Annotated in this window: 52 protein-coding genes and 2 pseudogenes (1 of these 54 only partly in view); 33 read left to right on the top strand and 21 right to left on the bottom strand. The window is 71.4% G+C overall.

What is annotated here, in order from left to right:
- The 3 genes in view from ACFHWU_RS21550 to ACFHWU_RS21540 are tightly spaced (at most 38 nt apart) and all read left to right on the top strand, a layout consistent with a single transcriptional unit that may run on beyond the window.
- Positions 1-23 carry the 3' end of a cytochrome P450 gene (locus ACFHWU_RS21550; RefSeq protein ID WP_416591416.1) on the top strand. Its footprint begins 1,114 nt before the window's first position, so 23 of the gene's 1,137 nt are visible here — the last part of the coding sequence; the start codon falls outside the window, past its left edge; it ends in the stop codon at positions 21-23.
- Positions 20-988, top strand: coding sequence for an NAD-dependent epimerase/dehydratase family protein (locus ACFHWU_RS21545; protein ID WP_416556700.1), 969 nt, complete (start codon positions 20-22; stop codon positions 986-988). Before ACFHWU_RS21550 ends, ACFHWU_RS21545 begins: the two co-directional genes overlap by 4 nt.
- A gap of 38 nt (positions 989-1,026) precedes the next feature.
- Entirely contained in the window at positions 1,027-1,884 is an 858-nt protein-coding gene (locus ACFHWU_RS21540) for a GDSL-type esterase/lipase family protein (RefSeq protein ID WP_416556701.1), read from the top strand.
- Positions 1,885-1,972: 88 nt separating this feature from the next.
- Here ACFHWU_RS21540 and ACFHWU_RS21535 read toward each other — a convergent pair whose 3' ends face one another.
- A complete protein-coding gene (locus ACFHWU_RS21535) occupies positions 1,973-2,935 on the bottom strand; it encodes a hypothetical protein (RefSeq protein WP_416568901.1) in 963 nt (320 codons plus the stop codon).
- A gap of 385 nt (positions 2,936-3,320) precedes the next feature.
- Between ACFHWU_RS21535 and ACFHWU_RS21530 the strand changes: the two genes are divergently transcribed.
- Positions 3,321-4,238: a proteasome assembly chaperone family protein gene (locus tag ACFHWU_RS21530; protein ID WP_416556703.1), complete on the top strand. Its 918-nt coding sequence runs from the start codon at positions 3,321-3,323 to the stop codon at positions 4,236-4,238.
- A gap of 77 nt (positions 4,239-4,315) precedes the next feature.
- Positions 4,316-5,083 carry an exodeoxyribonuclease III gene (locus ACFHWU_RS21525; RefSeq protein ID WP_416556704.1) on the top strand — a complete coding sequence of 256 codons (768 nt, stop codon included), beginning with the start codon at positions 4,316-4,318 and terminating at the stop codon, positions 5,081-5,083.
- Positions 5,084-5,168: 85 nt separating this feature from the next.
- On the opposite strand, the gene gndA is transcribed toward ACFHWU_RS21525, so the two are convergent.
- The 3 genes from gndA to ACFHWU_RS21510 form a co-directional block, all read right to left on the bottom strand.
- The gene (gene gndA / locus ACFHWU_RS21520) at positions 5,169-6,602 is read right to left on the bottom strand and encodes an NADP-dependent phosphogluconate dehydrogenase (RefSeq protein ID WP_416556705.1); all 1,434 of its coding nucleotides are present in this window, start codon (positions 6,600-6,602) and stop codon (positions 5,169-5,171) included.
- Between the two features lie 207 nt (positions 6,603-6,809).
- Complete coding sequence (locus tag ACFHWU_RS21515) at positions 6,810-7,427, bottom strand: class F sortase (protein ID WP_416591415.1); 618 nt, start codon at positions 7,425-7,427, stop codon at positions 6,810-6,812.
- Between the two features lie 30 nt (positions 7,428-7,457).
- A complete protein-coding gene (locus ACFHWU_RS21510; protein ID WP_416556707.1) occupies positions 7,458-7,955 on the bottom strand; it encodes a hypothetical protein in 498 nt (165 codons plus the stop codon).
- Positions 7,956-8,054: 99 nt separating this feature from the next.
- On the opposite strand from ACFHWU_RS21510, the gene trmB reads away from it, so the two are divergent.
- Both trmB and ACFHWU_RS21500 read left to right on the top strand, forming a co-directional pair.
- On the top strand, positions 8,055-8,738 hold the full coding sequence (trmB, locus tag ACFHWU_RS21505) for a tRNA (guanosine(46)-N7)-methyltransferase TrmB (protein ID WP_416556708.1): 684 nt from the start codon (positions 8,055-8,057) through the stop codon (positions 8,736-8,738).
- 402 nt (positions 8,739-9,140) lie between these two features.
- Positions 9,141-11,660, top strand: a complete 2,520-nt coding sequence (locus ACFHWU_RS21500; RefSeq protein WP_416556709.1) for a DEAD/DEAH box helicase — start codon at positions 9,141-9,143, stop codon at positions 11,658-11,660.
- A 113-nt stretch (positions 11,661-11,773) separates the two neighbouring features.
- On the opposite strand, the gene ACFHWU_RS21495 is transcribed toward ACFHWU_RS21500, so the two are convergent.
- Positions 11,774-12,292: a hypothetical protein gene (locus ACFHWU_RS21495; protein ID WP_416591414.1), complete on the bottom strand. Its 519-nt coding sequence runs from the start codon at positions 12,290-12,292 to the stop codon at positions 11,774-11,776.
- A gap of 40 nt (positions 12,293-12,332) precedes the next feature.
- Complete coding sequence (locus ACFHWU_RS21490; RefSeq protein ID WP_416591413.1) at positions 12,333-12,818, bottom strand: alpha/beta fold hydrolase; 486 nt, start codon at positions 12,816-12,818, stop codon at positions 12,333-12,335.
- A gap of 56 nt (positions 12,819-12,874) precedes the next feature.
- Between ACFHWU_RS21490 and ACFHWU_RS21485 the strand changes: the two genes are divergently transcribed.
- Both ACFHWU_RS21485 and ACFHWU_RS21480 read left to right on the top strand, forming a co-directional pair.
- A complete protein-coding gene (locus ACFHWU_RS21485; protein WP_416591422.1) occupies positions 12,875-13,555 on the top strand; it encodes a hypothetical protein in 681 nt (226 codons plus the stop codon).
- Positions 13,556-13,637: 82 nt separating this feature from the next.
- Positions 13,638-14,483, top strand: coding sequence for an RluA family pseudouridine synthase (locus ACFHWU_RS21480; protein WP_416556712.1), 846 nt, complete (start codon positions 13,638-13,640; stop codon positions 14,481-14,483).
- 91 nt (positions 14,484-14,574) lie between these two features.
- On the opposite strand, the gene ACFHWU_RS21475 is transcribed toward ACFHWU_RS21480, so the two are convergent.
- The 4 genes from ACFHWU_RS21475 to ACFHWU_RS21460 form a co-directional block, all read right to left on the bottom strand.
- On the bottom strand, positions 14,575-14,898 hold the full coding sequence (locus ACFHWU_RS21475; protein ID WP_416568909.1) for an SDR family oxidoreductase: 324 nt from the start codon (positions 14,896-14,898) through the stop codon (positions 14,575-14,577).
- A complete protein-coding gene (locus ACFHWU_RS21470; protein WP_416556713.1) occupies positions 14,895-15,173 on the bottom strand; it encodes an SDR family NAD(P)-dependent oxidoreductase in 279 nt (92 codons plus the stop codon). Before ACFHWU_RS21470 ends, ACFHWU_RS21475 begins: the two co-directional genes overlap by 4 nt.
- Before the next feature lie 265 nt (positions 15,174-15,438).
- On the bottom strand, positions 15,439-15,630 hold the full coding sequence (locus ACFHWU_RS21465) for a DUF397 domain-containing protein (protein WP_416568898.1): 192 nt from the start codon (positions 15,628-15,630) through the stop codon (positions 15,439-15,441).
- Positions 15,590-16,408, bottom strand: coding sequence for a helix-turn-helix domain-containing protein (locus ACFHWU_RS21460; protein WP_416591412.1), 819 nt, complete (start codon positions 16,406-16,408; stop codon positions 15,590-15,592). Before ACFHWU_RS21460 ends, ACFHWU_RS21465 begins: the two co-directional genes overlap by 41 nt.
- A 157-nt stretch (positions 16,409-16,565) precedes the next feature.
- Here ACFHWU_RS21460 and ACFHWU_RS21455 point away from each other — a divergent pair, with 157 nt between their 5' ends.
- The 3 genes from ACFHWU_RS21455 to hrpA all read left to right on the top strand — a co-directional run bounded on the left by ACFHWU_RS21455 (position 16,566) and on the right by hrpA (position 22,754).
- Complete coding sequence (locus ACFHWU_RS21455; protein ID WP_416591411.1) at positions 16,566-17,006, top strand: hypothetical protein; 441 nt, start codon at positions 16,566-16,568, stop codon at positions 17,004-17,006.
- Between the two features lie 540 nt (positions 17,007-17,546).
- Positions 17,547-18,713, top strand: a complete 1,167-nt coding sequence (locus tag ACFHWU_RS21450) for a phosphotransferase (protein WP_416591410.1) — start codon at positions 17,547-17,549, stop codon at positions 18,711-18,713.
- Positions 18,714-18,779: 66 nt separating this feature from the next.
- Positions 18,780-22,754 (top strand): ATP-dependent RNA helicase HrpA, encoded by a 3,975-nt coding sequence (gene hrpA / locus ACFHWU_RS21445; RefSeq protein ID WP_416591409.1) that lies wholly within the window; start codon positions 18,780-18,782, stop codon positions 22,752-22,754.
- 5 nt (positions 22,755-22,759) lie between these two features.
- On the opposite strand, the gene ACFHWU_RS21440 is transcribed toward hrpA, so the two are convergent.
- Positions 22,760-23,926, bottom strand: coding sequence for a hypothetical protein (locus tag ACFHWU_RS21440; RefSeq protein WP_416591408.1), 1,167 nt, complete (start codon positions 23,924-23,926; stop codon positions 22,760-22,762).
- A gap of 203 nt (positions 23,927-24,129) precedes the next feature.
- On the opposite strand from ACFHWU_RS21440, the gene ACFHWU_RS21435 reads away from it, so the two are divergent.
- Positions 24,130-24,681, top strand: a complete 552-nt coding sequence (locus tag ACFHWU_RS21435; protein WP_416568893.1) for a hypothetical protein — start codon at positions 24,130-24,132, stop codon at positions 24,679-24,681.
- On the opposite strand, the gene ACFHWU_RS21430 is transcribed toward ACFHWU_RS21435, so the two are convergent.
- Positions 24,657-27,014: a putative bifunctional diguanylate cyclase/phosphodiesterase gene (locus ACFHWU_RS21430; RefSeq protein WP_416591407.1), complete on the bottom strand. Its 2,358-nt coding sequence runs from the start codon at positions 27,012-27,014 to the stop codon at positions 24,657-24,659. The genes ACFHWU_RS21435 and ACFHWU_RS21430 overlap by 25 nt on opposite strands.
- Before the next feature lie 222 nt (positions 27,015-27,236).
- Between ACFHWU_RS21430 and ACFHWU_RS21425 the strand changes: the two genes are divergently transcribed.
- From ACFHWU_RS21425 to ACFHWU_RS21415, 3 genes are all read left to right on the top strand, one after another.
- Positions 27,237-28,409 carry an acyltransferase family protein gene (locus tag ACFHWU_RS21425; RefSeq protein ID WP_416556722.1) on the top strand — a complete coding sequence of 391 codons (1,173 nt, stop codon included), beginning with the start codon at positions 27,237-27,239 and terminating at the stop codon, positions 28,407-28,409.
- 45 nt (positions 28,410-28,454) lie between these two features.
- The gene (locus ACFHWU_RS21420; RefSeq protein ID WP_416556723.1) at positions 28,455-28,853 is read left to right on the top strand and encodes a PaaI family thioesterase; all 399 of its coding nucleotides are present in this window, start codon (positions 28,455-28,457) and stop codon (positions 28,851-28,853) included.
- A 105-nt stretch (positions 28,854-28,958) separates the two neighbouring features.
- Positions 28,959-29,291, top strand: a complete 333-nt coding sequence (locus ACFHWU_RS21415; RefSeq protein ID WP_416556724.1) for a zinc ribbon domain-containing protein — start codon at positions 28,959-28,961, stop codon at positions 29,289-29,291.
- Between the two features lie 39 nt (positions 29,292-29,330).
- Here ACFHWU_RS21415 and ACFHWU_RS21410 read toward each other — a convergent pair whose 3' ends face one another.
- On the bottom strand, positions 29,331-30,950 hold the full coding sequence (locus tag ACFHWU_RS21410; RefSeq protein ID WP_416556725.1) for a deoxyguanosinetriphosphate triphosphohydrolase family protein: 1,620 nt from the start codon (positions 30,948-30,950) through the stop codon (positions 29,331-29,333).
- Between the two features lie 216 nt (positions 30,951-31,166).
- Between ACFHWU_RS21410 and ACFHWU_RS21405 the strand changes: the two genes are divergently transcribed.
- Together ACFHWU_RS21405 and ACFHWU_RS21400 are read left to right on the top strand one after the other, a co-directional pair.
- Entirely contained in the window at positions 31,167-31,853 is a 687-nt protein-coding gene (locus ACFHWU_RS21405) for a GOLPH3/VPS74 family protein (RefSeq protein WP_416556726.1), read from the top strand.
- A 181-nt stretch (positions 31,854-32,034) separates the two neighbouring features.
- Positions 32,035-34,416 (top strand): Tex family protein, encoded by a 2,382-nt coding sequence (locus tag ACFHWU_RS21400; RefSeq protein WP_416591406.1) that lies wholly within the window; start codon positions 32,035-32,037, stop codon positions 34,414-34,416.
- 146 nt (positions 34,417-34,562) lie between these two features.
- On the opposite strand, the gene ACFHWU_RS21395 is transcribed toward ACFHWU_RS21400, so the two are convergent.
- Positions 34,563-35,258 (bottom strand): hypothetical protein, encoded by a 696-nt coding sequence (locus ACFHWU_RS21395; protein ID WP_416591405.1) that lies wholly within the window; start codon positions 35,256-35,258, stop codon positions 34,563-34,565.
- On the opposite strand from ACFHWU_RS21395, the pseudogene ACFHWU_RS21390 reads away from it, so the two are divergent.
- A pseudogene (locus tag ACFHWU_RS21390) lies at positions 35,245-35,592 on the top strand (winged helix-turn-helix domain-containing protein); the annotation flags it as partial. The gene ACFHWU_RS21395 and the pseudogene ACFHWU_RS21390 sit on opposite strands and share 14 nt — an antisense overlap.
- Before the next feature lie 194 nt (positions 35,593-35,786).
- Positions 35,787-35,990 carry a hypothetical protein gene (locus ACFHWU_RS21385; RefSeq protein WP_416591404.1) on the top strand — a complete coding sequence of 68 codons (204 nt, stop codon included), beginning with the start codon at positions 35,787-35,789 and terminating at the stop codon, positions 35,988-35,990.
- Between the two features lie 127 nt (positions 35,991-36,117).
- Here ACFHWU_RS21385 and ACFHWU_RS21380 read toward each other — a convergent pair whose 3' ends face one another.
- Entirely contained in the window at positions 36,118-36,633 is a 516-nt protein-coding gene (locus ACFHWU_RS21380) for a hypothetical protein (protein ID WP_416591403.1), read from the bottom strand.
- 301 nt (positions 36,634-36,934) lie between these two features.
- Between ACFHWU_RS21380 and ACFHWU_RS21375 the strand changes: the two genes are divergently transcribed.
- Both ACFHWU_RS21375 and ACFHWU_RS21370 read left to right on the top strand, forming a co-directional pair.
- The gene (locus ACFHWU_RS21375; protein ID WP_416556730.1) at positions 36,935-39,892 is read left to right on the top strand and encodes an AAA family ATPase; all 2,958 of its coding nucleotides are present in this window, start codon (positions 36,935-36,937) and stop codon (positions 39,890-39,892) included.
- A gap of 367 nt (positions 39,893-40,259) precedes the next feature.
- Positions 40,260-44,867 (top strand): S8 family serine peptidase, encoded by a 4,608-nt coding sequence (locus tag ACFHWU_RS21370; RefSeq protein ID WP_416591402.1) that lies wholly within the window; start codon positions 40,260-40,262, stop codon positions 44,865-44,867.
- A 406-nt stretch (positions 44,868-45,273) separates the two neighbouring features.
- Here the strand turns inward: ACFHWU_RS21370 and ACFHWU_RS21365 are convergent, their stop codons facing one another.
- Positions 45,274-46,332, bottom strand: a complete 1,059-nt coding sequence (locus ACFHWU_RS21365; protein ID WP_416591401.1) for a cellulose binding domain-containing protein — start codon at positions 46,330-46,332, stop codon at positions 45,274-45,276.
- A 146-nt stretch (positions 46,333-46,478) separates the two neighbouring features.
- Here ACFHWU_RS21365 and ACFHWU_RS21360 point away from each other — a divergent pair, with 146 nt between their 5' ends.
- The 3 genes from ACFHWU_RS21360 (at position 46,479) to ACFHWU_RS21350 (ending at position 48,070) form a co-directional block, all read left to right on the top strand.
- The gene (locus ACFHWU_RS21360; protein ID WP_416556733.1) at positions 46,479-46,628 is read left to right on the top strand and encodes a hypothetical protein; all 150 of its coding nucleotides are present in this window, start codon (positions 46,479-46,481) and stop codon (positions 46,626-46,628) included.
- A gap of 156 nt (positions 46,629-46,784) precedes the next feature.
- Positions 46,785-46,964 carry a hypothetical protein gene (locus tag ACFHWU_RS21355; protein ID WP_416556734.1) on the top strand — a complete coding sequence of 60 codons (180 nt, stop codon included), beginning with the start codon at positions 46,785-46,787 and terminating at the stop codon, positions 46,962-46,964.
- A gap of 137 nt (positions 46,965-47,101) precedes the next feature.
- Positions 47,102-48,070, top strand: coding sequence for an aldo/keto reductase (locus tag ACFHWU_RS21350; RefSeq protein WP_416556735.1), 969 nt, complete (start codon positions 47,102-47,104; stop codon positions 48,068-48,070).
- On the opposite strand, the gene ACFHWU_RS21345 is transcribed toward ACFHWU_RS21350, so the two are convergent.
- Entirely contained in the window at positions 48,055-48,540 is a 486-nt protein-coding gene (locus ACFHWU_RS21345) for an RNA 2'-phosphotransferase (RefSeq protein WP_416556736.1), read from the bottom strand. The genes ACFHWU_RS21350 and ACFHWU_RS21345 overlap by 16 nt on opposite strands.
- 321 nt (positions 48,541-48,861) lie before the next feature.
- Between ACFHWU_RS21345 and ACFHWU_RS21340 the strand changes: the two genes are divergently transcribed.
- From ACFHWU_RS21340 to ACFHWU_RS21325, 4 genes are all read left to right on the top strand, one after another.
- Positions 48,862-49,629, top strand: coding sequence for a MerR family transcriptional regulator (locus ACFHWU_RS21340; RefSeq protein ID WP_416556737.1), 768 nt, complete (start codon positions 48,862-48,864; stop codon positions 49,627-49,629).
- Between the two features lie 40 nt (positions 49,630-49,669).
- Positions 49,670-50,062 (top strand): MmcQ/YjbR family DNA-binding protein, encoded by a 393-nt coding sequence (locus ACFHWU_RS21335; protein ID WP_416591400.1) that lies wholly within the window; start codon positions 49,670-49,672, stop codon positions 50,060-50,062.
- A 180-nt stretch (positions 50,063-50,242) separates the two neighbouring features.
- Positions 50,243-51,007 carry a helix-turn-helix domain-containing protein gene (locus tag ACFHWU_RS21330; protein WP_416591399.1) on the top strand — a complete coding sequence of 255 codons (765 nt, stop codon included), beginning with the start codon at positions 50,243-50,245 and terminating at the stop codon, positions 51,005-51,007.
- On the top strand, positions 50,998-51,198 hold the full coding sequence (locus ACFHWU_RS21325) for a DUF397 domain-containing protein (RefSeq protein ID WP_289206738.1): 201 nt from the start codon (positions 50,998-51,000) through the stop codon (positions 51,196-51,198). The genes ACFHWU_RS21330 and ACFHWU_RS21325 overlap by 10 nt, the downstream gene beginning before the upstream one ends.
- Positions 51,199-51,270: 72 nt before the next feature.
- Here ACFHWU_RS21325 and ACFHWU_RS21320 read toward each other — a convergent pair whose 3' ends face one another.
- On the bottom strand, positions 51,271-52,530 hold the full coding sequence (locus ACFHWU_RS21320; protein WP_416591398.1) for a hypothetical protein: 1,260 nt from the start codon (positions 52,528-52,530) through the stop codon (positions 51,271-51,273).
- 97 nt (positions 52,531-52,627) lie between these two features.
- On the opposite strand from ACFHWU_RS21320, the gene ACFHWU_RS21315 reads away from it, so the two are divergent.
- From ACFHWU_RS21315 to ACFHWU_RS21300, 4 genes are all read left to right on the top strand, one after another.
- A complete protein-coding gene (locus ACFHWU_RS21315) occupies positions 52,628-53,062 on the top strand; it encodes a MarR family winged helix-turn-helix transcriptional regulator (protein ID WP_416556740.1) in 435 nt (144 codons plus the stop codon).
- A 69-nt stretch (positions 53,063-53,131) separates the two neighbouring features.
- Positions 53,132-53,869, top strand: a complete 738-nt coding sequence (locus tag ACFHWU_RS21310) for an ATP-binding cassette domain-containing protein (protein WP_416556741.1) — start codon at positions 53,132-53,134, stop codon at positions 53,867-53,869.
- A complete protein-coding gene (locus ACFHWU_RS21305; protein WP_416556742.1) occupies positions 53,866-55,200 on the top strand; it encodes a hypothetical protein in 1,335 nt (444 codons plus the stop codon). The genes ACFHWU_RS21310 and ACFHWU_RS21305 overlap by 4 nt, the downstream gene beginning before the upstream one ends.
- Positions 55,201-55,286: 86 nt before the next feature.
- The gene (locus tag ACFHWU_RS21300) at positions 55,287-55,874 is read left to right on the top strand and encodes a hypothetical protein (RefSeq protein WP_416591397.1); all 588 of its coding nucleotides are present in this window, start codon (positions 55,287-55,289) and stop codon (positions 55,872-55,874) included.
- On the opposite strand, the gene ACFHWU_RS21295 is transcribed toward ACFHWU_RS21300, so the two are convergent.
- From ACFHWU_RS21295 to ACFHWU_RS21285, 3 genes and pseudogenes are all read right to left on the bottom strand, one after another.
- Positions 55,804-56,859, bottom strand: a complete 1,056-nt coding sequence (locus tag ACFHWU_RS21295; RefSeq protein ID WP_416591396.1) for an amidohydrolase family protein — start codon at positions 56,857-56,859, stop codon at positions 55,804-55,806. The genes ACFHWU_RS21300 and ACFHWU_RS21295 overlap by 71 nt on opposite strands.
- Entirely contained in the window at positions 56,829-57,353 is a 525-nt protein-coding gene (locus ACFHWU_RS21290) for a 3-hydroxyanthranilate 3,4-dioxygenase (protein WP_123601006.1), read from the bottom strand. The genes ACFHWU_RS21295 and ACFHWU_RS21290 overlap by 31 nt, the downstream gene beginning before the upstream one ends.
- Before the next feature lie 5 nt (positions 57,354-57,358).
- Positions 57,359-57,453: pseudogene (locus ACFHWU_RS21285) on the bottom strand (RidA family protein); the annotation flags it as partial.

Below are 57,453 nucleotides of genomic sequence, written 5' to 3'. Positions count from 1 at the left end.
TGACGATCCGGGCGACCCGGTGAACACCCGGTTGACCGGGCTGCGGGTCGCGGTGACCGGGGCCAGCGGCTTCTGCGGGTCGGCGGTGGCGCGGGCCGCCGCCACGGCCGGCGCGGCGGTGGTGGCGGTGGGCCGCCGACCCGGCCCGGTGGGCCGGCACGTGCCGTGGGACGCCGCCCGGGAGGTGCCGGAACTGCGGGGCATCGACGCCGTCGTACATCTGGCGGCGGCGGTCGGGGATCCACCGGCCGACGCGGCGGCGCAGGCCGCGTACCACGCGGTGAACGTGGCGGGCACGGCCCGCCTGCTGCGGGCGGCGGCCGACCGGCCGGTGGTCTGGGTGAGCAGCGCCAGCGTCTACCGGCCGGGTCGGCACGGCGTCGCGATCCGGGAGGATCACCCGACCGACGGCCAACGCACCGGGTACGGGCGGACCAAGGCCGCCGGTGAGCGGCTGGCGCTGGCGGCCGGCGCGGTGGTGTTACGGCCCCGGGCGGTCTACGGGGCCGGCGACCCGCACCTGCTGCCCCGGCTGCTGGCCGCGGTCCGGCGGGGTCGGGTGCCGCTGCCCGGTCCGGACGTGGCGATGAGCCTGACGGCGGTGGAGAACCTGGCCGACGCCTGCCTGGCGGCGCTGTGCTGGCCACCTGGACCGTACAACGTGGCGGATGCGACGCCGTACTCACGCGACGCCGTGGTCACCGGGGTGCTGGCGGCGGCCGGGCGGCCGGCGCGGCCGCTGCGGGTGCCGGTACCAGTGGCGCTGGGCGCGGCGGCGCTGGCCGGCGGCGCGGCCCGGCTGGGGGTGCCGGGTACCGGCCGGCTGACGAGGTACGCGGTGGAGCAGTTGGCGTACGGCACGGTGCTGGAGCTGGGTCGGGCGTACGGCCAGGGGTGGGTGCCCCGGCGGTCCCTGCCCGATTTTCTGGCGGAGCTGTCAACCGACCGGGGCCGGTGGGTGTCGCCAGATCCACGCCGACGCATATAGTTACCCTTCCGTCGCTTTGCGTCTCGCTGGAGGTCCGGATGCACCGACGTTGGGTGGCCGGCGCCGCCGCTGTCTGCGCCCTCGTGGCGCTGGCCTGCGAAGCCGGCGAGGACGGCGACGGGCCGGGCACGCCGGCACCGCCGCCACCTGGCACCGACCTGCCGTCGTCGATGGCGGCGCTCGGCGACTCGATCACCGCCGGGTACGGCTCCTGCATCGTACTGACCAGTTGCCGGCGCAACTCGTGGTCCACCGGCGACGGTTTCCGGGTGGAGAGCCTGTACCAGCGGATCGCCGAGATCAATCCCGCTATGGAGGGGCAGGAGCACGACTTCTCGGTGCCGGGGGCCCGGGCGGCGGCGCTGGCCGACCAGGCCGCGTCGGCGGTGGACGTCTCGGCCCAGTACGTGACGGTGCTGATCGGCGCGAACGACGCGTGCCGGGCGACGCCGCAGGACATGACCTCGGCGGCGGCGTTCCGTGACGACGTCGACCGAGCCCTACGGGTGCTGGGCGACGGGCTGCCGCGGGCAAAGGTCCTGGTGTTGAGCATCCCCGACCTGTACCGGCTGTGGGAGATCGGGCACGGCGAGGAGCGGGTGGTGCGGGCCTGGGACCGTGGCGTGTGTCCGTCGCTGCTGGCCGACGCCACAGCGACCGACGAGGCCGCGACACAGCGCCGGGCGGCGGTACGCGACCGGGTCGCGGCGTACAACCGCGAGCTGGCCGGGGCCTGCCGGGCGTACGGCGACCGGTGCCGGTTCGACGACGGAGCGGTACACGACACCCAGTTCACCGTGGACCAACTGAACCGGCTGGACTACTTCCACCCGGACACCGACGGACAGAACCTGCTGGCCGAGGTGGCGTACGCCGCCAGCGGCCTGGCCGGGTGACCAAGGGCCGCTGGCGGCGTACGCGGTCGAAGGGCTTGACCGGTGTTCCGGTCGGTCCGTGGGACGGGCGGAACGGGACAGGCGGTGCTCAGCGGGCCGCGAGCACCGCGGTGACCACGGCGTCGGCAGCGGCCTCGTGCTGGGCGTAGTGCCCCGGGTACGCCGAGACCTGCACCGCCTGGGCGGCGACGGTCAACGGCAGCTGTTCCCAGCCGGCCACCCGTTGCAGGGCGAGATAGAACTGGGTCGCCGAATAGGTCGGGTTCATCAGGTCGGCCACCGCACCCCAGCCGGTGCTGGTGCGCTGCTGGAACAGCCCGACCGAGTCATGGTCCCAGCCGGTGCCCTGGTGCGGGTAGTTCTTGGACTCCGGCAGCACCTCGCTGGCCCGGTTGAGCAGGGTCGACTCCTGCATCGCGGTGGCCACCGCGATCACCATGGCCCGGCGCGGCAACTGCAACGCCAGGCCGGCGTCGACGATGGCCGTGGCGTTGTCCATCTGCACCTGGGACAGCCCGGCGACCGGGGCGACGGTGGTCGAGGTCGGCTCCGGGGCGGGCTCGGCGGTCTCGGTGGGCTCCACCGCGGCGACGTCCGGGTCGGCCGGTGGTTCGGTGGTCTCAGCGGCCTGGACTGCCGCGGCAGCCGCCGGTTCCCCGTCGCCGGGCTCGGGTCGCTGGGCCCGGGAGGCACCGTCGGCCGCGGCGGCCCGGCGCTGCAGGTCGGCCTCGGCGGCGGCCGGAGCCGGCCCGGTCGCCTCCGGCGCCGCAGCGGTCGATTCGACCGCCGCGACCACGCCGAGGGCGCAGACGACGGCGGCGGCCAGCGCCGTCCGGGCACCGGGACGGTTACGCAGGGTGGCTCCGAACGATTGGGAGGTTGGCCGGACGGAGTGTGGATACGACAGGGCGGGCAGCCGGTTGCGAAGGCGCTCCCACCGGGCGATGGCCCGGGTCGCACCGGTCGGCATGGTGTCCGAGGGGACATCAGCCGAACGGTCATCGCGACTCAGGGTGGCGTCCTCGCTCCTTGTGGTGTCGTCATCAGGCATTCGACGAGGCTAGGCAGGCCGAAACCCGATCACCTAGGGTGATTTTGTGATGGGCGCCACAATCTCTCGTCGGGTAATCGGACGACCCCTCAGCAGCATCGGCACGACTGAACACACAGGGCAAACCACCGGTAAACGAAATTTCGCTCTTCACTGTTTACTACAGCATTTATCGCCTGTTAACCGACTACCTCCCGCCACCACCCCACCACTCCCCCGTCCGGCCGGCGGGCATCACCCGTCCCGCCGGATGCGGCATCCCCCGGACAGGCAGGAGCCGATCAGTAATTGTTGACCCGGAAAGCGGAATGCGCCGGCATGGGACTAGCGTTGCCGCAATTGGAGATGCCGTACCCGCCGTACCGTTCTGAGGAGGTTGCGCCCGGTGCTCGACCCACACGAGCTCTACGACGTCGTCGACGAGGTGCCCGAGCTCGGTCAGCCGGTGCTGATCCAGGCGATGACGGGTTTCGTCGACGCCGGCAACGCGACCCGACTCGCCCGTGAGCACCTGCTCGCCTCCCTCGAGCACGAGGTCGTGGCCACCTTCGACATCGACCAGCTGCTCGACTACCGGTCCCGCCGGCCGGTGATGCTCTTCGTCGAGGACCACTGGGAGAACTACGAGGAGCCCCGGCTCGAAGTCCACCTGATGCGTGACGACGCCGGCACGCCGTTCCTGCTGCTCGGTGGCCCCGAGCCTGACCTGCAGTGGGAACGGTTCACCGCTGCGGCGATCGCGGTGAACCGCCAGTTCAACGTCGGCACCACGATCGGGCTGAACGCCATCCCGATGGCGGTGCCGCACACCCGGCCGACCGGGGTCACCGCGCACGCCAGCCGCCGCGAGCTGATCAGCGGCTACGAACCCTGGCTGCAGCGGGTCCAGGTGCCGGGCAGCGCCGGGCACCTGCTGGAGTACCGCCTCGGTCAGCAGGGCCACGACGCGGTGGGCTTCGCCGTGCACGTCCCGCACTACGTGGCCCAGGCCGAGTACCCGGCCGCCGCCGAGCTACTGCTCAACTCCGTCTCGCGGACCACTGGTCTGCTGCTGCCCACCGAGCAGCTGCACAGCGCCGCCGAGGCGGTCCGGGAGGACATCGACCGGCAGGTCGCCCAGACCGAAGAGGCCGGCTCCCTGGTCAGTGCGCTGGAGGAGCAGTACGACAGCTTTACCCGGGGTCGGTCCGGCACCAACCTGCTCGCCGAGTCCAGCGGGCCGCTGCCGACCGCCGACGAGCTGGGCGCGGAGCTGGAGCGCTTCCTCGCCGAGCAGACCCGGCCCGGTGACCTGCCCGGCTGACCGGCTCAGAGGCGGCCCTCCCCCGGGTGACCTGCCCGGTCCGGCGAAACCGGCCGGTGTTGTGGCACGCTGGCCGGGTGCGGATCGCCACCTGGAACGTCAACTCGGTCAAGGCCCGGCTTAACCGGCTACTCGGCTGGCTGGCCGACACCGCCCCGGACGTCGTGTGTCTTCAGGAGACCAAGTGCTCGGCGGCCGCGTTTCCGGCCGCCGAGGTCGGTGACCTCGACTACGAGGTCGCGGCGCACGGTGACGGTCGCTGGAACGGCGTCGCGGTGCTGTCCCGGGTCGGGCTCGACGACGTACGGACCGGGTTCGACGCCGAGCCCGGCTTTCCGCTGCCGGAGGCCAGATCCGTCGCGGCGACCTGCGCCGGGGTCCGGGTCTGGTCGGTGTACGTGCCGAACGGGCGCAGCCCCGACTCGGCGCACTACACGTACAAGCTGGACTGGCTGGCCGGGCTGCGCCGCGCGCTCGCTGCGGAGGCCGCCACCGATCTGCTGGTCTGCGGCGACTTCAACGTCGCGCCCACCGACGTGGACGTGTGGGACCCGACGGTGTTCGCCGGATCCACCCACGTCACCCCGGCCGAACGGGCCGCGCTGGCCGACCTGCTCGCCCTCGGCCTGGTCGACGTGGTGCCACAACCGATGAAGGGCCCGCACCCGTACACCTACTGGGACTACCGGGCCGGGATGTTTCCGAAGAACATGGGCATGCGGATCGACCTTGTCTACGCCAGCGGCACCGTCAACCGGCGGGTCCGGGCGGCCTACGTGGACCGCGACGCCCGCAAGGGCCCGACCCCGTCCGACCACGCCCCGGTCGTCGTCGACCTGGCCTGAGCCACCGCTGCCGATCGCCGTGGCTGACGGGGTACGCCAGCCACGGCGACCGTACGGCCGGACCGGGTCAGTCGGCCGGGTCGGGTCAGCGAGACTCGACCTGGCTGCGGTCGTCGGCCCACAGCACGTGGAAGCTGCCCTCGGCGTCGACCCGGCGGTAGGTGTGCGCGCCGAAGAAGTCCCGCTGCCCCTGGATCAGGGCGGCCGGCAGCCGGGGCGCGCGCAGCCCGTCGTAGTAGGCCAGCGCGGAGGCGAACCCGGGAGCCGGCACCCCGATCTGCGCGGCGGTCGCCACCACCCGGCGCCAGCCCTGCTGGGCACCGGCCAGCGCCTCGGCGAAGTACCCGTCGGTCAGCAGCGTCGGTAGCTGCGGCGCTGTGGCGTAGGCCGCCCGGATCTTGTCCAGGAACGCGGCCCGGATGATGCAGCCGCCGCGCCAGATCCGGGCCACCGCGCCGAGGTCGATGTCCCAGTCGTACTCGGCGCTGCCCGCCTGGATCTGGTGGAAGCCCTGCGCGTACGCGACAATCTTCGACGCGTACAGCGCCTGCTCGACGTCGGCGATCAGCTCGTCGGCCGAACCGGCCCAGCTCTCCACCGGGCCCGGCAGGTCGGCGGCGGCGGCCCGGATGTCGGCGTGGCCGGACAGCGACCGGGCGAAGACCGCCTCGGAGATGCCGCTCACCGGCACCCCGAGGTCGAGGGCACCCTGCACGGTCCACCGGCCGGTGCCCTTCTGGCCGGCCTGGTCCAGCACGACGTCGACGAACGGCTTGCCGGTGACGGCATCGTTGTGGCCGAGCACCTCGGCGGTGATCTCGATCAGGTACGAGGAGAGCCGACCGGAGTTCCAGCTGCGGAACACGTCGGCGATCTGCACCGGGGTGAGCCCACCGGCGCGGCGCAGCAGGTCGTACGCCTCACCGATGAGCTGCATGTCGGCGTACTCGATGCCGTTGTGGACCATCTTGACGAAGTGGCCGGCGCCGTCCGGGCCGATCCGCACGCAGCACGGCGTGCCGTCGACCTTGGCCGAGATGTCCTCCAGCAGCGGACCGAGCGCGGCGTACGACTCGACCGAACCGCCGGGCATGATGCTCGGCCCGTGCAGGGCGCCCTCCTCGCCACCGGAGACGCCGGTGCCGACGAAGTGCAGGCCGCGTTCGCGCAGCTCCGCCTCCCGCCGGCGGGTGTCCAGGAAGTGGGCGTTGCCGCCATCGATGATCATGTCGTCCGGCTCCAGCAGGGGCGCGAACTCGTTGATCACCGCGTCGGTGGCGGCCCCCGCGTTGACCATGATCACCACACGGCGGGGCCGTTCCAACGAGGCCACGAAATCGGCGGGGCTCTCCGCCGGCAGGAAGGTGCCCTCGTGGCCGAACTCGGCCATCATCTCCTTGGTCCGGCCGACCGACCGGTTGTGGACCGCCACCACATGGCCGTGCCGCGCGAGGTTACGGGCCAGGTTACGGCCCATCACCCCCAGACCGGTGACCCCGATCTGCGCCGTCTGGCTCATGAATCCTCCTCGGTGCTGCTGGATGTGCTGGCTATCTTTCCGCCTTCCGGATGGCGGGACACTCCGGGGCGGCCGGCGGTGGTGGAGGCCCGTCCGCACGCCCGCCCCGGAGTGGGACCGCAGCGGGCGCGACCAGAGGTACGGCGTCCGTCCGGCAACGGTTCACCGGCCGACCCGCAGGCAGCTGTCACAGGCCCGGCTGACGCCTCAACTGTCCCTGGTCTGCACCAGGGAGGCGAACACCACGATGTTGTCCGCGTACCCGATGCCGTCACCCAGCCACTCGCCACCGCAGGTGATCAGCCGCAGGCCGGGCCGAGCGTAGTCGCCGTACACCTGCTCGATCGGCAACTCGTCCTTGCCGAAGTAATCGACCGAGTTGACCTCGAAGACGGCCACCACCCGGTCCCGCCGGGTCACCTCGACGGTCGCCCCCGGCTCGATGTCGGCCAGATCATGGAAGACCGACGGCCCGTCCCGGGTGTCGGCATGCCCGACGATGATCGCCGGCCCGAACTGACCGGGCGTCGGCCCCCCGTCGTACCAGCCGGCCTGGTTGTGCCGGTGCAGCGCCGGTACGGCGATCGACCCGTCGTCGGCGAGCCCGACCGAGTGCACCGGGGCGCGGATGTCGAGCGACGGGACGGCGATGCGGATCGGCCGGCTCGGCTCCAGCACCGGGAACTCCCGGGGCGGCGGATTGTTGCCGCCGGCCAGGATGTCCCGCCAGTTGCCGTCGCCGCCGGAACCGATCGCGAAGAGCCCGACCAGCACCAGCACGATCGCGGCCGGCCCGGTCCAGCCCCGGCCACCGCCCTTCGCCACGGCCCGTCCCCTCCCCTGCCGCGCGCCCGGTCAGGCCGACCGGCGCCGACGCAGGGTCAGTACGCCGAGCACCGCACCGGCGGCCAGCGCGACCACACCTACCCCGGTCAGCAGGCCGCCGGCACCGTCGTCACCGGCGGTGCCACCGAAGCCGGTGGCCGGGCCACGACTGGGCCGGGTCGGATCCAGCACGTACAGCGTGGTGGCCGCCGACCGGTCGTCCGGGCAGGTCAACCGCACCCGGTAGCTGCCCGCCTCGGTCTCGGCCGGCACGGTCACCGCCGCGGTGAGCTCCTCGAACTGCGGACGCACCTCGACGCTGCCGAACGCGTCGGACTCGACGGTGGCCGGCGCGGTGTTGTCGGTACAGCTGGCCCGGATGCCCACCAGGTAACCGGACTCCACCGTGCTCGGATTGAGATCGACGAACACGTCGGCGGCCCGGGCCGGGGCCGCGCCGAGCAGCCCGCCGATGACCGCGAGAGTCACGCCCAGCCCCACGGTGGCCAGTGAACGGCGTACGGACATCGGTCACCATCCTCTCCGCGACGCTGCCGGGATCCTCTCACCACGCAGCCCTGGATGACACCCCGGACACGCTCGGTGTCGGAGATAGGCTGTCGCCACGTGAGCATCCGCACCTACCACCCGCGCCGGGGACGGCTCAGCAGCCGACACCACGACGCGCTCGACCGGCTGTCCGACGCGTACCGGACCGTGGTCGCCGAGCTGCCGGCGCCGCTGGACCCGGCGGCGTTGTTCGGCCGGACGGCACCGGTGGTGCTCGACATCGGTTTCGGCATGGGCGACGCCACCGCGACGATGGCGGCGGCCGACCGCGACCGCGACTACCTGGCCGTCGAGGTGCACACCCCGGGCATCGCGAACCTGCTGGCGCTGATCGAACAGCACGCGCTGACCAACGTCCGGGTTGCCACCGGCGACGCCCTCGACCTGGCCCGCCGCTGCCTGCCCGAACGCAGCCTGGACGCGGTGCACGCGTTCTTCCCCGACCCGTGGCCGAAGGCCCGCCACCACAAGCGGCGACTGGTCCGACCCGAGCATGTGGCGCTGCTGCGCTCCCGGCTGCGGCCCGGTGGGCGGCTGCACTGCGCCACCGACTGGGCGCCGTACGCCGAGGCGATGCTGGCCACCCTGACCGCCGACCCGCAGCTGCGCAACCTGCACGACGGGTACGCGCCCCGGCCGGCGTACCGGCCGGAGACGAAGTTCGAACGGCGCGGGGTCCGCGCCGGCCGACCTGCGCTGGACCTGGTCTTCGAACGCGTCATGGGTACGCCCGACGGCTGACGGGCGTACCCATGTTGGCGGCCGACGGCGGCGGCAGGCAGGATGGACAGACTTGACATCTCCCCCTGCTGAGGCAGGGAGATTCAACCCTCACGGATCGAGTTTTCTGCTTCGCCGACCACAGCCGACCCGAATCAACGGCGAGGGACGGGGTACCGCCCATCGGTCTTACACAGTCTCCACAGACGTTACTTCCCACCAGCCCGGCGGTAGGCCCGACCGGCTTGGTTGTCACCGGAAAGGCAACACCACGTTAGCACACTTGTTCGCATGCCGGATGTCCCGGTGTGCGGGTAGTGGACGTCGATCCGCCCCGGCGGCGAATCGACTTTCCCTGCCATGCTCCACAGGAGTCCGTTTCCTCCCCGGCCGCAACGCCGGAGTATCCACGGAAGGCATCTGATGACGCAGACCGCCCCGACCCTGACCGACCTGCTGCCGCGCGGCGCGGACCCGGACGCCGTCTACGAGGCGTTCGCCGGCTGGGCGGCCGGCCGTGGCCTGGAGCTGTACCCGCACCAGGACGAGGCGCTGATCGAGATCGTCTCCGGGGCGAACGTCATCCTGAACACCCCGACCGGCTCGGGCAAGAGCCTGGTCGCCACCGGCGCGCACTTCGCGGCCCTGGCCGACGACCGGGTCACCTTCTACACCGCGCCGATCAAGGCGCTGGTGTCGGAGAAGTTCTTCGCGCTCTGCGAGATCTTCGGCGCGTCCGAGGTGGGGATGCTCACCGGTGACGCCAGCGTCAACGCCGACGCGCCGATCATCTGCTGCACCGCCGAGATCCTGGCCAACCTGGCGTTGCGCGACGGTTCCGCCGCCGACGTCGGCCAGGTGGTGATGGACGAGTTTCACTTCTACGCCGAGCCGGACCGGGGCTGGGCGTGGCAGGTGCCGCTGATCGAGCTGCCGCAGGCCCAGTTCGTGCTGATGTCGGCGACGCTCGGTGACGTGACCCGGTTCGTCGACGACCTGACCCGGCGGACCGGGCGGGCCACCGCCGTGGTCTCCTCGGCGCAGCGGCCGGTGCCGCTGATGTTCACCTACGCGACGACACCGCTGCACGAGACCCTGGAAGAGCTGCTCAGTACCCACCAGGCCCCGGTGTACGTGGTCCACTTCACCCAGGCGGCGGCGCTGGAGCGGGCCCAGGCGCTGATGAGCATCAACGTGTGCACCCGGGCGGAGAAGGACGCGATCGCCGCGGCGATCGGCAACTTCCGGTTCTCCTCCGGCTTCGGACGCACCCTGTCCCGGCTGGTCCGCCACGGCATCGGGGTGCACCACGCCGGCATGCTGCCCAAGTACCGCCGACTGGTGGAGACCCTCGCCCAGGCCGGGCTACTCAAGGTCATCTGCGGCACCGACACCCTCGGCGTCGGGATCAACGTGCCGATCCGCACGGTGCTGTTCACCGGCCTGTCCAAGTACGACGGGGTACGCACCCGACTGCTCAAGGCCCGCGAATTCCACCAGATCGCCGGGCGGGCCGGGCGGGCCGGGTTTGACACCCTCGGCACCGTGGTGGTGCAGGCCCCGGAGCACGTCATCGAGAACGAAAAGGCGCTCGCCAAGGCCGGTGACGACCCGAAGAAGCGGCGCAAGGTGGTCCGTAAGAAGCCGCCGGAGGGGTCGATCGGCTGGGGGAAACCGACCTTCGAGCGGCTGGTCGAGGCCGAGCCGGAGCCGTTGACCTCCAGCTTCCGGGTCAGCCACGCGATGCTGCTCAACGTGATCAGCCGGCCCGGCGACGCGTTCACCGCGATGCGGCATCTGCTCACCGACAACCACGAGGACCGGGCGGCGCAGCGCCGGCACATCCGCCGGGCGATCGCCATCTACCGGGCGCTGCGCGCCGGCGGGGTGGTCGAGCAGCTACCCGAGCCGGACGCCGAGGGCCGGCGGGTCCGACTCACCGTGGACCTGCAACTCGACTTCGCGCTCAACCAGCCGCTGTCGCCGTTCGCGCTGGCCGCGATCGAACTGCTCGACGTGGAGTCGCCGACGTACCCGCTCGACGTGCTGTCGATCATCGAGGCGACGTTGGACGACCCCCGGCAGATCCTCTCCGCGCAGCAGCACAAGGCCCGCGGCGAGGCGGTCGCGCAGATGAAGGCCGACGGCATCGAGTACGAGGCCCGCCTGGAACTGCTCGACGAGGTCACCCACCCGAAGCCGCTGGCCGAGCTGCTGGAGATGGCGTACGAGACGTACCGGCAGGGGCATCCGTGGGTGGCCGACTACGAGCTGGCGCCCAAGTCGGTGGTCCGCGACCTGTACGAGCGGGCGATGACCTTCGTCGAGTACGTCAACTTCTACGGGCTGTCCCGGTCGGAAGGTCTGGTGCTGCGGTACCTGGCCGACGCGTACCGGGCCCTGCGCCAGACGGTGCCCGACGACGCCAAGACCGAGGAGCTGGTCGACCTCATCGAGTGGCTGGGTGAGCTGGTCCGCCAGGTCGACTCCAGTCTGATCGACGAGTGGGAGCGGCTGCGCAACCCGACCGACGACCCCGAGGCCGCAGTGGTTGCCGACGACCGGCCGCCGGCGGTCACCGGCAACCCCCGGGCCTTCCGGGTGCTGGTCCGCAACGCGCTGTTCCGCCGGGTGGAGCTGGCCGCGTTGCGCCGCTACGACGAGCTCGGCGAGCTGGACGCCGACTCCGGCTGGGACGCCGACGCCTGGGCCGACGCGCTGGAGCCCTACTTCGACGAGTACGACGAGATCGGCACCGGACCGGACGCCCGTGGACCGGCGCTGCTGCTGATCACGCAGGAGCGGGAGCGTTGGCTGGTCCGGCAGATCTTCGCCGACCCGGCCGAGGACCACGACTGGGGAATCAGCGCGGAGGTCGACCTCGCCGCCTCGGACGAGGCGGGCAGCGCGGTGCTGCACGTCACCGCCGTCGGTCAGCTCTGACGGTCAGCGTCGCTATCCCGCGCCGCGACCAGAGCTGAGTGATCACTTGCGCGAAATTCGGCCGACACGCCGGTAGCTGCCCTGCAGGACGTCAAGTGATCATGGCGGTGACCTCACCGGGCACGCCCGGCGATCGGGACGGACGCCTCGACGGCAAGAACGGCGTCGGCCGGGCCCAGTGAGGTCACCAGCAACCCCCTATCGTCCGGCGTTGCCACTGAATCCGCGACGATGAACACCCCGTTGTGGACCCCGACGCGGACGGCCGCACCTCCCGACGACCGCACCAGGACCGCACGCGCGTCCGGCAGGGGAACCGTCCCCACGTACGCCTCGAACACCTCGGCGACGGTGAACTGATCACCCCCGCTCCCGGCGCCGATGAATGCCTCGTGCTCGCCGTCGACCAGGCGCTGCACGTACCAGCTGCCCGGTTGCACCCAGAGCCGCATCGTGCGGTCGTCACCGAGGTCGACGGTGTCGACGACGACGTGACCGGCGGGTGGCCGCCACGACTCAGCCGGCCCCGGCTCGTCGCGCGGGACCAGGCTGACGACCACAGCCAACGCCGGTGCGACACCGACCAGGCCGGCGACGCTACGGATGTTGCCCCGGGTCGCCGAGTTGTCCATTTGTCGATACTGCCATCCGGCACTGTCTGGTGAAGACCCGTCAGGACCGGCCCTCGGCACCAGCCGTCTCGGCCAGGAACGGGAGCATGAGCGCGACCACCTGGTCGGGAAACTGGGTGTGCGGGTAGTGCCCGGCTCCGTCGATCATCGCCACCGTACCCAGACCGGCGGGCAGCGCCGCGACGATCGCCTCACCTTCGGCACGCGGGTCGGCCCAGTCCGGGTCAAGCGTCCCTTCGACGATCAGTACCCGGCAGCGGACGTTGCCGAGCTGCGCACCGGCGTCGGCCGGGCTGGACTGGCCCATCTTCTGCAGCACCTTCATCCGGCCGAACTCACGCAGGCGGGCCTCGGTCCGGGCCAGCTGCTCGGACCAGTCGGCCGGCCGGTGCCCGGGGAAGGCGACGTCGAGGTAGCGCAGCCACTGTCTGACGCTGCCGAACACGCCGGCGCCCAGCAGCCGGCCGAGGCCACCGGGCGGCCACAGACGCGGCGCAGCGTGATCAAAGACTGGGCGCAGCGTCACCTCTCGATTAGAATGGGTGTACTAATCCGGCTCCTGACCTGGGAAGGAACGCCGTGATCGCACCCCCTCCTGCCACCGCTTCGACCCCCACCGCAGCACCGACCAACCCCGCCCCGGTCCCGTACGCGACTCTGCTCGGTTTCACCCGCTATGTCGGGCAGTCCGGGCCGGCGAAGGCAACCTTCGTCGGCGGGCTGCGCCGGCAGCGGGTCAGCCGCTCCGGGTTCAACCCACACGGGCAGCTGGTCAAGGCGCTCAAGGCCGACATTCGGTTCCGCACCGGCGGCAGCCACCTGGCCGCCGTGGTCGGTCAGGTCGCCCAGCGCTGGCAGCCGCTGTACGCCACCCTCGTCCCGGGTGCCCAGCGCTACCTGGAGTCGCTGGGAGACCTGAGCCAGGTGGAGCTGGCGCAGACCCACGACGCACTCGGCATGGTCGGCAACCTTCCCGTCAAGGTCAACCCCCACTTCGGCCTGCGGTACGCCGACGGGCACGCCGAGGCGGTCCGGATCCACTTCGACGACCAGCCACCCAGCCCCGACGCGTACACCGCGGCCCTGCACCTGATGGCCCGGCACATGGACCAGGTGCTGCCGCACGCCGAGCCGGTCCTGGTCGACCTACGGCGCGGCACCACCTTCCGGCGTCCGGACGTCACCTCCCGCCCCGACCAGGTGGAGCGCTGGCTGGCCGGTGAGGCCGCCGCCTTCACCGCCATCTGGTCCACCGCCGGCTGAGCCGTCCGGCGCATCGCCTCTCGATGCGAGCGCAGGGTGCGCCGGGGGTACGCCGCCACGTGCGGCGTATCCTCGGCCACCGGTGAACCTGTGGACCGAACTTCGCGCCGGTGCCGTCCTGTTCGAGGACGACACCGCCCTGGTGTTGAACAAGCCTTCCGGTGTGTCGGTGATGGGCGAACGGCACGGCACCGACCTGGCCCGCCTCGCCGAGGAGGCCGGTGAGCCGGTCTTCCCGGTGCACCGCATCGACAAGAACACCTCCGGGGCGATCCTGTTCGCCAAACAGCTGCGCCACCACGGCGACCTGACCCGGCAGTTCAACCGCCGTACCGTGGAGAAGGTCTATCTGGCCGTGGTGTCGGCCGCCGCCACCGATGCCGATGCCGCTCGCGCGCCGCTGCCCGACGTCGGCGTCGTCGACCTGCCGCTGAGCGTGGGCCGCAAGAACCGGGTCCGGGTCGCCGGTAACCGCGCCGACATCGGCTTCGACGCCGCCGCCGCGCGCTGGTCGCTCGCCGCCGGGGCCGAGTTCGACCACGTCAAGACCTATCCGTCGCAGAGCCGGATCACCGCCGTCACCGCCGGGTCCGACGGGGGCACCACCGGATCCGGTACGGCGGCAGCCGACGCCACGCACCGGCTGCTCGCCGTCGCGCCGCTGACCGGCCGCCGGCATCAGATCCGGGTGCACCTGGCCTGGATCGGCCACCCGATCGTCGGTGACCCGCTGTTCGACCGGGCCGCCGCTGCCAACGGCATGCGGACCCATCTGCACGCCTGGCGACTCGGCTTCGACACCACAGCCGGCAAGCGGGTCGACGTGACAGCGCCGCCGGACCCCGACTTCTGGCAGCCGGTGTCCGGCGGCGCACCCGCCCGGACCGAGCTGGACCGGGCGTACCAGCGGTTGCGCGGGTCCGGCTGACCTGGCGGACATCCGCGCCCCACTGGCCCGGCAGCGCGTCCGGCGGCTGCGGCGAAACCGTCCGGTGGGGCGCTGCCTCTCCGGTGGCGGGTCAGCTGGTCCAGCCGCCGTCCGAGGTGATGACGGCGCCGTTGACGTTGACCGCCTCGTCGCTGCCGAGCCAGGCGACCAGGGTCGCGACCTCGTCCGGTGCGGCGGTCCGGGTCACGTGACCGGCGAAGGACTTCGACAGTCGCTCGTACGCCCATTCGACCTTCGGTTGGGCGCTGCGGCCGATGTTCGTCTCCACCCCGCCGGGGCAGACAGCGTTGGTCCGGATGCCGTCCGCGCCGTACAGGAACGCCGTCGAACGGGTCAGTCCGATCAGGCCGTGCTTCGACGCCACGTACGCGGACCCGGCGACCGAACCGGTCAGCCCACCGATCGAGGCGATGTTGACGATCGCCCGCCGGGCAGCCGGGTGACCAGTTCGTCGATGTCGGCCTGCACGGTCACATCGGCGGTGACCAGGTCGGCGGCGTGTCCGGCGGCGGCAAGCAGCTTGCCGGTGCCGTCCAGCCCATCGGTGTCGACGTCGCAGCCGACCACCGTCGCTCCCTCTGCGGCCAGCCGCAGCGCCACCGCCCGACCGATGCCGGAGCCGGCGCCGGTGACCAGCGCGACCTTACCCGCGTACCGCTGCTCGGACATGGGTTCCGCCTCCTGTGGCGGCGCGGTCCGGACCGGTCGCCCGGACCCGCCCACGTCCACCCTTTCCCGGTGGGATCCCGGCCAGCCAGGCCCAAGGTCACGACCTTTCGGGCCGACCGGATCAGCCCCGGCCTTCGGAACGTTGATCCGCGCAGTCGAGGGAACCGTCATTGTCGTCAAACCGGCCCGGAGACAACCATGTGGGTGCCCTCGACCGTGGCCACTCGACGCAGGCTCGCGCTGCCACGACCACCGCCAAGATCAGTTAAATGGCATGCTTGGTCGAGGCGACAAAGCGGGACCAGGCCGACGGGGCGAAGGTCAACGTCCCGCCGGCACGGTCCTTGCTGTCCCGGACCAGCACCCGGCCGGGCAGGTTGTCGGCGACCTCGACACAGGCACCGCCGTTGCTGCCGCTACGGGTGGACGTGCGCCACACCGGCTCGCTCATGCTCATCGATCACTCTCAGGATCAGGTCACGGGACTGGTTACAGGGCAGTGCCCGCGCGCAGATCATCTCCCAGGCGAGCACCAGGTGGCGGAGCTTGTCGGCGGTCTCGCAGACCCGCCCCGCGACTTGGTCTTCAATGTACGCCGCCGTTCCGCCGTCCGGCAGGGTCGCCAACACGAACGCCCCGGTCAGGCCCGGATGCAGCCCGGCGGAGAACGGCAGGACGCGCACGTGCACGGTCTGCCGGTGGCCGATGTCGACCAGATGCTCCAGCTGGTCCTTCATCAGCGCCGACGGACCGACCCGCAGCGCCGCCTCGCCGATGATCGCGGTCAGCGGCACCGGGTGCGGGTGTGCCCGCTCCAGCGCCGCCGTCTGCCGCTCCAGCCGCTCCCGGGTCATCTCCTCGATCTGCACCTCGGTGTGCGTGCCAGCGGAGATGACCTCCCGGGCGTACGCCTCGGTCTGCAGCAGCCCCGGGATGAGCGAGTGCTCGAACCAACGCAGCTGCACCGCCCGGGACTCGTTCAGCTTCCACGGACGCATCCACGGAGCGACCGCCTCGCCGCGCGCCTGCTCGGCCAGCCGGCGCAGCTCGTCGCCGGTGCCGAGCACCCGGTCCAGGTTGACCGCCAGGTCGTCGGGCGGCAGTGAGCGCCCCGTCTCGTAGTGGCCGATCTGCGAACCGGTCACGTGCACCTGTGAGCCGAGCGCGTCCTGCGACAACCCTTTCTCGGTCCGCCGCAACCGCAGGATATGCCGAAACTCATTCACATTCGCCATCTGTTCCCCCACGACGATGAAGTAGTGACCCTATTACCGCCACACATCTTCCTGGCCGGGACACGGATAGTCCAGGGTGGAAGTCAGACCCGGAGGGAATGACCGGCAAGCGTTCCCTCCGGGGCACCCGAATCGCACTCTCCACGTAGGGGGAACAGTGCCCAGGAACGATGGAATCGGCGGGACGCCCCGGCTCGCCCGGTACACCTCGATCGGTACGCCACGCAATGTCGACTTGACACCGAACCGGCCTCCGCTGCCGAAGCGAACCCCTGGGCAGATCGACCCGGACCGCGACTGGCCGTTCCAGCTCAACGGCGCTCAGCCACGCTCCGCCGCGCTGGAAGCGGCGATCCGGCAGGCGAACGAGACGGCTCGTACGCATATCCCGAACCGGACCACCGGCGAGTGCCACCGGTGCGGCGGGGTGGTCGCGCCGTGCCGGCCGTCGCTGCGCGCCCTCGCCATCCTGGACCGGTGGGACCTGAGCTCGGCGCGACGGGTCCGGGCGGTGCTGCACCTCTCCGGCCTGATGCCGGCCGGCTATCCGCACGACAACGCAGGCAACGACCAGGGTGACGACGTCAACGACGAGTGACCAGCCCCCGTAGACACCCGGGGTGCTCCGCTCCCCCGCTCGCCGCGACCGGTCCCATGACGGTCCTCTCCCCAGCCCCCGGCCGGGAGGGTCCGCCACGACGGCCGGTCCAGCGCGGCCGACCGGCCGCGTTCCCTGCCCGGGAGGCACCACCGAATGGGCGGGCGACGGAGCACCCCGGGCCATTCCCGACGTCCGCACGGGATCCTGGCGCATCGATCCGCACGGGATCCTGGCGCATCGATGTGAGGCTGAGATACCTATTCCGCGCCAGATAACGTATCTCAGCCTCACATCGCGGAGCGGCCGGGCGGGGAAGCGGCGGGGGCGGGAAGCGGGGAGCGGCGGGCAGAAAGCGACGGACAGCGCGCGGGGCAGTCGACGGCAGCGCCGTGGCCGGTTAAGCTCACCGGCAGCGCGTCGGGGATCGCGCCGAGACTCGCCGGAAGGCTCGAAGCCACCCCAGGTCCGAGGTTCGGGCGACGGACGCCGGAGCTCTGAATCCGCCCGTGCGAGTCCGGGCGCAGAGCGAGGTTTCCCGTGAAGACGCTCCCCGACAATCCGCACCTGGATCACCTGCGGCAACAGGCCAAGGAACTGCTGGCCGGGCTGCGTGACGTCGATCCGACCGCGACCCTGGCCGACGCGCAGGCGGCGCTGGCCGGTCAGTACGGCTTCCATACCTGGCCGGAGCTCAAGGCCGAGGTCGACCGGATGCACGGGCAGGCCGACACCGCCGACCCGTCGCTTGCCCGGGCGGTCGCGGACCGCTTCGACCTGGGCAGCGTCGCCGGCCCGATGCGCTCGCTGGCCCGCCCGGACGACATCGGTCGCCGCTGGTCGATCACCACCGACCGGGGCCGCTTCACCATCCGTACGATGGACACCTGGCTGCCGATCGTCGACGCCGACACCGACGTCGCCCTGCAGCTGGCCGCCGCAGCGGCCGGTGTGCTGCTGCCGACCCCGGTACGCAGCCGCGACGGCGAGGTCGTCGAGTCCGTAGGTGGTCACCGGTGGCGGGCGTACCACCAGCTGCCGGCCGGGCCGCCGCTCGCGGCCCCGGTGAGTGCGGCGGTCGCCGGTGCGGTCGGCGACGTACTCGCCACGCTGCACGGCCTGGCGTTGCCGGTCGACCGGGTCAGCCCGTGGCACGCCAGACGGCTCGGTCCGGCCAGTTGGGCCGGGCTGGCGGCCACCGCGACCGCCCGGCAGGCACCCTGGGCCGGGCAGCTGGCGGCGGCGGTGCCGGCCCTGGAGGACCTGGCGGCGGTCGGCCGCGACGTGCCGGTGCCGGATCCGGTGCTGACCCACAACACGCTCGGGCCGGCGCAGACCCGGCTCGCCCCCGACGGTCGCCTCGTCGTCGTCGGCTGGGAGCACGCCGGTGGCCAGCCGCCGGCATGGGAGGTGGCGAACGCACTGCTGGACTGGGCGGTCGCCCCGCACGGTCGGGTCGACGCCGTCGGTGCGCGGGCGCTGGTCGACGGCTACCGTCGGCGGGCCGGTGGCGTGCCGACACGGTGCCTGGCCGATTTCCGGGGCGCGGCGACCGGTCTGGTCAACTACGTGTACGAGCAGGTCGAGGCGGCGTTGGCGGCGGAGACGACCGAGGATCGGCGGTACGCCGACCGCGGCGTCCGCCACCTGCTGACGCACCTGCCGACCCGTACCACCTTGGAGCGCCTGCTCGACGCGGTGGCCTGAGCCAGGGACGGGTGGCCGGAAACCCAGGCGACCGGGCGAGGGGCGGCGGGTATCGTGGGCAACGCCATGAACCCGCCCTCCGCCGCGCGCTCCGCCCCTGAACTGCTGAAACTCCTCCCCGAGCTGACGCTTCGTGACGAGCGGCGGCTGCGGCGACGCCTCGACGGAGTGCGCAAGGTCCGGGATCCGCAGGCCCGGCAGTCGGCAATCGACGAGATCGCCAGCGCGGTAGCGTCGGCCCGGCAGGCGGTGCAGCGGCGGCGGGACGCGGTGCCGCAGGTCAGCTACCCCGCCGGGCTGCCGGTCAGCGAACGCGCCAGGGACATCGCAGCGGCGATCCGCGACCACCAGGTGGTGATCGTGGCCGGCGAGACCGGCTCGGGCAAGACCACCCAGATCCCGAAGATCTGCCTGGAGCTGGGTCGTGGGGTGCGCGGGCTGATCGGGCACACCCAGCCGCGTCGGCTGGCCGCCCGTACCGTCGCCGACCGGATCGCCGACGAGCTCGGCACCACGCTGGGCGACGTGGTCGGCTACAAGGTCCGGTTCAACGATCAGGTCGGCGGCCAGACCCTGGTGAAGTTGATGACCGACGGGATCCTGCTGGCCGAGCTGCAGCACGACAAGATGCTGCGCCAGTACGACACGTTGATCATCGACGAGGCCCACGAGCGCAGCCTGAACATCGACTTCATCCTCGGCTACCTCAAGCAACTGCTGCCCCGCCGCCCCGACCTGAAAGTGGTCATCACCTCGGCGACGATCGACCCGCAGCGCTTCGCCGACCATTTCAGCGAGCCGGGCCGGCCACCGGTGCCGGTGGTCGAGGTGTCCGGGCGTACCTATCCGGTGGAGGTCCGCTACCGGCCGCTGCTGCGCGAGACCGTCGACCCGGACGACCCCGACGCCACCCCGGGCACCGTGACGCTCGACCAGGTCGACGGGATCGGCGCGGCGGTCGAGGAGCTGGCCGGCGAAGGCCCCGGTGACATCCTGGTCTTCCTCAGCGGCGAGCGGGAGATCCGCGACGCCGCCGACGCGCTGGGCAAGCTGGTCGCCAACCGGCCCCGGCTGCGCGATACGGAGATCCTGCCGCTGTACGCCCGGTTGTCCGCCGCCGAACAACACCGGATCTTCCAGCCGCATCCGGGCCGGCGGGTGGTGCTGGCGACGAATGTCGCCGAGACGTCGCTGACCGTGCCGGGCATCAAATACGTGATCGACCCGGGTACGGCGCGGATCTCCCGCTACAGCAACCGGCTCAAGGTGCAGCGGCTGCCGATCGAACCGGTGTCGCAGGCGTCGGCCAACCAGCGAAAGGGCCGCTGCGGGCGCACCTCCGACGGCATCTGCATCCGGCTGTACGACGAGGCCGACTTCGAGTCGAGACCGGAGTTCACCGATCCGGAAATCCTGCGGACCAACCTGGCCTCGGTGATCCTGCAGATGACGTCGATCGGGCTGGGCGACATCGCCGCGTTCCCGTTCGTCGAGCCGCCGGATCGTCGACAGATCACCGATGGCGTCGCGCTGCTGCACGAGCTGGGCGCGATCGAGCCACCGTCGCCGGGCCTGCCGCCCCGGTTGACCCAGGTGGGCCGACGGCTGGCGCAGCTGCCGGTGGATCCCCGGCTGGGCCGGATGGTACTCGCGGCCGAGGGCAACGGCTGCGTCGACGAGGTCGCGGTGATCGCCGCCGCGCTGTCCATCCAGGACCCCCGGGAGCGGCCGGCGGAGCAGAAACCCCAGGCCGACCAGGCACACGCCCGGTTCGCCGATCCCGAGTCCGACTTCGTCGCGCTGCTCAACCTGTGGCGCTACCTGCGGGAGCAGCAGCGGGAGCGGTCCGGCAGCGCGTTCCGGCGGATGTGCCGCGCCGAGTTCCTCAACTACCTGCGGGTCCGCGAGTGGCAGGACATCCACAGCCAGATCCGGCAGGTGCTGCGCGGGATGAACGTACCGGTCGACCGGGGCGGTGAGCCGGCCGCGCCGACCGCCGTACACCAGTCGCTGCTGGCCGGCCTGCTGTCGCACGTCGGGGTGAAGGATCCGGCCAAGCCGGAGTACCTGGGTGCCCGGGGAGCCAAGTTCGCGGTCTTCCCCGGCTCGGCGCTGGCCCGCCGACCGCCCCGTTGGGTGATGGCCGCCGAGCTGGTCGAGACGTCCCGGCTGTGGGCCCGTACGGTCGCCAGGATCGAACCCGGGTGGGTCGAGGCGCTCGCCGGTCACCTGGTGAAACGCTCGTACAGCGAGCCGCACTGGGAGAAGAAGCAGGCGGCGGTGATGGCCTATGAGAAGGTCACTCTGTACGGCGTACCGCTGGTCGCCGGACGTAAGGTGACCTTCGGCCGGGTCGATCCGGCGCTGAGCCGGGAGCTGTTCATCCGGCACGCCCTCGTCGAGGGCGACTGGCACACCCCGCACCGGTTCTTCCACGACAACCGGGCGTTGCTCGACGAGGTCGGCGAGCTGGAGGAACGGGTCCGCCGCCGGGACATCGTGGTCGACGACGAGACCCTGTTCGAGTTCTACGACCAACGGCTTCCGGCCGAGGTGGTCTCCGGCCGGCACTTCGACAGTTGGTGGAAGAAGGCCCGCCGGGACCGGCCCGACCTGCTCACCTTCGACCGGGACATGCTGGTCAACCAGGGCAAGGGCCGCATCGACCCGGCGGACTTCCCGGACGAGTGGCACTCCGACGGGGTGGCGCTGCCGCTGACGTACCGCTTCGAGCCCGGTACCGGGACCGACGGGGTGACCGTCGACGTGCCGTTGGCGATGCTCAACCAGGTGCCGGACGACAGTTTCGACTGGCACGTGCCCGGGTTGCGGGAGGAGCTGGTGGTGGCCCTGATCCGGTCGCTACCGAAGCAGCTGCGCCGCAACTTCGTGCCGGTGCCCGACTTCGCCCGCGCGGTGCTGGCCGCCATCAAGCCCGGCGCCGAGCCGCTGCTGGACGCGCTCGGCCGGGAACTGCGGCGGCTGACCGGCGTCGTGGTGCCGCACGACGCCTGGGACCTGACAAAGGTGCCGCCGCACCTGCGGGTCACCTTCCGGGTGGTCGACGAGAACGACAAGCCGCTGGCCGAGGGGAAGGACCTGGCCACGCTGCGCCGCGAGCTGACCACCGAGGTACGCAAGGTGGTGGCGGCCGCCGCGCCGGACGTGGAGCGGCGCGGGCTGCGCGAGTGGACCATCGGCACGCTGCCGCGCAGTGTCGAGCAGGACCGGGTCGGCTACCGGATCACCGCGTACCCGGGTCTGGTCGACGAGGGTGCCAGCGTCGCGGTCCGGGTGTTCGACAGCGCCGCCGTGCGGGACCGGTCGATGTGGGCCGGCACCCGGCGGCTGCTGCTGCTCACCCTGCCGTCGCCGGCGAAGTTCGTCTCCGGTCGGTTGTCCAACCAGGACAAGCTGGCATTGAGCCGCAACCCGTACCGCAACGTCGTCGAGCTGCTGGACGACTGCGCCGGGGCGGCGGCGGACCTGCTGATGACGCAGGCGGGCGGGCCGGCCTGGGACGCCGAAGGCTTCGTCGCGCTACGCGAGCAGGTCCGCGCCGGGCTGGTCGACGTCACGGTCGAGATCGTTTCCCGGGTACGCCAGGTGCTGGCGGCGGCGTACGCGGTGCAGCAACGGCTCGGCCGTACCACCGATCTCGCGCTGGTGGCCGCGCTCACCGACGTCCGCGAGCAGCTCGCCGCCCTGGTCTATCCGGGGTTCGTGACCGCCACCGGGTACGCCCGGCTGGCGGACCTGCCGCGCTATCTGACCGCGATCGAACGCCGGTTGGAGAAGCTGCCGCAGAATCCGCGCCGGGACCGCGACCAGCAGGCCAGGATCGACACGGTACGCCGGGAGTACCAGCAGATGCTCGACGGGTTGCCGCCGGCCCGGCACAACACCGAAGCCGCCCGGCGGATCCGCTGGATGATCGAGGAGCTGCGGGTCAACGTGTTCGCTCAGGCGTTGGGTACCCCGTACCCGGTGTCGGAACCGCGGATCTACCGGGTGATGGACGAGGCCGAGCAGGCCGAGTGAGTCAATCAGTTCCGTTGCAGGGTGAGCACAGACAGCCCGGCGACGGCGTCGATGTCGTACCGGTCGGTCGCGCCCGCCCAACCCTGGCCGGTGAAGACCGCACCGGGGGCGATGCCGTCGTGGCTGCGGGTGTCGATGGTGGCACTGGCCGCCCCGGACCCGAACCGGACCTGGGCCGGCGGCCCGTCCGGGGCGTTGATCACGAACTGGTTGGCACCGCCGGTCATCCGCACCGGCAGGGTGCCGTCCGGCGCGGGCAGGGACAGCTCGATGCGGGCCGCCCCGCCGACGATGTCCACTCCGCTCAGTTCAGCATCGGTCAGGTCGATCGAGTGTTCCGCGACGCCGCCGGTGAGCCGCAACTGCCAGCGCACCGACGAGTGCAGCTCGATGTCGACGACACCGGGCCCGGGCTGGTCGTTCGGCACCAGGTGCAGCTTGATCCGGTCGCCGTCGGCGATCACCCGTGGTTGCACGTCGGCGTCGATCGGGGTTCGGATCCGGTACAGGTCGTCGCCGAGGTCGGCGGCCCGGATGCTGACCGTCGTGGTACCGCTGACCAGGTTGAATTCGGCCTGCTGTAGTTCGCCGAGCGGGCCGGTCACCAGGCGTTCGGTGGCGGGCTCCGGGGCGACGGTGGCCGGGTCGACCGCATCGGAGCCGGCGGCCGGCGACGGGGAATCGGCGGCCGGCGACGGGGAATCGGCGGTTGGCGACGGGGAATCGGCGGCCGGCAACGGGGAATCGGCGGCGACGGTGTCCGAGGCGGTCCGCAGCGTGTCAACGACGCCGGCCCCGACCAACGCGGCGACGAGGAACAGCGCCACCAGCCCGGTGACGACCATCGCTAGTCGGCGCGGACCGCGACCGGTCGGCACGGACATGTCTGGTTCCGAGTCGAAGAACGGTACCGCCGGAGTGACCGGTTCCGGTCGGTCCAGTTCCCGGGCCAGCCACGGTGGCGGCGGCACCAGGCGCGGCGGCACGGTCACCGGCTCGTCGAGGTCGAGGCGCTGCGGGTTGTTGGCCGGTTCAGGTGGATACCCGGCCGTGGGACCATGCCAGGCAGGATCGGGTCGCCGCATCGGATTGGGTTCCCGTGCCGGCGCTGGACCCTGCACCTCGCCGAGTTCGATCGCGGCTGGTTCGCCCCCCTGTGCCGGTCGCTGCATGACTGCCCCTCCTCGGCGTTCGCGGGCGCGGCGCACCGTTGTGCCCGTACAGCAGTACGCAGCCGGACGTTGCGCGGATCGATGCCGGTGCCGGAAAGTTCCGGCCGCCGGCCGCAACCTGACCTTGGGCTCAGCGGTCACTCATACTCGGTGGCAGGGCTCGCGTCCACCCCCGCCTACCGGCGCGGGCCCGGAGGACAGTGATGCGCATTCAGGTCGAAACGAGCATCCCACCCGAATTGTCCGAACCAACCTGGCAGTTGTACACCACGGCGTTCGACGAACTCCGGGTCACCGCGGTCCAACGGCACGTGATGTACCGGGTCGAGTTCGACCAGGTGCTGAGCGACACCCGGGTGCTGAAGTATCTGGGGCGCGACGACCGGTCCCCCGATCTGCTGACCGCGCTCGCCACCTTCACCAACGAGCTGGAGTCCATGCCGCTGATCTCCCCGGACTACTTCGCCCACCGCTGGCCGGACCTGTACGCGCAACGCCGGATCTGGTACATCGGCTTCTTCGCCGTCCATCCGCGGTACCGAGGCAGCGGCATCTTCGAATCGGTGATCGCCGACATGTGGCAACGCGTGCAGGACAGCGACGGGGTCGCGGCGTTGGACATCTGCCGCCGCAACGACCAGATCGGGCTCGGCCGGGCCATCCATCAGACCTTGGGGACGTTGACCGAGGGAGCGCGAGCGACCCGGCTGGACGAGCAGACGTTCTGGCTCTACGAGTTGCCGCCGCGCCCCTGAACCTGTCCGGCAGCCGGCACCACTGGCCCGTCCACCGGGTCGGCGGGTCGGTCTGCCCACCGTCGGGCGAACTCAGCCGGGCCGACCGGCTCTCCCCAGAGCCTGCCCTGCCCGAACAGCACGCCGAGGACGGCCAGCACGCCCTGCTGCAGCGGGGTCTCCACCCCCTCGGCGACCACGGTCAGGTGCAGGGCGCTGCTCATCGCCACCACCGCCCTGACAATCTCCTCATCCTTGGCGCTCTGGCCGAGGCCGGCGACGAACGCCCGGTCCACCTTGACCCCGGTGACCGGATGCTTGCGTAGATAGCCCAATGCGGAGAACCCTGTGCCGAAGTCGTCGACGACGACCCGAATTCCCCGCTGCCGCAGGTCAGCCAGCACCTGGCCGGTCGCGCTGGTCGGGTCGATCATCACCGACTCGGTGATCTCCAGGACGACGGCGGAGGCCGGCACCTGGTGACGGTCGAGCGCATCGTCCAACGCCCGGATCAGACCCGGGTCACGCAACTGGCGGGGCGACACGTTGACCGACATCCAGAAATCTGCCGTCACCGTGCCGTCCGCCCGCCACTGTGCCAGTTGCCGCAACGACCGGTCGAGCACCCAGCGTCCGATCGGGCCAATCAGCCCGGTGTCCTCGGCGATCGGGATGAACACCGCCGGTGAGATGCTGCCCCGGCCCGGGTGTTCCCAGCGCAGCAGTGCCTCGGCGCCGATCAGGCTGCCGCTTTCCAGGTCGACGATCGGTTGAAAGGCGATGCGCAGATCGTCCTCGCTGAGGGCGATCCGCAGGGCCTGTTCGATCTCCACCCGCTCGCGGACCCGCTCGTGCATCGACGCGTCGAACATCACCCAGCGGCCGCGACCGTCGGCCTTCGCCTGGTACATGGCCGTGTCGGCGTCGCGCAGCAACGCGTCGGCGGTCACCGGCGGATCGTTGCCCGCGCCATCGTCGTCTAGGTGGGTCCCGGCGATCCCGACCGAGACGGTGATCACCGCCTCGACCTGCCTGATCCGCAGCGGTTCGTGCACACAGTCGATGATCCGGTCGGCCAGCGCCACGGCCTGCGCGCGGCTGCCCAACTGGACCACGACGAACTCGTCCCCACCGACCCGGGCGACCGTCGCCGCGGCCGGCAGCGCCGCCCGCAGGCGGGCCGCCATCTGCGCGATCAGCTGGTCGCCAGCGTGGTGCCCCCACGAGTCGTTGACCAGCTTGAAGCCATCGAGGTCGAGGAAGAACACCCAGACCCCGGCATCCGCTGGCCGACCGATGGTGAGCAGCCGGCGCACCTCGGCGGCGAGCATCAACCGGTTCGGCAGGCCGGTCAGCGGGTCGTGGGTGGCGCGGTGTTCGTAGCGCCGTTGCGCGGCGGCGTACCCCTGGACGGCGGAGACCGCCCGCATCATCAGCAGCACTACCATGGCGGCGCCGCCCACGCCGAGTGCCAGCCGGTCGGCTGTCGACCGGCCAGAGACGAAGACGGTGAGCACGAACGGCGCGGCCAGCGCCGGGCCGATCAGCAGCAGCCGCTGCCAGGACCAGGCCTGCACCGGCAGTCGGGCCGCCTGGCCGAGGTCGACCACGGAGGGGTGCAGGGCGGCGGCGCCGATCAGCAGGAAGCCGAGCATGAAGGGCAGATCCAGCAGCCGGGATCCGGTGAGCTGACCGGAGACTCCGATGATGGCGTACAGCACGTCGCCGACCACCAGCAGACTCATGGAGGCGACCAGTAGCAGGTAGCTCGGCCGCCGTACGGCGGTGGTGAAGGCCAGGCTGACCAGCAGCAGGATCAGGATCACGTCGAAGATCGGATACAGCGCGGCGAGCGCCGAGACCAGGGCCGGCCGGTCGGTGATGCTGCCCGCCGGCACCGCCAGCAGCAGTACGGAGCACAGCGCCGCGCCGATGAAGACGATCAGACCGTCGATCACCGCGTGTGACGGCAGCCGGCCCCGGGTGCGCAGCAGCCCGGCCAGGCCGAGCAGCATGAACAGGTAGCCCGGCACGGTGGCGGCGTCGGCGGTCAATGCGTACGGCCCGTCCTGCTCGACCGCCCACGGCCGGGCCAGCGCCCCGGTGAGGAAGCACACGCAGGCGACGGCGAGCAGCCGCCAGGCCCAGCGGGGCTGGGCCCGGTGCCAACGAGGGCCCAGGGTCACGGCGAGCGCGCCACCGACCCCGGCGACGGTGAAGGCCGGTCCGGCGATCATCGGCGTGTCGAACGCCGCGTAGAGCGCGGCGGCGACAACGCCGAAGGCCAGGAACACCAGTGCCGGCAACGACGACGACATGGCCCGTCCCGTCCCCGGCGCTGCGGGTCGCGTCACGATGGCCCCTGCGCACATGTCATTCACCGGCTGATTCGTCGAACAGGCCGACACCATACCAAGGTGACGGGGCGGTCAGCCTGGTCAGGCCGGGCCACCACGGCGGGGCCGATCGGTCGCGGCTGATGGCCGCTGCCACACCGCCAACCAATCGTCCGCTTGGCATATGCACGGGTGGATATCGCCGGTTTGACGTGCGAAGTCGGTGGATATGTTGGCCCGGTGCCTGCCACCCCTCCCTCGCCGGGCCGGCTGCCGTCGCTGACCGGGCTGCGGTTCGCCGCAGCGCTGCTGGTCTTCGGCGTGCACGCCTACTCGTTCATCCCGTTGGCTGACCCGCCGGCCGACCAGGTCGCCGGCATCCTGTTCAACGGCGGTGACCTGGGCGTCTCGTTCTTCTTTGTGCTGTCCGGCTTCGTACTCACCTGGTCGGTCCGCCCCGGCTACCGGCCGGGCCGGTTCTGGTGGGGACGCCTGGCGCGGGTCTACCCGGCGCATCTGGTCGCCCTGGTGCCGGCCGTCGTCGGCCTGATGCTGACGGCACGACTGCCGGACATCTGGCCGCGGCTGCTGGCCTTCTCGGCACCGCTGGTCCAGGCCTGGCATCCGTCGGACGTGTACTACCTGGGGATCAACCCGGTCACTTGGTCGCTCTCCTGCGAAATGGCGTTCTACCTGGCGTTCCCCCTGCTGTACGCGGGACTGCGCCGGCTCGGCACGACGGCGTTGCGGGCCACCGCCGTCGCCCTGCCGGCCGCCGTCTGGCTGATGCCGGTGGTGGCCGACCTGCTGATCGCGGCGGAACACCGCCGCTGGTTCGTCTACATCTTCCCGCCGGTACGGATGTTGGAGTTCCTGCTCGGCATCGTGCTGGCGCTGCTGGTGCGGCGGAGCGCCTGGCGAGGTCCGGGACTGCCGGTGGCCACTGCCCTGTGGGTGGCGAACTATCTCGCCGTCGAGTGGCTGCCGGCGCAGGCCCGCGACACCGCGGCGACGATCGTGACGATCGGTCTGCTGGTCCCGGCGGCGGCACTGGCCGACCTGCACGGCCGGCGGTCCTGGTGGCGGCACCGGGTCGCGGTCCATCTGGGCGAGGTGTCGTACGCGTTCTTCCTGCTCCATCTCGTGGTGATCGTGACCGTGATGCACCTCGTCGGCCGGGACCGGGAGTGGACCGCCTGGCAGGCGGTCGGGTTGACGCTGGCGTTCCTGGTCGGGTCCTACCTGTTGGCGGTGCCGCTGCACCGGTGGGTTGAGCTGCCGGCGATGCGTCGACTCAGGCCGACTCCGCCGGCAACTCCGCCCGGGCTCCGGGCCGGACCGCCGCCCGGACCGCAGGAGCGGGACCGGCGGCAGACCGGATCGGATCCCCGGCGGGACGCTCTCACCGGTTGACTACGCTCGCCGACGGGGCGGCACCGCACGCCGATGGGAGGCACCATGGACAGGCCAGTGGGTGGGTTCGACGCACAGCTCGGCGTTCGGGCCGAAGAGATCTCCGCAGAGCGGGTGGAGCTGCGGCTGCCGGTGACCCCGGCGCTGCACCAGCTGTTCGGGATCGTGCACGGCGGGGTGTACTGCGCGCTGGTGGAGAGCGCGGCGAGCATCGGCGCGGCGACCTGGCTCGGTGACGAGGGCCGAGTGGTGGGGGTGGCCAACCAGACCGACTTCCTGAAGGCGGTCTCCGGCGGGGAACTGATCGCCGTCGGCACGCCGGTCCACCGCGGCTACAGCCAGCAACTGTGGCAGGTCCAGATCACCGACGGTGACGATCAGCTGATCGCCCGGGGTCAGGTGCGGCTGCAGAACCTCCGGCCGGGAGGCGGCCGCCGCTCCTGACATCGCCCGCTGCCCGCCCAGCCACGACAGCCCGCCCATTGGTCCGGTGATCCGGCGAACCGGACACCTCTCCGGCCCGTACACACTGGCAGGAGGCGATGAGACATGGGCATCATGGTAAACCCTGCACGCCGTGACACGACCGGTTCCGACCTCTACATCCTGCGCGGTCTGCTGTGGTGCGGCGACCGCCTGTTGATTCCGGCCAGCACCGACGACGGCACCCGCCACTACGCCTGCCCCGACACGGAATGTGACCGTTCCCTGATCAACGCCGAGGAGATCGAACAGCAGGTGTGGCAGCGGTACGTACAGTTGAACGCCGACGCCGCCGACGTGGTCAGCCGCGACCAGCGGCGGGCGGCGCTGGTCGGCGTCCTGGCCCGGATCACCGTCGGCACCAGCCTGGTGGGGCTGGACTACGGCTGGCGGGACTGACCGCAGCCTGGACCGCCACTCGCTACCGGGACGGGCCGGTCACAGCACGAACGCATCGGTCCACAGCTGCCCGGACCGGCCGGTCAACGCGCCCAGCAACGCGACCGCCTGGCCGTCGGTGAGTGAGGCGACGTAGTCGATGATCGCCCGGCCCTGAGCGGCGGCGGCCAGGCCGTCCACCCGACTGCGGCCCGGGGCACCGGTCAGGCCGTCGCGCGGGGCACCACCCGCCCCGGACGGGGTGTCGCTGCCGACGGTCGCAGCCAGCTCGGCCTCGGCCAGCTCGACCAGGTCGTGCAGCCGGCGGGGCAGCCGCCCCTGCTCGTCCGGGTCGGTCACCCAGGCGTGCAGCGCGTCGACCAGGGTGGCCAGCAGATCGGCCTGACCACGCTGGTGCAGCGCCAGGTCCGGCCGGGCGAGGACGAACCGGTGGTGCACGAACTTGAGCACCTGCACCTCGTGCCACTGGGCGGTGGCCAGCAGCACGTGGCCGGAGCGTACCGGCGGGTCGGCGGTGACGCCGATCGCGCCGACCAGTCGCCGGGTCCACCGCGCGGAGAACGTGCTGATGCTCTCCTCCGCTTCGATCGACCCGTCGAACGGCACCATCAGCAGGCCGTCCACCAGCTCCTGACGGACGTGTTCGACGGCGGCGGCGAACGCCTCGTCGGAGGCGATCCAGCTGTCCTTGCGGTGCAGCTGGCGGCGGAGCCGCTCGATGGACCGGCCGGGGCGGTGCGCGCTGGCGGCGATCTCCGCGTCGGTGAGCTCCCGCAGCTCGGCGGCGGAGCGCTGCCAGGTGACGAGTTCACCGGCGACCGGGCCCTGCTGCAGTACGCCGACCCGGTGGAAGTCCTCCACGTCGTGGATGGCGTACGCGATGTCGTCGGCGGTATCCATTATCGACGCTTCGACGGTCTGTTGCCACGGCTCGATCACCCCGGCGAACGGCGCGCGGGCCTGCCGCAGGTCGGCCGCCTCGGTGGTGTAGGCGCCGAACTTGACCGACCCCACCGCCGGATCGTCGGGCGCGACCGCGGCACCACGGGGCGCCGGACGCAGCAGGCTCGGATGCGGCTGCGGATAGGTGCGCCGGGTCCACGGGTACTTGAGCATCGCGGCCCGCACCGCTGCGGTCAGGTCCAGACCGACGGCCGCCTCGCCCCGGATCTCGGTGCTGGTCACGATCCGGTAGGACTGGGCGTTTCCCTCGAACCCGTCCGGCAGACCGAGCCGGTGCCGGGCCACCCGGTCCAGCACCCGTTCACCGAGGTGCCCGAACGGTGGGTGGCCCAGGTCGTGGGCAAGCGCCGCCGCCTCGACCACGTCCGGATCGCAGCCGCCGAGTTCGTCGAGCAGGGTCCGGTGCCGTTCGTCGGCCGTCAGCCGCTCGGCGACGGCCCGGCCCACCTGGGCCACCTTGAGGCTGTGGGTGAGCCGGTTGTGCACCAGCAGGCCGGAGCCGCCCGGGCTGATCACCTGGGTCACGCCGCCGAGCCGGGCGAAGAACGGTGAGGAGACGATCCGGTCCCGGTCGGCCCGGAACGGACTCGCCGCCAGATCGCTGGCGGCGGCGGCCCGTCGGCCGGACAGGCGGCGGGCACGGAGGTCCCCGGCCGGCGGGGTGGCCGACCGGACTGCTGCTGGTGCCAGGTCCACCAGCAGACGCTAACCCGGCGCCGGTGCGATACCTGGTCCGGGGTGGCATTTCGGCGCTGTCGAAGGAACATTTACCGGTTTCCAACAAAGGAATGGCTTGAGCTGATTGGTCCGGCGTCGTAAGGTTCCGCTTCAGCAAGGTCATCCGTCCTTGCCGGGCCGTTCCCGCGGCCCTGCTCGGCTCGCGCACCAGAAACCGCCGCAGGGGACGACTCGATGCGCCGTGCTCGAACTCCGACGGAGTTGACGCTGACCGAGGAGTTCTTCCTGGTTGCGCTCGACGACAGCACCGGCCGGCCGATGGCCGGCCGGGATCTGCTCGGTGCCGGGCTCGCCGGCGCCGCGATCGCCACGCTGATCCTCGCCGGTCGTGCCGAGGTCCGCGACGACCTGCTGGTGCCGGTTGACGGGCAGCCGCTCGGTGACCCGGTCGCCGACCCGCTGCTGGCCGAACTGCGGCTGGAACAACGCCAACCGGTGCCGGACTGGATCGCCCTGATGCGACCAGGGCTGCCCGGGGTGGTCGCTGAGGATCTGGAGACCCTCGGCGTGCTGCGCACCGAACAGGTCCGCCATCCGGTGACCCGCCGGATGACGACCCGGTTCCCGGCGATGGATCCGGTCCGCGCGGTCGGCCCCCGGGTCCGGCTCGGCCACGCCCTCGGCCGGGTCGTCGCGGTCGACGCCCGGACCGCCGCGCTCGCCCAGATCGTCCGCGCCACCGGCACCGAAGGCTGGTTCGTGACCATGTACGGGGCGACGGTACGGCGGCAGCTGGCGGCCACCGCGAGCCGGCTCGACCCGCAGCTGGCGGTGGTGGTCGACGCGATCAACCACCCGGCGCCACGGTCCCGGCTGCCGGTGCGGCTGTGGCCGCAGCGGGACACGTCGATCGCCTGGTGACCTGCGCCGTCGACCGGGTCGCGTGGTGGCGCGACACCGACCGCCGGTAGCCGGCAGAATGCTCCCCGGACCACCCACCGTGGTCCCCGGCACCGGCCGCAGGACGGGTGCCGGCCACAGGCATCGGGCCGGGCGGGAGCACCCCCGCCCGGCAGCCGGGAGTTGGAGCGGGGCACGCGACGTGACCACAGCGATTGATCAGCGGATCGCCGAAGAACTGGGAGTACGGGCCGGGCAGGTGGCGTCCGCCGTCGAACTGCTCGACGGCGGCGCGACGGTGCCGTTCATCGCCCGGTACCGCAAGGAAGCCACCGGGATGCTCGACGACGCGCAGCTGCGTACCTTGGAGGAACGGCTGCGCTACCTGCGCGAGCTCGACGAGCGCCGCGACGCGATTCTGGAGTCGATCCGCAGCCAGGGCAAGCTCGACGAGGCGCTGACCGCGCAGATCATGGCGGCCGACTCGAAGGCCCGGCTGGAGGACATCTACCTGCCGTACAAGCCGAAGCGGCGAACCAAGGCGCAGATCGCCCGCGAGGCAGGCCTGGAGCCGCTCGCGGATCTGCTGCTCGGCGATCCGGGTCAGGACCCGCGGACCGCGGCCGCCGGCTACGTCGACGCAGACAAAGGTGTGGCTGACGCGGCGGCGGCGCTCGACGGCGCGCGGGCGATCCTGGTGGAACGCTTCGCCGAGGACGCCGACCTGATCGGTGGGCTGCGGGAGCGGATGTGGTCGCGGGGCCGGCTCACCTCCCGGGTACGCGAGGGCCGGCAGACCGAGGGGGCCAAGTTCGCCGACTACTTCGACTTCGCCGAGCCGTTCACCAGGCTGCCGTCGCACCGGGTGCTGGCCATGTTCCGGGGGGAGAAGGAACAGGTCCTCGACCTGACCATGGAGCCGGAGGAGGTGCCGGCCGACGCCGTCGCCGGGCCGAGCAGCTACGAGCCGATCATCGCCGGCCGGTTCGGCATCAGCGACCAGGGTCGGCCGGCGGACAGATGGCTGGCCGACACGGTCCGCTGGGCGTGGCGTACCCGGATCCTGATCCACCTCGGCGCCGACCTGCGGATGCGGTTGTGGCAGGCGGCCGAGGACGAGGCGGTCCGGGTGTTCGCCGCCAACCTGCGGGACCTGCTGCTGGCCGCGCCGGCCGGCAGCCGGGCCACGATGGGTCTGGACCCGGGCGTACGCACCGGGGTGAAGGTGGCCGTGGTCGACGCAACCGGCAAGGTGGTGGCCACCGAGACGGTCTACCCGCACGAGCCGCGCCGGCAGTGGGACGCCTCCGTCGACACGCTGGCGAAGTTGGCCGCCGCGCACCGGGTGGACCTGGTGGCGATCGGCAACGGCACCGCCTCGCGGGAGACCGACAAGCTGGTCGCTGACCTGATGGCCCGGCACCCCGAGTTGCAGCTGACCAAGGTGATGGTCTCCGAGGCCGGCGCATCAGTCTACTCGGCCTCGGCGTACGCCTCTCAGGAGCTGCCGGACCTCGACGTGTCGCTGCGCGGCGCGGTCTCCATCGCCCGCCGGTTGCAGGACCCGCTCGCCGAGCTGGTCAAGATCGACCCTCGGTCGATCGGTGTCGGGCAGTACCAGCACGACATCTCCGAGACGAAGCTGTCCCGCTCGCTCGACGCCGTGGTCGAGGACTGCGTCAACGGGGTCGGGGTGGACGTGAACACCGCGTCGGCACCGCTGTTGACCCGGGTCTCCGGCATCGGTGCCGGACTGGCCGAGAACATCGTGCTGCACCGCGACACGCACGGGCCGTTCCGGTCCCGGGAGGCGTTGCGAACGGTGGCCCGGCTGGGGCCGAAGGCGTTCGAACAGTGCGCCGGCTTCCTGCGCATCCGCGACGGTGACGACCCGCTCGACTCGTCCAGTGTGCACCCTGAGGCGTACCCGGTGGTCCGTCGGATCCTCGCCGACACCGGTAGTGACCTGCGGACGCTGATCGGCGACACGAAGACGTTGCGCCGAATCCGGCCGGAGAAGTTCGTCGACGCCGTGTTCGGTCTGCCGACGGTCACCGACATCCTCGCCGAGTTGGAGAAGCCGGGCCGCGACCCGCGTCCGGCGTTCCGTACCGCCACCTTCGCCGACGGTGTGGAGACCCTCGCCGACCTGCGGCCCGGCATGGTGCTGGAGGGCGTGGTGACCAACGTGGCCGCGTTCGGCGCGTTCGTCGACGTCGGGGTGCACCAGGACGGTCTGGTGCACGTGTCGGCGATGTCGAAGACGTTCGTCAAGGATCCGCGCGACGTGGCCAAGCCCGGTGACATCGTCCGGGTGAAGGTGCTCGATGTGGACGTCGCCCGCAAACGGATCTCGTTGACGCTCCGGCTGGACGACGAGCCGGGTGCCGGCCGCGCACCGGGTCAGCGCGACGGCGCGGACGGCAGCCGGGGCGGCGGCCCCGGCCGGGGCGGGCAGCCCCGGCAGCAGGGCCGCGACGCCAAGGGCGGCCGGGGTGGCAAGGACCGCCGGGGTGGCCAGCGCGGCGGAGGCCAGCCCGAGGGTGCGCTCGCCGACGCGCTGCGCCGGGCGGGTCTGGCCTGACCGGTCGGTCTGCACGCGAGGGGTCGGGACGGTTGCCGTCCCGACCCCTCACCGGTCAGGTGCTCGACGAATAGGTGAGGAAAAAGTTGTTCGGTGCCTGCGAACCTCCGGCGTTGAAGCAGATCACGTTGCGAACCAGCGCCGGGTTAGCGGACAGCACCCACGGTGTCTGCAGGTTGCAGTAGTCCGGGCTGGTGCCGAGCGCGGTGACCTGCACGGTGCTCGCCGGAACACCCACCGACGGCAGTGTCACCAGGTACTGCCCGACGCCGGAGACCGCGATGCTGTTGGCCCCACCGGCGGAGTTGAAGTTGGTCGACCCGCCGAAGGGCGAACTCAGCAGGTAGGCGAAGCGGGGACCACTGGGCGATCTTGCACCGCCGAGGGTTGAACGGGTGCTCGGCGGTTGCCTGCAAGTTGCCGTCCAGCAGGGCGGTGCCGAGTCCGTTGAGTTTCACCTCGTAGAAGCCGGTGCCGAGTTGGGTAACCGCGTTCCCGGCACCGATCGAGTTGTAGGACGACCGCATCGCCCCGACCGGGTTCGCCCTGACGTAGCCGAACGCGTCCGACCCCGGCGGCAGCATCCCGGAGGCGGAGGTGTAGTCGACGACGAACCGGGCGTTGTCCGGTACGCCACCGGGCCGGTAGCACTGCACGATCACCATGTGGTCAGGTCCGGCGGCAACGTTCGAGACCACCTGCCACCATCGTGGTGCGTTGTCGACCGTGGTGACGTGAGCGACACCGTTGAGTGAGGCGGCCAGTGGAAACCGCACCTGGTAGCGCCCGACACCGACCTGGTCGACGGTCACCCAGAGCGCGGGAGCGGTGGCCTTCCTCACCGCCCGTGACGACGAGGTCGACCGGGTGCGGGCCATCCGCCGCCGCAGCCTGGGCCCGCCCGGCGGCGAACCGGTCCGTACCGTCGGTGGCGTCACCCTCGACCCGGCCCGCCGCACCGTCACCGCCGACGCCCACCCGGTCGCCCTCACCTCCACCGAGTTCGACCTGCTGGACCACCTGATGCGCCGGCCCGGACGGGTCTACACCCGCGAGGAGCTACTCTCCGCCGTCTGGGGGTACGCCGCCCACGCCGGCACCCGCACCGTCGACGTGCACGTCGCCCAGGTCCGGGCCGAGCTCGGCACCGCCGCCACCGTGCAGCGGCTCACCGGCACACCTGGCGGTGATCGTCGAACGCGGTGGGCTGCACACCGCCGGTACCGGAGCGAACGGAGCGACTTCGGTCTCTCCAGCGACGACCGCCCCGGCTGGTGGGACGGCCGCCGTGGCCCGTGGGGGCGACCCGGCCCACGCGCCGGCTGGCTACGCGGCCCCGGGGCGGGCGGTGCACGATCAGCGTCGAGTCGGTGGACGGCTTCGTCCTCGACTGGACCTGCGCCGACGAGTGCCGGGTGATCGACGACGGCGACGAGGTCGAGCTGTCCAGTCTCGACGTCGACGCCGAGGTCGGCGTCCGGGACTCCGTGACGGCGAAGAACTGCTCGCCCGGATCGTGTTGCGACCCGAATCGGACTGACCCGCACATTGCAGTTACCTGTAGTGACCCGTAGTGACCCGCACCGCCGGGCACGCTGCCCACGCGGTGGACTCCGGTCCCACGGCAGCCGCGTGAGTCGCGGTCGATCCGGGTGTCGAGTGCCTTGCCGCGCTGGTCCGGCACCCAGATCGCCGACCCTCCTACAGCGTGATCTGCCAATTCTGCTGCAGGAACTGACGCAGCGCCGCGACGCCCGGTTCCACCGCCGCCCGATACGCTCCGGACCTCGCTTCCAGAACGTTCCGAATCTCCTCGTTGTCCAGCACATCTACGGCATTGGCCAGACTCGTGACCTCGTACAGGTAGACGTTCCCGTTTTCGGTCTTGCCGTGCAGGACATGCCCGTGCTCGTGCCAGATCACCGCTGAGCGGTAGGCCATGGTTCCGTCGAAAACCCCTTCCTGGATCACCAGCGTGTCCACCGCGACGGTGTCGATGATCCCGTCCCAGTCCACGTCGTCCTCGACGTACTTGCGGACCTCGGGCGCGGCCATCTGCTTCTTCACCCAGGTCACCTGAATCGCCGACTTCAGACAGATGGCCGGGTTCTCGGCCGTACCGACGGACATCGACTGCGGAACGACGACAACGTTCACGCCGTCGACGACCTGCCCCAAAATGGCACCTGCCTGCTGCAGCATGGCGTTACTGATCACGTGCCGAACTCCTGTCTCGATCAGGATGGACAACCCGGTCCGCGCACGAGAAGCAAACACCCAACGGGCATCGACAAGGAGCGTGGATCTGGTGCGGAGCGAACAGACCGGGTGGATTCGAGTAGCGGTCGACCCGGACGTCGGGCGAATCCTGAATCCGCCTCGACAATAGTCGAACGGCGACCGTGGTCACCAGGGTCGTCACGGTCCGGATCACGACAAGGGCTGGCTGCCCAGAGCGCCGGCCAGGGCGACATCGACGGCTCGCTACGGCATCCGACGTGCGGGATACGCTCAGACGATGCGGGTGAACGGGCACGCTGCGGCGGCGGGCACGGCGATGCCGATCGCCACGCCACGGCTGGTGGGACGGTCCGGTGAGGTGGCGGCGCTGGCCACAGCGCTCACCCGTCCCCCGGCGGTGGTCCTGCTGGAGGGTGAGGCGGGGATCGGCAAGAGCCGGCTGGTGCGGGAGACGTCGGCAGCCGGGGCCGGTCTGCGCCCCGGCACCCTGCTGGCGGTCTGCCCACCGCTACGCGAATCGCTCACCCTGGCGCCCATCGTGGACGCGCTGCGCGATGTCCGGCCACGGCTGACCGGGGTAGGGCTGAGCGCGTTGGCCGGGGCACTGCGCCCGCTCCTGCCGGAATGGTCGGCCGAGCTGCCACCGCCACTGGACCCGGTGGACGACGCAACCGCGGCCCGGCACCGGCTGTTCCGGGCGTTGGACGAGCTGATCCGTGCGCTCGACGTCGACCTGCTCGTCGTCGAGGATGCGCACTGGGCCGACGAGGTCACTCAGGAGTTCCTGGTGTTCCTCACCGCCCGACCGGCCCCCGGTGGGCCGAGCCTGCTGGTCACCTACCGGCCCGAGGAAGTCGACGACCGCTCGCTGCTGCTGCGGCTGTCCCGGCCGGCGGCCGGCGGCGGCGCCCGGCTGCGGATCACCCTGGCGCCGCTGGACGTGGCCGACACGGCGGCGATGGTCTCGTCGATGCTGGACGGCAATCCCATGTCGACTGAGTTCGCCACCTTCCTGCACCAGCGCACGAGCGGCGTACCGCTGATGGTCGAGGAGTCGGTACGCCTGCTGTGTGACCGGACCGACGTGGTGTTCCGGGACGGACGCTGGGTGCGGTTGAGCCTGAGTGAGCTGCAGGTGCCGGCGTCGGTACGGGACTCGACCCGGGAACGGGTCGGGCGGCTGACCCAGGCCGCCCAGCGGGTGCTGCGCGCCGCCGCCGTACTCGGCGAACCCGCCGACGAGGCCACCCTGGCGGCCACTGCCGGCCTGCTGACCCGGGCCTGCCGGGCCGGGTTGACCGAGGCGGCCACCGCCGGTCTGCTGGACAGCGACGAGCGTGACCACCCCGGCGGCGGTCGGTGGCGGTTCCGGCACGCCCTCGCCGCCACCGCCGTCTACGAGGCCATCGCGCACCCCGAGCGGCGTACGCTGCATCTGCGGGCCGGACAGGCAGTCGAGGGTCTGGATCCGCCGCCGGTCGCCCAGCTGGCCCGACACTTCCGCGAGGCGGGTGACGTGGCGCGCTGGGCCCGGTACGCGGAGGCCGCCGCCGATCGGATGATCGCCTCCGGCGACCACACCACCGCCGCGGTCGCCCTCGACGAGCTGCTGACCGTGGCGGAACTGGCGGCACCGGACCGGGCCCGGATCGCCCGTACCGCCGCCGTCGCCGCGCTCGGCCGCCGCGAACCGGTCGACGACGTATACCACCGGGTGGTCGCCACCCTGCGGGCCGTGCTGGAGTCGACCCAGCTGACCGCGCGGCAGCAGGCCGACATCCGCAACCCGCTGGGCCGGCTGCTGATCATCGGCGGTGAGGCACAGGCCGCGCTCACCGAACTCGGCCGGTCGGTGGAGCACCTGGCCGACCCGGTGGAGGCGGCCCGTGCGATGACCTACCTCGGCTGGGCGTACGCCGGCCCGTGGCCGGCCGCCACCCATCTGCGGTGGCTGCACCGGGCCGCCGAGCTGATCCCGCGGATCCCGTCCGCCGCCGACCGGATGTCGCTGGCCGGTAACCGGGCGGCGGCGCTGCTGATGCTCGGCGAGCCGCAGGCCTGGGAGGTGGTGGCCGGGCTGCCGACCGACGGCGCGGCGGCGGCCGAACGGCGGGACATCGCCCGGATCCACGCCAATGTCGGCACCGGGGCGCTGATCTGGGGCCGGTACGCCGACGCCGGGCGGCACCTGTCGGTGGCGCTGGCTCTCGCCGACGCCGAGGGTCTGGTCCGGCTGCGCTACAACGTCCTGGTGGAACAGGCCAACCTGGACTGGCTCACCGGCCGGTGGGACGGCCTGGCCGACCGGGCCGCCCAACTGGCCGAGGTGGACCGGGACCGGCCGGGCGTCTATCTGGGGAGTCTGCGGCTGGCCGGACGGCTGGCCGCAGCCACCGGTCAGCTACGCCACGCCGAGCAGCAGTTCCAGGTGGTGCTGGACGAGGCGGCCCGGCGCGGCGCGGTCGACGACACGGTGGAGCCGGCCGCCATGCTGGCCCGGCTGTGGCTCGACGACGGGCAGGCCGATCGGGCGGTGCGGGTCACCGATGGTCCGATCGGGGCGGTCGCCGCCAAGCGGGTCTGGGTGTGGGCCACCGACATCGCCCCGGCGCGGGTGGCGGCGCTGCTCGCCGCCGGCCAGCCGGGCGAGGCGGCCGATCTCGTGCGTCGATTCGCCGGCGGGCTACGCGGCCGGGCCGCGCCGGGCCCGGCGGCCGCGCTGGCGGTGTGCCGGGCCGCGCTGGCCGACGCAGCCGGTGACCATGACCGGGCGGCGGCCGGCTTCGACCGGGCCGCCCGCGCGTGGGCGGCGCTGCCCCGCCCGTACGACGCGCTACTCGCCCGGGAGCGGCAGGCACTGGCGTTGCTGGCCGCCGAGCGGGCCGAGCCGGGACGGGCGCTGCTGGTCGAGGTGTACGACGGTCTGGCCGACCTCGGCGCGCGCGGTGCCGCCGACCGGGTGGCGCGACGGCTGCGCGAACACGGCGGGGAGGTGCCGCGCCGGTGGCGGGGAGGTCGCAAAGGGTACGGCGACCGGCTGTCCCCGCGCGAGCTGGACGTGGTCCGGTTGGTGGTAGCCGGGCACACCAACCGGGAAATCGGCCGGATCCTCGCCAAGTCGTCGGCCACAGTGGATCAGCAGCTCCGATCGGCGATGCGCAAGCTGCGGGTGTCCAGCCGTACCGCGCTGGCGGTCGCCGCCGTGGAGGCCGGCGTCCTTGCGGCGGACGACTGAAACGGCCCGGCAACCCGGTCGAAACCGGATCGGGCACATCGACCGCGACCGGTCGATTCTTTGACGTATCTACTGGATAGCTAACGATCCGCCGGCTCAGCAGCATGACTTGCATGCACGAGCCACCAGGGCGGTCAACGGATGAACCCGCGCCCGAACCCGACCCCGAATCCGACCGACTCGTACCCGGTGGACCCGTTCCCGGTGGACCCGAGGCGGGCGGACCCGAGGCGGGCGCGGACGCGGCACCCGACGGTGGCACCGGTACCTGCGCGACCTGCAGCGCGGAACGCCGTGACCCGTACCAACCCCTGTGAGGGGCACGGCGTGCCCACCCGCGTGGCCGATCCCACGGAAGGAACCCCCAATGAGACCTATCGCACGAGCGATGTCGCTGGTGCTGCTGGCCGGTGTGGCGTTGGCCGCGCCGAATCCGGCGGCGGCGGCACCCCGGCCCGGCCCCGATCCGGGCGGTGACCCGGCGCGCGGCGTCGCCGACAAGATCCAGCCCGAGTTGGAGCGGTCGCTGGAGTCCGACGGCGCCACCGATCTGTGGATCCGGTTCGCCGAGCGGGCTGACCTGGCGCAGGCGCGGCAGATCGACGACTGGACGGCGCGCGGCGAGGCGGTCGCCGAGACGCTGCGGACCACCGCTGCCACCAGCCAGACCAGTGTCCGACACCTGCTCGACACCGAGGGCGTGACTTACCAGGCGTTCTGGGCCAGCAACGCGATCTACGTACGGGACGGATCGTCGATGCTGGCCCAGGAGTTGGCGACCCGGCCCGACGTCGAAGGCCTCTACCAGCCGGTCGAGTACCAGCTGATCGAGCCGACCCCGGGCGAGCCGGCCCGCGACGACGCCGACGGTGCGGACGAGCGTGGGACCCAGGCCGAGGATGTCGAGTGGGGCATCGCCAACATCAACGCTGACGACGTGTGGGACCAGTTCGGCACCAAGGGCGCCGGCATCACCGTCGCCAACCTGGACACCGGTGTCCAGTTCGACCACCCGGCGCTGGTCGCCCAGTACCGGGGCAACCTGGGTGACGGCACGTTCGACCACAACTACAACTGGTTCGACGCGGACAGCCGGTGCGGCGCGGCCCCGTGCGACCGGGGCTCGCACGGCACCCACACGATGGGCACGATGGTCGGCGACGGCGGCACCGGCAACCGGATCGGCGTCGCGCCCGAGGCGAACTGGATCGCGGCGAACGGCTGCTGCCCGACCGACGCGGCGCTGGTCGCCTCCGGCCAGTGGCTGCTGGCACCGACCGACCTCGACGGGCAGAACCCTGACGCCGGCAAACGTCCGCACATCATCAACAACTCGTGGGGCAGTACGCAGCCCTCGCTGGACCCCTTCATGGAGGACGTGTCGCTGGCCTGGGACGCCGCCGGCATCCTCGGCATCTGGTCCAACGGCAACAGCGGCGCGCAGGGCTGCCAGTCCAGTGGCTCGCCCGGTAGCCGCTCCGTGAACTACTCGGTCGGCGCGTACGACGTCGACAACGAGATCGGCTCCTTCTCCGGCCGCGGTCCGGGCCAGGACGGCGAGTTCAAGCCAAACATCTCGGCCCCTGGCGTAGACGTGCGTTCGTCCGTTCCAGGCGGCTACCGCGCCACCGACGGCACCTCGATGGCCGCGCCGCACGTCGCGGGCACGGCGGCACTGCTGTGGTCGGCGGCACCGGCGCTGATCGGTGACACCGACGCGACCCGGAAACTGTTCGACCGCACCGCGATCGACACCGCCGACCCGCAGTGCGGCGGCACCGGCGCGGACAACAACGTGTACGGCGAGGGCCGCCTCGACGCGCTGGCGCTGCTGGAGGCGGCTCCGGTCGGTGACACCGGCACCCTGTCCGGTGCGGTCACCGACGCGGCGACCGGCGCGCCGGTCGAGGGCGCGACGGTGACCATCGAAGGCGAGACGGTCCGGGAGCGGGTCACCGCGGCGGACGGCTCCTACTCGGCCCGGTTGACCGTCGGGACCTACCCGGTGACGGTCACCGCGTTCGGTTACGCCGAGCAGAGCACCGAGGTGACCATCACCCTGGGCGCCACGACCGTCGAGGACGTCGCGCTGACCGCGCTGCCGACGATGACGCTCAGCGGACTGGTCCGGGACGGCTCCGGGCACGGCTGGCCGCTGTACGCCAAGGTCAGCGTGGCCGGCACCGAGGTCAGTACGTTCACCAACCCGTTCAACGGCCGGTACCGGCTGGTGTTGCCGACCCACGCGACGTACACCCTGGTGGTGGAGCCGCAGTACGACGGCTACGGCACCGTCGAGCAGCCGGTGCAGGTACACGGCGGCAACCGGACCATGGATGTTGCCGCGCCGGTGCAGCGGTGCGCCTCCGCACCTGGCTACGCCTTTTCCGCCGGGATCGGGGTGCTCGGCGACGAAGCCGGAAAGATCGGCACCTTCCTCGACGACCAGGGCGTCCCGACCACCGAGGTCGGCTGGGACACCGACGTGTCCGGCTACGACGCGATCATCGTCAACCGGCCGAGCAACCCCGGCGAGGAGACGTTCCTGCGGTTCCTGGCGGACACCGACGCGGCCGGCGTGGGTGTGCTGTTCCTGGACACCTGGTCCAACGTGGGTGGTAACGGCATCTACCTGCTCAGCCAGTACACCGGTAACCCGGGGGCCCGCAGCAGCGGCATCGTCTACGACACCGAGGGCGACCTGTCGTACCAGGTGATGCAGGAACACCCGGTGGTGGAAGGGTTCCCGCTCGGCGGACGGATCGCCTTCGACGAGACGGACAACTACTCCAAGTACTACGGCTTCTTCGACGCCTACGGCGGCGAGGGTCGGATGGTGGTCGCCAACGCCGTCACCTCGGAAGTCGGCACCGTCGGGGTCGGCATCGGGGTGCAGCAGCGGACGAACAACCGGCACGTGCTGCTGTCGATGCACGCCGCCAGCTACAACACCGGGCCGCAGACCTGGCACGACGACAGCGCCCGGGTCTTCAGCAACGCGGTGGACTGGATCGCCGAGACCGAGTTCGAGTGTGTCAAGGTCGAAGGTGGGCTGGCCGTCGGCTTCGTCCGGGACGCCAACACCGGCGCCGGGCTGGCCGACGCCGAGGTGACGCCGGTGGACGGCTCCGTCGGCACCCGTACCGTCGCGACGCCGCAGGACCCGGACCTCGACGACGGCTTCTACGCCCTGTTCTCCCCCGCCGGCCGGCACCGGATCACCGCCTCGGTGAACCAGTACGCGGAGCTGGCCCGATGGGCAGAGGTCACCGAGGACTGGGTCACCCGGCACAACTACAAGCTGGCGGCCGGACGACTGACGGTGACCGGCTCGCCGGTCGAGGCGACCGTGCAGCTCGGCGGAGCGACGACCGCCGAGGTCACGGTCACCAACACCGGCGGCGCGCCCGCCGAGGTGGAGCTCAGCGAACGAGCCGGCGAGTTCGAGATCCAGCGCGCCGACGGTTCGCGAGCGGCGTCGCGCCAGATCGCGGCGGCCGCCGGGGCACCGACCCGCCGGATTCCGCTGGACGCGCCGATCGAGCAGCTCGCCGGGGCCGCGTCGGCGACGGTGTTCGGACCGGGTGCCGCACCGGCGGCGACCCCTGCGGCTGAGCCGTGGCTCAGCCTGCCGGGGCTGCCCCGGACGGTGATGGACAACAGCGCGGTCACCGTCGACGGCAAGTTGTACTCGTTCGGCGGGTCCAACGGATCGTCGTCGCTGGCCGAAGGGTACGTCTACGACCCGGCCACCCAGGCCTGGTCCCGGCTCGACGACATGCCGCACGGTGCCCGCAGCCAGGCCGCCGAAGGCGTCATCGACGACATGGTCTACCTGGTCAGCGGGTGGAGCACGTTGAACACCGACACGCTGATCTTCGACCCGGCCACCGGCGGGTGGAGCACGGGTGCCGACGTGCCGGCCGCGTCGGCCGCCGCCGGATCGGCGGTGCTCGACGGCGAGTTGTACGTGGTCGGCGGCTGCACCACGACCAGCTGTGCCCCGTACAGCGACCAGGTGTTCCGCTACGACCCCCGGGCCGACGCCTGGGACACCGTCGCCAGCTACCCGATGCCGATTGCCTGGCAGTCCTGCGGCGCGGTCAGCGGCGGGATCGTCTGTGCCGGTGGACTGTCCAACAGCCAGCCGGTGACCGCCAGCTACTCCTACGACCCGGCCAGCGACTCCTGGACGCAGGTAGCGGACCTGCCGGTGAACCTGTGGGGTTCGGCGTACCACACCGCCGACAACCAGCTGCTGATCTCCGGTGGCGGCACCGGCACCCAGGCGATCACCAACGAGGGGTACGCCTACGACCCGGCGACCGACGCGTGGTCGAGCCTGCCGACGGCGAACAGCCCCGGTTTCCGGCCGGGCAGCGCCTGCGGGCTCTACCGGGTCGGCGGATCGGCGATCTCCGGATTCCAGCCGACCAACACAGTGGAACTGCTGCCCGGCTTCGACCAGTGCGGGTCGATGACGGACACCGGATGGTTGACGGTGGACCCGGGCACCGCCACGATCGCCCCCGGAGAGAGCCTCACGGTGACGCTGACCCTGACCGCCGAGGTGGCCCAGCCGGGCACCTACACCACCGGCGTCACCGTCTTCGAGGACACGCCGTACGCGGTGGACACGGTGCCGGTGACGATGACCGTCACCCCGCCGGACACCTGGGGCAAGATCACCGGTACGGTCTCCGCCGTGGGCTGTGACGGCGACCTGACCCCGATCACCGGGGCGACGGTGCAGCTGAGCACGTGGACGATGGAGCTGCCGTTAACCACCGACGCCGACGGCGGCTACGCCCACTGGCTCGACCACCGGCACAACCCGGTCACGATGATCGTGGCCAAGGACGGCTACATGCCGCAGACCCGCCAGACCCAGGTCACCGCCGGTGACGTACGGGTCGAGGACTGGGCGCTGCGCCAGGTGTGCGGCCGATCGGCGGGAGCGCTCGAGACCAGCTGACCCGTGACCCGGCTCACCGGTAGATGACCCGTCGACGGTGAGCCGCCCCGAGCGTACGCCCCGAGGTGACCCCTCGGGGCGTACGCCGTTGTCGGCCGACTCGCCGACTCACCGACTCACCGCTTTCCCGCACGCGGCCCGGCGGCGGATCTGTGGCGACGACCCACGATCGCGCGGACTTCGACCAGGCCAGGAACGCATCACCGATCGGCATCAGGCCGAACGCGTACCGCCGGGTGGTCGGGGTCAGGCGCACCGAGCCGACCACCGCCGCCGATCCAACCAGTACGGCGACCTCACCCGCAGGGCCCGGCCGACACCCGAGGTGGACGACGGGCCGGACCGACGACGCTGCTCGATCATCGGCCCATCCTGCCAACCGTGCAGGCCCGCCCGGGCCGGGGCTTCAGCCGAGCGTGCAGGCCGCCGACACCGCAGCGTCGCCGACACCGGAGGCGAGGAACCCGAAGCTGGCCGAGCCGCCGACCGGAAGGCTGCCGTTCCAGCTCACGTTGCGGGCGGTGGCCGTCGCCCCGGTCTGGGTGACGGTGGCGTTCCACGCCTGGTTGACCTGCTGACCGCCGCCGAGGGTGAGCGTCGCGGTCCACGCCGACGTCGCCGCCGACCCGGCGTTGCGGACACTCACCTCACCCTGGAAGCCGCCGTTCCACTGGCTGACCACCCGGTAGGTGGCGGTGCAGTCCCCGCTGGGCGGCGGGGTGGTCGGCGCGACCGTCGGCGTCGGGGTCACGGTGCCGAGGAGTCGCGCGATCGCCGGCGCGAACCGGTCGGCCATCTTGCGGAACCCGGCGTCGTTGGGGTGTACGCCGTCGCCGGTGTCCGTCGCGGCGTCGAATCCGGTCCACTGGTCTACCACGGCGATCGGCGACCGGGCGGTGGTCAGGCCGGTGGCCCAGGCGGCGATCCGGTTGTTGAGCGTCACCGTGTCGGCCGGGCAGGTCGTGCAGCCATGATGCGGGATGATCTGCGCGACCAGAAGCTTCATGTCCGGGTTGTTCGCCCGCATCTGCCCGACCAGTTTGGTGAACGCGGCCATGATGGTGTCCATCGACTGCCAGCCGCCCCACAGGTCGTTGGTCCCCAGGTGCATCACGACGATGTCCGGGGCCGCCGCGCTCAACCACGGCGGCAGTTGGTTGTTGTCGGCGATGCCGACCGCCGAGAAGCCGCCGTGGCCCTCGTGGTCGGGGTCGTAGGAGAAGCCGTAGTTGCAGCTGCCGCCGTCGGAGGCGCTGCCGACGAAGTCGATGTCGGCGTGCCCGGCGCTGCGCAACTGGTCCCAGACGAGGGCCCGCCAGCAGCCGGGGCCGGCAGTGATCGAGTCACCGAGCGGCATGATCCGGACCGGGTCGGCGGCCGACGCCGCAGGCGCCGCCGTCACCGCCAGGCCCAGGGCCATGGCAAAGGCGGCGAACAGCGAGCACACGAGGGCTCTTCGTGGCATGGTCTGCGTTCCTTTCGAGGTCACACTGGACCTGCCGGCCGCCCGAGTGGTGACCGCAGGTGCCGTGGGAGGACCGTCGATGGAAGCGCGCCCCCAGTTTTGTTTAGCTTCCCGACTAAGTCAAGCAACACGTCGCACTAACTTCCGTGGGTCGCTATCGGTACGACCTGACCGACACGACCGAGTTCACGACCGGCAACTCGCACATCGACGCCTGGTTCCGGGTCACCACCGCCGACGTCGCGTTCGCCCGTACGCTGCTAAACCCGCAGATCGGGCGTCGGCGGGCGAGCTGATCTACGGACCGGCGGTCACGTCGACTGCGACGGGCTGACGACTGTCCGAGTGCGTTGCGGGTGTCGCATCCCAGCCTGCCGAATGCCGGGGCTTGTCAGTTCGTGCAGAGCGCGCCGACCGTGACGTTGTAGACATGCCAGGATCCGTCCGGCGCGGTGAACACATCGCTGGCATTCGTCGCCCAGTTCGCGCAGGCGACGCCGACGGCGAGAATGTCAGCGCGGGCAGCCTGGGCCCCGTTCTGGATCGCGCTGGTCGAGGTGGCACCGCTGCCCTGCCGGGTAGCCGAGCGGGCAACGGTGTACGACGGTGGCGCCGGGGCCGGTACGCAGTAGCCGGTGGCTTTCGCCTCATAGACGTACGCCGAGCCGCGATCACCTCATAGGTGACCGAGCCGGTCCACGGTTGACCTCGAGCGCGCTCCAGGTGCAATCCTGAGTCGCAACAGGATCATCGGAAGGAGCACATGACGATGGATCAGCGACATCTCGGCAGCGTCGGACCGGTCAGCGTCCTCACCCTCGGTGGGGGCGGGCTGGGCCAGGTCTGGGGCGTCACCGACCGGGACGAGGCGGTGGCGACCGTACGGGAGGCGGTCGACGCCGGCATCGACCTGCTCGACGTCGCTCCCGGCTACGGCGACGGCGAAGCGGAACGGGTGGTCGGCGCGGCCTTCGACGGCAACCTGCCGGCCGGCGTACGGGTCGTCACCAAATGCGGGCTGGGCAACCCGGCCGCCGGTGACGTCGCGGCCCTGCTGGAGAAGTCCCTCGACGACAGCCTGCAGCGGATGCGACTGTCGTTCGTCGACGCGCTACTGCTGCACAATCCGATCGTTGCACAGGCCGCGCCGGGCACCACCGGGGTGACCTCCGCCGACCTGTTCACCGAAGCCGTCCGGCCGGCGTTCGAGGACCTGGTCCGGCGCGGCCGGATCGGCGCCTGGGGGATCACCGCCGTCGAGGAGCCGGACGTGATCATCCGCGTACTCGGCGATCAGCCGTCCCCGGCGGTCGCCCAGTGTGTGACGAACCTGCTGGACTCCCCCGGCGATCTGCTGATGCCCGGCAGCGGGGGCTCCCGGCCACGCGACATCCTGACGGCCGCCGGCCGGCACGGCGTCGGAGTGATGGGCATCCGCGCGGTCGCGGCCGGCGCGTTCACCGACGCCGTCGACCGGGACCTGCCGCCGGAGCATCCGACCATGGTCGACTTCCGGCGGGCCGCGCCGCTGCGCGAGCTGGCCGGCGAGCTGGGTGAGTCGGCCGCCTCGCTGGCCCACCGGTACACGCTGTCGATGCCCGGCGTCGACACCGTTGTCCTCGGCGTGAAGAACCGCACCGAGCTGCGGGAATGCCTTGCGGCGGCAGCCGCCGGTCTGCTTCCGGCCGACCTGATGGCGACCATCGAGGCCCGCGTCGGCGCTCAGATATCCAGGTAGCGGGGCGGCACCGCGTCGGTCAGCCACACCCCGTTGGCGCTGCGGTAGAACAGGTGACCATCGCGGGCCATCGCCGCCGCGTCGACGGTGAGGATTACGACGCCACCGGCTCGCCGGGCACCGACCCGGCGGGCCGTGTCGGTGTCCGCCGACAGATGCACGTGGTGCCGCCGGGCCCGGTGCAGCCCGGTGGCCCGGATCGAGTCGAGCGCGGCGGCGGTGGTGCCGTGGTAGAGCCGCTCCGGCGGAGGCAGCGCGACCAGCCCCAGGTCGATCGGGACCGAACGCGATGCCGGACGCGGCCGCCAGGGTCGCGGCGGCCCAGAGCAGCCCGGCCAGGTTGACCAGCCACTTCGCGGTGAGCAGCACGCCTTCCGCGACCGCTGCGGCGGCCGGTTCGGCGGGGGCGGCGGCGAGCTGGGTGACCGCCAGGTTCCCGGCGTCGTGCAGCAGCCCGGCCAGGCCAGCACCGGACAGCAATCCGCCGGCCAACACGGACAGGTGTGCGCGAGGACCATTGGTTCGCGCGGCCAGCACCAGACCGGCGGCGAGCAGGGCCAGCCAGCCGATCACGTCGAACGCCAGCTCGATCAGGTGCAGCTCGACCCGGGCGTGCACCGCCGCCAGGACGACGGCCGGATCGGCCGGATTCAGGGTCAACCCGGATGGCACGGCGATGCCGACACCGGCGAGCATGGCAAGCAACGACCCCAGCAGCAGTACGCCCGTCAACCGGGCAGCGTAATCACGTTCAACGGCACTCATGGCGGCACGCTAGAACCCTGCCGCAGGTGCAGAGTCAACACAGCGGGGCAGGAGGCACCGGCGTGTGGCGGATCGGTGAGCTGGCGCGCATGGTCGGGGTGTCCGAGCGCACCCTGCGGCACTACGACAAGGTCGGGCTGCTGCCGCCGGCAGTGACCGACCAGCACACCGGCTACCGCTGGTACGGTGCGGCCGAGCTGACCCGGCTGGAACGCATCCGTGGCCTGCAACGGCTCGGGCTGCCGCTGCGCCGGATCGCCGACCTCCTCGACGCCCCGGACGCCGAACTGCGGCAGGCCCTGGCCGAGACCGTGGCGGCGCTGCGCGACGACATCGCCGCCCGGACGGCGACGATCGCCGCCGCCGAGGACCACCTCACTGGTACGGCGTCGGTGCTGCCGCAGGTCGCCCGGGTCGGTGCCCGCCGGCTGCGGGTGCGGCACCTGACGGTCGCCGATCCCACCGAGTTGGCGGCGGTGTGTCCGCAACCGCCGACGGTGCTGCTGACCTGGCTACGTTGCCGGCCGGCGACCAGTTTCCGGGCGGCGGTGACGACCGGCGGGCCCGGCGAGCGGCTGGACCTGCCCGCCCGTACGGTGGTCCGGGCCGTCGTGCCGCCGACCGGCGTGGTCCGCGCCGGACTCGACCTGTTCGCCTGGCTGCCCCGCCACCACTTCACGGTCGCCGGTCCCACGACGGAGGATCACCTGGTCGACGGCGACGGTGCCGCTGTCACTGTCCTGGAGATCCCGGTCGCGGCCCGCCCGGACCGGCAGGCCCGCCCGGCCAGGTGACCGGGGCCGAAGTGTCAGCCGGGTGTGATTACCTACCGCTATGCCGCATCCGATCATGTTCGACGACGCCGACCCGCTGCTCGCCGAGGTACGCCGGCTCGCGCTGGCCTTCCCCGACGCCGCCGAGAAGATCTCGCATGGGCATCCGGCGTTCTACACCACCAAGGTGTTCGCCTACTACGGCGGCTCGGTGAAGGTCGACGGGGTCTACCAGCAGCATGATCACTCCGTACTGGTGCTGGTGGACTCGGACGAGCGGGCGGCGCTACTGGCCGAGCCGCGCTGCTACGCCCCGGCGTACCTGGCCAGCTCCGGCTGGGTCGGGGTGGACCTGGCCGACGACACCGACTGGGCGGAGATCGGCGAGCTGCTCGACGCCAGCTACCGGCGGACCGCCGGACCCCGTCGGGTCGCTCGGCTCGACGCCCGATAGGTCGACGGGTCAACAGGTCGACAGAACCCCATCCGACAGAACCCGATATCGATCACACAAACTATCCGGAATTCATCCTATCTCCATCATGGACTCCGATCCGTCGTACTGATAGAGGTAGGGGTGGCATTCGACGCACCGCCCCACCATCAGCAGATCGGGGATCCGACAATGCACGAGGTGCACCGCATCATTCGCACCCTGCGCACCGAGCGCGGGCTTTCCCAGCAGCAGCTCGGCGCGTTGATCCAGCTCAGCGCGTCGTCGATCGGCAGTTACGAGAACGGCCGCCTGGTCCCGGTGCAGCAGAACGCGAAGATCCTCGACGATGTGCTGGGCAGCGGCGACCGCGTGCAGCGCGCCTCCGCCGAGGCGCGCGGGATGTCCTTCGCCGGTTTCCTGCGCCCGTGGGCCGACATGGAGGAGCGGGTCACCCTGCTGCGGTCGTTTCAGCTCGCGGTCGTCCCGGGCCTGTTGCAGACCCGGGAGTACGCCGAACGACTGCTGCGCGTCGGCCCGGTCGACGACGTGCCGACCCGGCTGGCTAACCGGCTCACCCGCCAGCAGGTGCTCACCCGCGCGGACGACCCGGCCGAGTTCATCGCCGTCATCGACCGCAGCGTGCTGCACCGCCAGGTGGGGACCCCGGAGCAGATGGCCGAGCAGCTGCGCGGTCTCGCCGAGGTGGCGGCGCGCCCCAACGTCTGGGTGCACGTGGTGCCCGGTAGCGCCGACGCCTACCACGGGCTCAACGGATCGTTCGCGTTGGCGACCGTGGACGACCACGTGTTCGGCTACGTCGATTCCCATTTCGGCGGTGACGTGGTGAGCAACCCCGCCGATGTGCAGACATTGGAGCGGTCCTGGGAAGGTGTCCGCAGTTATGCTCTTCCTGTCGAGGAGTCGCACGACATGATCCTGAAAGCGGTGCAGACATGGAGCTGAGCACCACCCCTCGCTGGCGCAAGTCGACCCGCAGCAACCCCGCTGGCGGCGACTGTGTCGAGGTCGCCGACAACGTGCCCGGCCGGGTCCACGTCCGCGACACCAAGGACCGCGACGGCGGCACCCTGACCTTCGCCCCCGCCGCCTGGTCCGCGTTCGTCACCCTGGCCAAGACCACGTCCGTACGCTGACCGGCGCCACGACCGTGCCCAGGTCGGGCCGGCTCCGATCCACGGTCGATGGTCGCGTCATCGCGCGGCGGGTCATCGCGCGGCGGGCGCACCCGCCATCGTCGCTGGTTCTGCCAGCCACCGGCGGTAGCGCCGCAGCGACCGGCCTCGCCGCAGCCGCTCGTTGGCGAGCGAGACGACCGGATGTACTCGGCCGGCACTGGTAGCACCCCGGCCGACCTGCCGGAGCCGGCAGCGGACGACGGACTGGGTGGCCGCCGCCGCCAGATGCTTGTCCTTCCAGCGCGGGCCCGGCACGGGCACCGCCGCCTCCGCACCGCGCAGCCAGCGCTGCGGTAGCTCCGGATCCACGGCGAGCGCCGTCGCCACTCCGACGACCCCCGCGCCCTGGGCACGTACCCGCTCGGCGACGGCGCGGCGTCGCACGCCCCCGGTCAGCATCACCGGCACCGGGGCCTGCGGGATGATCGTCGCGGCGGCGTCGAGGAAGTACGCCTCGCGGGCGAGGGTCCGCCCGTCGGCGGAGTGACCGTGGGTCGCCAGGCTCTCCACCGAGCCGCCGGAGAGTTCGACCAGGTCGACACCGGCGTCAGCGAGCATACCGACCACCTGCCTGGCGTCGTCCGGGTCGAAGCCGCCGCGCTGGAAGTCGGCGGTGTTGAGTTTGACCGCCACCGCCGAGCCGTCGGGTAGCCGGCGCCTGACCTCGGTGACCACGTCGATCAGCAGTCGGGCACGGTTGCCCAGGTCGCCGCCCCAGCGGTCGGTACGCCGGTTGGTCAGCGGTGAGAGGAACTGGCTGAGCAGGTAGCCGTGCGCTGCGTGGATCTGCACTCCGTCGAACCCGGCCTGGACCGCCCGGTACGCCGTACGGCCGAACCGGGCGACGACCTCGTCGATCTGCTCGGGCGTCATCGCGGTGGGCCGGGCGAAGAACCGGGAGTAGCGCCCGGCGTCGACCGGTACGTCCGATGCGGACCAGGCCACGCCCGGCATGTCCGCGTTGACGACCCGGCCCGGGTGATTGATCTGCATCCAGACGCGGGCACCGCCGGTGGTCGCCGCCGCCGTCCAGCGCCGGAACGGCTCCAGCGGGGTACGGTCCGCGAGCACGACGTCGGAGGGGTCGGCGAGGGCCCGCTCGTCGACCATGACGTGCCCGGTGATCAGCAACCCGGCTCCGCCGGCACCCCAGCGCTGGTAGAGCGTGGCGAGCTCGGTGCCGGGCAGCTGGCCGTCGACGGCCAGGAACTCCTCCATGGCGGCCTTGGCGATCCGGTTCGGCAGGCCCTGCCCGCTGGGCAGTTCGAGCGGTTCGGCCAGTTGGGACATGCTGTGGGCTCCTCGGCTCCGACGACATACTTCGAGACTCGAAGCGTTCCAGACCGTAATAGTTCGAGACTCGAAGCGCAAGTGGTACCGTCAGCCGGTGGACCACCGGGACCTCGTCGACGCCATCCGCGCCAACCACGAGATCTTCATGACGACCAGCGACCGGCTCGAACCCGCCCTGACCGCCCACGGGCTGACCAACGCGACCGCGCAGGCGCTGTGGGCGATCGACCCGACCGGACCGGCCCCGTCGATGAAGGCGCTCGCCGAGCGCCTGTACTGCAACGCCCCCAACCTCAGCTTCATCGCCAACCAGCTGATCGAGCGCGGACTGGTCGAGCGCAGCGTCGACCCCATCGACCGACGCGGCCGGGTGCTCGCCCTCACCGACAAGGGCCGACAGGTACGCCAGGAGATCATCGCGTCGACGCTGGAGGCGAGCCCCTTCGCCGACTGCCCGCCACAGCTGCTGCACGAACTCGCCACCCTGCTCCAGCAGGTCGCCGCCGGGCACCCGCCGGCAGCAACCTGACTCCGACCGAGGCGCCACGTCTCCGCACAGCTCAAACAGATCCGGCCAGCACCACTATTCGGGGGCAGCATGCTCGAGGTTGATCAGGTCGGGTTCCGGTACGGCTCCAAGCCAGTGCTCAGGGGCGTCAGCGCGACCTTCGAGCCGGGGGCGACTGTGCTCCTCGGCAGGAACGGCGCCGGCAAGACGACCCTGATCCGAATCCTGGCCGGCGCCGCCGCCCCCAGCGGCGGGCAGGTCCGGCTGAACGGCTCGGCTCAGGGCAGCCACAGCCGGGCAACCCGCGCCGCGCTGCGGCGCATCGGGTGGCTCCCGCAGACGTTCGGATTCCCGCCCCGAATGGCCACCGCAGAGTTCGTGGCGTACGCGGCCTGGCTGAAAGAGGTACCCGGCAGACAGCTGACCAGGCAGGTGGCTGACGCGTTGGCGACCACGGGCCTCAGCGAGCAGGCACGGAATCCTCTACAGACGCTCTCCGGTGGACAGCTACGTCGGGCCGGGCTGGCAGCGGCACTCGTCGCCGAGCCTGAGGTTCTCGTCCTCGACGAGCCCACGGCCGGCCTGGATCCCGAACAGCGGGACGCGTTCCACGGCCTGGTCCGACGCATTCGATCGGAGCGGGTGGTAGTGATCGCTACCCACCTGCTGGAGGACGTGGAGGCGCTGGCTGACCGGGTCGTCGTCATCGACCGGGGTAGCGTCCAGTGGACGGGCACCATCGACGATCTGGCCGGACTGTCGCAGCAGCAGGGCCTGTCGGCGCTCCGCGAAGGGTTTCAGATCATACTCGACCGGACCGTGTCGTGATCGTCTCCCGCCGTCTCGCAGCGGGACGGATCGCCCTCTTCCTCGGCGTCGCGGGGATCACCATCATCCAGGGCATCGCCTCGGTGGCGTCGAAGTCGCAACGGTGGTCCGGCCATTGGGCGAACAGCAGCGTCGTGATCGGCTGGGCAGGGGTGTGGGGCGCGTGCATCGCTGCCGGAGCCACCGCCCTGATCCTCGCGGCACCCCGCAGCCGCGGGTACGACGACCTGCTGCGTGCGTCGTCCCGATCCCAGGCTCGGATCCACCTCGCCGGCCTGGCCACGGTCGCGGCCGGGAGTTTGGCCGGCTACACCGTGGTGACTGGATACGTTGCCGCAGCGACCGCGACGAGCGCGACACACGGTGGACTCGACATCGTCGAACTGCTCCCGACTGCCGCGTCGGTGCCGCTGGCGGTGGGAATCGGCGCCCTCCTCGGGCGGCTGGCCCCGCCGAGGATCGCTCCGGTCGCGGCGGCCGTGGCCCCGTACCTGATCTACATGGCTGTGGTGTACGCCGAGGCGTACAGCGGCCAGATCGCGTACATGGATCTTTTGTGGACAGATCAGGTGGATCGCACCTACCTCAGGCTTCCGGCTGAGCTTCTGGTGTCCCGTGCAGTGCTCTGGATGATGCTCGGTGTCGCTCTGCTCGGCTTGTCGCTCCACGCGTTACGCCTCGCCTACGCCAGCGCCGTCGTAGCCAGCTTGTCCGCCGCCGTGGCGCTACTCTCCGTCGGTACGCGGATCGAAGTGCCGGCGGCGTACGCCGCTGCCTGCTCGGGTGAACAGCCACGGGTCTGCGTCGACCGGGCACACGACCACATTCTGCCCGAGTATCAACGGGAGATCGTCACATCCGTACAGCCGGTGCAAGGTCTGGATCTGTCCGCCATGGTCGTCGTGATGGACGAACACCTCGCCGTCCCAGGGGCGGACCTTCCCGGGTCCGGTCCCGACGCGCGGCGGGTCATCGTGCCCATCGTGAAGCGCAACACCTCGCCCGCGCATGAGATCGACTCTGCGACGCTCACCGCCAACGTCGGGTTCGCACTTTTCCTTGCGCCCTGCATGGCGAGGCCGACAGCAGCCGAAGACGTCGGGCTGACCACCGCCGCCGCGCTCTACCACTGGTGGCTCACCAGCCACGGTCTGCCGACCGACGGCACGAACTTTCCCGGCGAGCCGAGCCTCGACTCGATCCTGATCGAGAACGAGGAGGCGGCGCGTACCGCCGGCAGCTTCGTCCGGTTGGTCGAGGAGGAACGACAGGAATGGTTCAGCGAGTCGACCGAGTCGGTTCTGACCTGCACGGCCGTTCCGGCCCGGTGAGCCGTCCGCACCGAACCTCAGCTGCGTTCGCTCTCCGCGCATTTGCGACGGCGCGGGGCGTTACCGTCCGCGGGCTCGTCAGCTACGTGCTGATCTGGCTGTTCATCGCAACCGCATCACGGTTCACGGTCTCGGCCACCGGCCTGCAGTTCGCCCCGCCGGGCAGCGCGGCGTTGGACACGGTCGCCGTGATTCTCCTGCTCCTGCCAGCCGGTGTTCTCGCCGGCACGTTGACCTCCCGGACACCGCACCTGGAGGCGACCCGGTCCCGCAGTAGTCAGCCCGCACACGCGATCTGGGTGGTCGGCATCACCGGTGTAGGTCTGCTGAGCCCATGGCTCGCCTCCCCGTTGATCCATCCGTCCATCGACATTGTCGGCTTCTTCACGACCTGGTGCACCGTACTGGGCCTCTGGTGGGCCATCGCCCGTATCGGGCCGACGGTTCTCGCCCTAATCTGTACGTTCATCGTGCTCGCCGGATTCAGCACACCGGGACTCGTACCCTGGCACCTCAACATCGTCTACAACGTGGAGATCGGCGGCAGCGCCGCGCTCGTGGCCACAACCGCTCTCGGCTCAGGCACGATCCTGCAGGCACTACTCAGCCCGCCCCCGACTCGAGGAAGCGGCGGGCGTTGCCGCCACGTAGGGCGACCCGCTGGTCGGCGATGAGGAAGTCCGCCTTGTCGATCACCGCGCCGACCGGCCGCTCCCCCAATGGGTACGGGTAGTCGCTGCCCAGCAGCACCCGGTCGGCACCCATCGTGTCGACCAGCAGCCGCAGCGCCGCCGGGTCGAACACCACCGAATCGACGTAGAACCGGTCCAGGTAGTGGCTCGGCGGGTGCGCCGACCGGCCCCGTACCACGTCGCCCCGGCGGTGCCAGGCGTTGTCGGCGCGGCCCAGCCAGAACGGGAAGCTGCCGCCGCCGTGCGCGAAGCAGATCCGCAGCGTACGGGGCAGCTGGTCGAAGCCGCCGCCGAGGATCAGCGCCAGGATCGACAGGTGGGTCTCGGCAGGCATGCCGGACAGCCAGCGGGCCATCCACCGGTCCAGCCGTGGCCCGTCCGGCATGTCCCACGGGTGGACGAACACCGGCGCGCCGACGTCGGCGCAGTGTCGCAGGAAGGCGACGATGCCGGCGTCGTCGAGGTCACGGTCACCGACGTGGTTGCCGATCTCCACCCCGGCGTGGCCAGCGGCCAGGCAACGGTCCAGCTCGGCGCAGGCGGCGTCCGGGTCCTGCAACGGCACCTGGCAGAACGGCACCAGCCGGCCACCACCGGCGGCGGTGACCTCAAGGGTCAGGTCGTTGAAGATCCGGGCCACCTTGACCGCCTGGTCGGCCGGTCGGTCGTAGGCGAAGAAGACCGGCGTCGGCGAGACCACCTGCACGTCGACCCCGTCGACATCCATGTCGGACAGCCGGGTGGCCGGATCCCAGGTCTGCGGGCCGACCGGCCGGAACTCCGTCTGACCCACCATGATCATGGCGGCGCGTTCGGAGTCGACCCGCAGCCACGGCCAGCCGGTTCCGCCGCAGGCGGCGGCGAGATCCGGCCAGCCCCTGGGCACCAGGTGGGTGTGGACGTCGATGGTCTGCCCGGCGTCGGTCACGGCGACGATCAGCCCTTGCCCGGGTGCAGGGCACCGCACTTGTCGCAGGTACGCGCGGCTTCGTCGCCGTAGAAGGCGGTGAAGACCGGCGGCAGGTCGGCGACGATGTCGCGCACCTGCAGCTCCACCTCGTGCACCAGGTTGCCGCAGTCGAGGCAGTACCACTGAAACTTCTCCAGGGTGCCCTCCTCGCGGACCCGTTCGATGACCACCCCGATCGAGCCGGCTTCGGGGCGTTGCGGCGAGTGCGGCACGAATCCGGGCAGCACCCACATCTGGCCTTCCCGGATGTGTACGGTCTGCGGCCCGTCGTCGGTCATCAGGTTGACGTGCATGTTCCCTTTGACCTGGTAGAAGAACTCCTCGTACGGGTCGACGTGGAAGTCGGTGCGCTGGTTGGGGCCGCCGACGACCTGCACGATGAAATCGTCGCCGGTGGGGAACAGCTGCTTGTTGTTCACCGGCGGCTTGAGCAGATGCTCGTTCTCACTGACCCAGTTGGGAAAGTTGACCGGTTCGGCGATGTCGCTCACGGGTGTCACTCCTTCCGGGTAGGGGCGTCGGCCGGTGCCACGGCGACGGCCTGGATCTCGATGAGCAGGTGCGGGTGCGGCAGTTGGTGCACGGCGACGG

The organism is Micromonospora sp. LOL_015, assembly GCF_048060275.1.
Classification (GTDB): Bacteria; Actinomycetota; Actinomycetes; order Mycobacteriales; family Micromonosporaceae; genus Micromonospora_E.
The sequence above is the reverse complement of the archived record's forward strand: the minus strand, read 5'-3'. Positions and strand labels throughout refer to the sequence as shown.

Excerpts from the sequence above, each read along its gene's own strand:
- ACFHWU_RS21540 (WP_416556701.1), top strand. The coding sequence starts at position 1,027 with ATGCACCGACGTTGGGTGGCCGGCGCCGCCGCTGTCTGCGCCCTCGTG.
- ACFHWU_RS21535 (WP_416568901.1), bottom strand. The coding sequence starts at position 2,935 with ATGCCTGATGACGACACCACAAGGAGCGAGGACGCCACCCTGAGTCGC.
- gndA (WP_416556705.1), bottom strand. The coding sequence starts at position 6,602 with ATGAGCCAGACGGCGCAGATCGGGGTCACCGGTCTGGGGGTGATGGGC.
- ACFHWU_RS21510 (WP_416556707.1), bottom strand. The coding sequence starts at position 7,955 with ATGTCCGTACGCCGTTCACTGGCCACCGTGGGGCTGGGCGTGACTCTC.
- ACFHWU_RS21500 (WP_416556709.1), top strand. The coding sequence starts at position 9,141 with ATGACGCAGACCGCCCCGACCCTGACCGACCTGCTGCCGCGCGGCGCG.
- ACFHWU_RS21495 (WP_416591414.1), bottom strand. The coding sequence starts at position 12,292 with ATGGACAACTCGGCGACCCGGGGCAACATCCGTAGCGTCGCCGGCCTG.
- ACFHWU_RS21470 (WP_416556713.1), bottom strand. The coding sequence starts at position 15,173 with ATGTCCGAGCAGCGGTACGCGGGTAAGGTCGCGCTGGTCACCGGCGCC.
- ACFHWU_RS21465 (WP_416568898.1), bottom strand. The coding sequence starts at position 15,630 with ATGAGCATGAGCGAGCCGGTGTGGCGCACGTCCACCCGTAGCGGCAGC.
- ACFHWU_RS21460 (WP_416591412.1), bottom strand. The coding sequence starts at position 16,408 with ATGGCGAATGTGAATGAGTTTCGGCATATCCTGCGGTTGCGGCGGACC.
- hrpA (WP_416591409.1), top strand. The coding sequence starts at position 18,780 with ATGAACCCGCCCTCCGCCGCGCGCTCCGCCCCTGAACTGCTGAAACTC.
- ACFHWU_RS21440 (WP_416591408.1), bottom strand. The coding sequence starts at position 23,926 with ATGCAGCGACCGGCACAGGGGGGCGAACCAGCCGCGATCGAACTCGGC.
- ACFHWU_RS21435 (WP_416568893.1), top strand. The coding sequence starts at position 24,130 with ATGCGCATTCAGGTCGAAACGAGCATCCCACCCGAATTGTCCGAACCA.
- ACFHWU_RS21420 (WP_416556723.1), top strand. The coding sequence starts at position 28,455 with ATGGACAGGCCAGTGGGTGGGTTCGACGCACAGCTCGGCGTTCGGGCC.
- ACFHWU_RS21415 (WP_416556724.1), top strand. The coding sequence starts at position 28,959 with ATGGGCATCATGGTAAACCCTGCACGCCGTGACACGACCGGTTCCGAC.
- ACFHWU_RS21405 (WP_416556726.1), top strand. The coding sequence starts at position 31,167 with ATGCGCCGTGCTCGAACTCCGACGGAGTTGACGCTGACCGAGGAGTTC.
- ACFHWU_RS21375 (WP_416556730.1), top strand. The coding sequence starts at position 36,935 with ATGCGGGTGAACGGGCACGCTGCGGCGGCGGGCACGGCGATGCCGATC.
- ACFHWU_RS21370 (WP_416591402.1), top strand. The coding sequence starts at position 40,260 with ATGAGACCTATCGCACGAGCGATGTCGCTGGTGCTGCTGGCCGGTGTG.
- ACFHWU_RS21365 (WP_416591401.1), bottom strand. The coding sequence starts at position 46,332 with ATGCCACGAAGAGCCCTCGTGTGCTCGCTGTTCGCCGCCTTTGCCATG.
- ACFHWU_RS21350 (WP_416556735.1), top strand. The coding sequence starts at position 47,102 with ATGGATCAGCGACATCTCGGCAGCGTCGGACCGGTCAGCGTCCTCACC.
- ACFHWU_RS21335 (WP_416591400.1), top strand. The coding sequence starts at position 49,670 with ATGCCGCATCCGATCATGTTCGACGACGCCGACCCGCTGCTCGCCGAG.
- ACFHWU_RS21325 (WP_289206738.1), top strand. The coding sequence starts at position 50,998 with ATGGAGCTGAGCACCACCCCTCGCTGGCGCAAGTCGACCCGCAGCAAC.
- ACFHWU_RS21320 (WP_416591398.1), bottom strand. The coding sequence starts at position 52,530 with ATGTCCCAACTGGCCGAACCGCTCGAACTGCCCAGCGGGCAGGGCCTG.
- ACFHWU_RS21310 (WP_416556741.1), top strand. The coding sequence starts at position 53,132 with ATGCTCGAGGTTGATCAGGTCGGGTTCCGGTACGGCTCCAAGCCAGTG.